Origin of the sequence: Citrobacter sp. Marseille-Q6884 (assembly GCF_945906775.1) — a bacterium.
Lineage (GTDB): Bacteria > Pseudomonadota > Gammaproteobacteria > Enterobacterales > Enterobacteriaceae > Citrobacter.
Map to the genome: position 1 here is coordinate 2017817 of NZ_CAMDRE010000001.1, position 57671 is coordinate 2075487.

At 49.3% G+C, this 57671-nt stretch carries 44 protein-coding genes, 3 tRNA genes, 3 rRNA genes and 1 pseudogene (2 of these 51 running past the window's edge); 32 read left to right on the plus strand and 19 right to left on the minus strand.

Annotated elements, in window-relative coordinates; all coding sequences use genetic code 11:
• Together N7268_RS09525 and metN are read right to left on the minus strand one after the other, a co-directional pair.
• Positions 1-394 carry the 5' portion of a methionine ABC transporter permease MetI gene (locus N7268_RS09525; RefSeq protein WP_005132073.1) on the minus strand. 260 nt of this gene lie to the left of the window's left edge, so only the first 394 of its 654 coding nucleotides appear in the window; its start codon is at positions 392-394; its stop codon lies beyond the left edge, outside the window.
• A complete protein-coding gene (metN, locus tag N7268_RS09530) occupies positions 387-1418 on the minus strand; it encodes a methionine ABC transporter ATP-binding protein MetN (protein ID WP_260862674.1) in 1032 nt (343 codons plus the stop codon). The genes N7268_RS09525 and metN overlap by 8 nt, the downstream gene beginning before the upstream one ends.
• A 189-nt stretch (positions 1419-1607) precedes the next feature.
• On the opposite strand from metN, the gene gmhB reads away from it, so the two are divergent.
• The 7 genes from gmhB (at position 1608) to dkgB (ending at position 8675) form a co-directional block, all read left to right on the plus strand.
• Positions 1608-2174, plus strand: a complete 567-nt coding sequence (gene gmhB / locus N7268_RS09535; RefSeq protein WP_198906378.1) for a D-glycero-beta-D-manno-heptose 1,7-bisphosphate 7-phosphatase — start codon at positions 1608-1610, stop codon at positions 2172-2174.
• A 365-nt stretch (positions 2175-2539) separates the two neighbouring features.
• A 16S ribosomal RNA gene (locus N7268_RS09540) occupies positions 2540-4081 on the plus strand.
• Between the two features lie 85 nt (positions 4082-4166).
• Positions 4167-4242 (plus strand) — tRNA-Glu (locus N7268_RS09545).
• Positions 4243-4464: 222 nt separating this feature from the next.
• A 23S ribosomal RNA gene (locus tag N7268_RS09550) occupies positions 4465-7370 on the plus strand.
• 94 nt (positions 7371-7464) lie between these two features.
• Positions 7465-7580: ribosomal RNA gene (rrf, locus tag N7268_RS09555) — 5S ribosomal RNA — on the plus strand.
• Together the 16S, 23S and 5S rRNA genes with 2 tRNA genes alongside form the textbook arrangement of a ribosomal RNA operon.
• Positions 7581-7631: 51 nt before the next feature.
• Positions 7632-7708: transfer RNA gene (locus N7268_RS09560), tRNA-Asp, on the plus strand.
• 163 nt (positions 7709-7871) lie between these two features.
• Positions 7872-8675 carry a 2,5-didehydrogluconate reductase DkgB gene (gene dkgB, locus N7268_RS09565; protein ID WP_260862675.1) on the plus strand — a complete coding sequence of 268 codons (804 nt, stop codon included), beginning with the start codon at positions 7872-7874 and terminating at the stop codon, positions 8673-8675.
• 22 nt (positions 8676-8697) lie between these two features.
• Here dkgB and yafC read toward each other — a convergent pair whose 3' ends face one another.
• Positions 8698-9612 (minus strand): DNA-binding transcriptional regulator YafC, encoded by a 915-nt coding sequence (gene yafC / locus N7268_RS09570; protein WP_260862677.1) that lies wholly within the window; start codon positions 9610-9612, stop codon positions 8698-8700.
• Positions 9613-9716: 104 nt separating this feature from the next.
• On the opposite strand from yafC, the gene N7268_RS09575 reads away from it, so the two are divergent.
• The 3 genes from N7268_RS09575 to N7268_RS09585 all read left to right on the plus strand — a co-directional run bounded on the left by N7268_RS09575 (position 9717) and on the right by N7268_RS09585 (position 12673).
• The gene (locus N7268_RS09575) at positions 9717-10892 is read left to right on the plus strand and encodes an MFS transporter (RefSeq protein WP_260862678.1); all 1176 of its coding nucleotides are present in this window, start codon (positions 9717-9719) and stop codon (positions 10890-10892) included.
• Between the two features lie 131 nt (positions 10893-11023).
• On the plus strand, positions 11024-11824 hold the full coding sequence (locus N7268_RS09580; RefSeq protein WP_196207568.1) for an endonuclease/exonuclease/phosphatase family protein: 801 nt from the start codon (positions 11024-11026) through the stop codon (positions 11822-11824).
• A 78-nt stretch (positions 11825-11902) separates the two neighbouring features.
• Entirely contained in the window at positions 11903-12673 is a 771-nt protein-coding gene (locus N7268_RS09585; RefSeq protein WP_260862680.1) for a class I SAM-dependent methyltransferase, read from the plus strand.
• Positions 12674-12722: 49 nt separating this feature from the next.
• On the opposite strand, the gene mltD is transcribed toward N7268_RS09585, so the two are convergent.
• Together mltD and gloB are read right to left on the minus strand one after the other, a co-directional pair.
• Positions 12723-14081 (minus strand): murein transglycosylase D, encoded by a 1359-nt coding sequence (gene mltD, locus N7268_RS09590; protein WP_260862682.1) that lies wholly within the window; start codon positions 14079-14081, stop codon positions 12723-12725.
• 71 nt (positions 14082-14152) lie between these two features.
• Positions 14153-14908 carry a hydroxyacylglutathione hydrolase gene (gene gloB / locus N7268_RS09595; protein ID WP_198905341.1) on the minus strand — a complete coding sequence of 252 codons (756 nt, stop codon included), beginning with the start codon at positions 14906-14908 and terminating at the stop codon, positions 14153-14155.
• Positions 14909-14941: 33 nt separating this feature from the next.
• Between gloB and N7268_RS09600 the strand changes: the two genes are divergently transcribed.
• Entirely contained in the window at positions 14942-15664 is a 723-nt protein-coding gene (locus N7268_RS09600) for a class I SAM-dependent methyltransferase (protein ID WP_260862684.1), read from the plus strand.
• Here the strand turns inward: N7268_RS09600 and rnhA are convergent.
• Positions 15661-16237, minus strand: a pseudogene (gene rnhA, locus N7268_RS09605) (ribonuclease HI). The gene N7268_RS09600 and the pseudogene rnhA overlap by 4 nt on opposite strands.
• Here rnhA and dnaQ point away from each other — a divergent pair.
• Positions 16191-16919 (plus strand): DNA polymerase III subunit epsilon, encoded by a 729-nt coding sequence (gene dnaQ / locus N7268_RS09610; RefSeq protein ID WP_260862685.1) that lies wholly within the window; start codon positions 16191-16193, stop codon positions 16917-16919. The pseudogene rnhA and the gene dnaQ overlap by 47 nt on opposite strands.
• Positions 16920-17053: 134 nt before the next feature.
• A tRNA-Asp gene (locus N7268_RS09615) sits at positions 17054-17130 on the plus strand.
• A gap of 101 nt (positions 17131-17231) precedes the next feature.
• On the opposite strand, the gene N7268_RS09620 is transcribed toward N7268_RS09615, so the two are convergent.
• Positions 17232-17642, minus strand: coding sequence for a Spy/CpxP family protein refolding chaperone (locus N7268_RS09620; protein ID WP_198905333.1), 411 nt, complete (start codon positions 17640-17642; stop codon positions 17232-17234).
• A 173-nt stretch (positions 17643-17815) separates the two neighbouring features.
• On the minus strand, positions 17816-18589 hold the full coding sequence (locus N7268_RS09625; protein WP_260862687.1) for an amidohydrolase: 774 nt from the start codon (positions 18587-18589) through the stop codon (positions 17816-17818).
• 180 nt (positions 18590-18769) lie between these two features.
• Here N7268_RS09625 and ivy point away from each other — a divergent pair, with 180 nt between their 5' ends.
• The 6 genes from ivy to N7268_RS09650 all read left to right on the plus strand — a co-directional run bounded on the left by ivy (position 18770) and on the right by N7268_RS09650 (position 34614).
• The gene (gene ivy / locus N7268_RS09630) at positions 18770-19216 is read left to right on the plus strand and encodes an Ivy family C-type lysozyme inhibitor (RefSeq protein ID WP_260862689.1); all 447 of its coding nucleotides are present in this window, start codon (positions 18770-18772) and stop codon (positions 19214-19216) included.
• A gap of 27 nt (positions 19217-19243) precedes the next feature.
• Complete coding sequence (locus tag N7268_RS25185) at positions 19244-19504, plus strand: calcium-binding protein (protein WP_409929196.1); 261 nt, start codon at positions 19244-19246, stop codon at positions 19502-19504.
• A 966-nt stretch (positions 19505-20470) separates the two neighbouring features.
• Positions 20471-26269: a calcium-binding protein gene (locus N7268_RS09635; protein ID WP_260862691.1), complete on the plus strand. Its 5799-nt coding sequence runs from the start codon at positions 20471-20473 to the stop codon at positions 26267-26269.
• Between the two features lie 969 nt (positions 26270-27238).
• Complete coding sequence (locus N7268_RS09640) at positions 27239-31129, plus strand: calcium-binding protein (RefSeq protein WP_260862693.1); 3891 nt, start codon at positions 27239-27241, stop codon at positions 31127-31129.
• A 54-nt stretch (positions 31130-31183) separates the two neighbouring features.
• Entirely contained in the window at positions 31184-33286 is a 2103-nt protein-coding gene (locus N7268_RS09645; RefSeq protein WP_260862695.1) for a type I secretion system permease/ATPase, read from the plus strand.
• Positions 33283-34614 carry an HlyD family type I secretion periplasmic adaptor subunit gene (locus tag N7268_RS09650; protein ID WP_260862697.1) on the plus strand — a complete coding sequence of 444 codons (1332 nt, stop codon included), beginning with the start codon at positions 33283-33285 and terminating at the stop codon, positions 34612-34614. Before N7268_RS09645 ends, N7268_RS09650 begins: the two co-directional genes overlap by 4 nt.
• Before the next feature lie 51 nt (positions 34615-34665).
• On the opposite strand, the gene fadE is transcribed toward N7268_RS09650, so the two are convergent.
• Positions 34666-37110 (minus strand): acyl-CoA dehydrogenase FadE, encoded by a 2445-nt coding sequence (gene fadE / locus N7268_RS09655; RefSeq protein ID WP_260862698.1) that lies wholly within the window; start codon positions 37108-37110, stop codon positions 34666-34668.
• A 239-nt stretch (positions 37111-37349) separates the two neighbouring features.
• Here fadE and lpcA point away from each other — a divergent pair, with 239 nt between their 5' ends.
• Positions 37350-37928 carry a D-sedoheptulose 7-phosphate isomerase gene (lpcA, locus tag N7268_RS09660; RefSeq protein WP_198905311.1) on the plus strand — a complete coding sequence of 193 codons (579 nt, stop codon included), beginning with the start codon at positions 37350-37352 and terminating at the stop codon, positions 37926-37928.
• A gap of 45 nt (positions 37929-37973) precedes the next feature.
• On the plus strand, positions 37974-38741 hold the full coding sequence (locus N7268_RS09665; RefSeq protein ID WP_260862699.1) for a class II glutamine amidotransferase: 768 nt from the start codon (positions 37974-37976) through the stop codon (positions 38739-38741).
• Here N7268_RS09665 and dpaA read toward each other — a convergent pair.
• Positions 38712-39452, minus strand: coding sequence for a peptidoglycan meso-diaminopimelic acid protein amidase (dpaA, locus tag N7268_RS09670; RefSeq protein WP_260862700.1), 741 nt, complete (start codon positions 39450-39452; stop codon positions 38712-38714). The genes N7268_RS09665 and dpaA overlap by 30 nt on opposite strands.
• A 349-nt stretch (positions 39453-39801) precedes the next feature.
• On the opposite strand from dpaA, the gene N7268_RS09675 reads away from it, so the two are divergent.
• The gene (locus N7268_RS09675) at positions 39802-40563 is read left to right on the plus strand and encodes a C40 family peptidase (protein ID WP_260862702.1); all 762 of its coding nucleotides are present in this window, start codon (positions 39802-39804) and stop codon (positions 40561-40563) included.
• 37 nt (positions 40564-40600) lie between these two features.
• Here N7268_RS09675 and N7268_RS09680 read toward each other — a convergent pair whose 3' ends face one another.
• Genes N7268_RS09680 through N7268_RS09710 form a run of 7 tightly spaced genes read right to left on the minus strand, consistent with a single transcriptional unit; the run spans position 40601 to position 46858 of the window.
• Complete coding sequence (locus N7268_RS09680) at positions 40601-42694, minus strand: flagellar biosynthesis protein FlhA (protein WP_198905303.1); 2094 nt, start codon at positions 42692-42694, stop codon at positions 40601-40603.
• A complete protein-coding gene (gene flhB / locus N7268_RS09685) occupies positions 42678-43817 on the minus strand; it encodes a flagellar biosynthesis protein FlhB (RefSeq protein ID WP_260862703.1) in 1140 nt (379 codons plus the stop codon). The genes N7268_RS09680 and flhB overlap by 17 nt, the downstream gene beginning before the upstream one ends.
• A complete protein-coding gene (gene fliR, locus N7268_RS09690; RefSeq protein WP_260862705.1) occupies positions 43807-44589 on the minus strand; it encodes a flagellar biosynthetic protein FliR in 783 nt (260 codons plus the stop codon). Before fliR ends, flhB begins: the two co-directional genes overlap by 11 nt.
• A 1-nt stretch (position 44590) precedes the next feature.
• Complete coding sequence (locus tag N7268_RS09695; RefSeq protein WP_260862706.1) at positions 44591-44863, minus strand: flagellar biosynthetic protein FliQ; 273 nt, start codon at positions 44861-44863, stop codon at positions 44591-44593.
• 12 nt (positions 44864-44875) lie between these two features.
• Complete coding sequence (gene fliP, locus N7268_RS09700) at positions 44876-45634, minus strand: flagellar type III secretion system pore protein FliP (protein ID WP_260862708.1); 759 nt, start codon at positions 45632-45634, stop codon at positions 44876-44878.
• On the minus strand, positions 45631-46002 hold the full coding sequence (locus N7268_RS09705; RefSeq protein WP_260862710.1) for a FliM/FliN family flagellar motor switch protein: 372 nt from the start codon (positions 46000-46002) through the stop codon (positions 45631-45633). The genes fliP and N7268_RS09705 overlap by 4 nt, the downstream gene beginning before the upstream one ends.
• Positions 45995-46858, minus strand: a complete 864-nt coding sequence (locus tag N7268_RS09710) for a FliM/FliN family flagellar motor switch protein (RefSeq protein ID WP_260862711.1) — start codon at positions 46856-46858, stop codon at positions 45995-45997. Before N7268_RS09710 ends, N7268_RS09705 begins: the two co-directional genes overlap by 8 nt.
• A gap of 593 nt (positions 46859-47451) precedes the next feature.
• On the opposite strand from N7268_RS09710, the gene N7268_RS09715 reads away from it, so the two are divergent.
• From N7268_RS09715 to N7268_RS09760, 10 genes are read left to right on the plus strand one after another with little or no spacing between them, the layout of a single operon-like run.
• Complete coding sequence (locus tag N7268_RS09715) at positions 47452-48438, plus strand: sigma-54 interaction domain-containing protein (protein WP_260862712.1); 987 nt, start codon at positions 47452-47454, stop codon at positions 48436-48438.
• A 46-nt stretch (positions 48439-48484) separates the two neighbouring features.
• Positions 48485-48847 (plus strand): flagellar hook-basal body complex protein FliE, encoded by a 363-nt coding sequence (locus N7268_RS09720; RefSeq protein WP_260862714.1) that lies wholly within the window; start codon positions 48485-48487, stop codon positions 48845-48847.
• 4 nt (positions 48848-48851) lie between these two features.
• Positions 48852-50528: a flagellar basal-body MS-ring/collar protein FliF gene (gene fliF / locus N7268_RS09725; protein ID WP_172862713.1), complete on the plus strand. Its 1677-nt coding sequence runs from the start codon at positions 48852-48854 to the stop codon at positions 50526-50528.
• A complete protein-coding gene (locus N7268_RS09730) occupies positions 50506-51522 on the plus strand; it encodes a flagellar motor switch protein FliG (protein WP_172862714.1) in 1017 nt (338 codons plus the stop codon). Before fliF ends, N7268_RS09730 begins: the two co-directional genes overlap by 23 nt.
• 3 nt (positions 51523-51525) lie before the next feature.
• On the plus strand, positions 51526-52236 hold the full coding sequence (fliH, locus tag N7268_RS09735; protein WP_260862716.1) for a flagellar assembly protein FliH: 711 nt from the start codon (positions 51526-51528) through the stop codon (positions 52234-52236).
• Complete coding sequence (fliI, locus tag N7268_RS09740) at positions 52229-53572, plus strand: flagellar protein export ATPase FliI (RefSeq protein ID WP_172862716.1); 1344 nt, start codon at positions 52229-52231, stop codon at positions 53570-53572. The genes fliH and fliI overlap by 8 nt, the downstream gene beginning before the upstream one ends.
• Positions 53572-54009 carry a flagellar export protein FliJ gene (gene fliJ / locus N7268_RS09745; RefSeq protein ID WP_260862718.1) on the plus strand — a complete coding sequence of 146 codons (438 nt, stop codon included), beginning with the start codon at positions 53572-53574 and terminating at the stop codon, positions 54007-54009. Before fliI ends, fliJ begins: the two co-directional genes overlap by 1 nt.
• Positions 54010-54011: 2 nt before the next feature.
• Entirely contained in the window at positions 54012-54410 is a 399-nt protein-coding gene (locus N7268_RS09750; RefSeq protein ID WP_260862720.1) for an adenylyltransferase/cytidyltransferase family protein, read from the plus strand.
• Positions 54411-54419: 9 nt separating this feature from the next.
• Positions 54420-55082 (plus strand): acyltransferase, encoded by a 663-nt coding sequence (locus tag N7268_RS09755; RefSeq protein WP_260862722.1) that lies wholly within the window; start codon positions 54420-54422, stop codon positions 55080-55082.
• Positions 55083-55121: 39 nt separating this feature from the next.
• Positions 55122-56171 (plus strand): polysaccharide pyruvyl transferase family protein, encoded by a 1050-nt coding sequence (locus N7268_RS09760; protein WP_260862723.1) that lies wholly within the window; start codon positions 55122-55124, stop codon positions 56169-56171.
• 81 nt (positions 56172-56252) lie between these two features.
• Here the strand turns inward: N7268_RS09760 and N7268_RS09765 are convergent, their stop codons facing one another.
• Together N7268_RS09765 and N7268_RS09770 are read right to left on the minus strand one after the other, a co-directional pair.
• A complete protein-coding gene (locus N7268_RS09765) occupies positions 56253-57422 on the minus strand; it encodes a hypothetical protein (protein ID WP_260862724.1) in 1170 nt (389 codons plus the stop codon).
• Between the two features lie 14 nt (positions 57423-57436).
• A protein-coding gene (locus N7268_RS09770; protein ID WP_260862726.1) for a CDP-glycerol glycerophosphotransferase family protein crosses the window boundary here: on the minus strand, positions 57437-57671 show its end. 962 nt of this gene lie beyond the right edge of the window; 235 of the gene's 1197 nt are visible here — the last part of the coding sequence; the start codon falls outside the window, past its right edge — the gene reads right to left on this strand; the stop codon is at positions 57437-57439.

Here is a 57671-nt window from a genome sequence, read left to right on the forward strand (position 1 = left end):
GTAATGGCGTAGCGCCCATAGCACGCGAGGCTTCGATCAGCCCAGTAGGAATTTCCAGCAGCGCGTTTTCCACCATACGGGCGATAAACGGCGCAGCACCGACGGTCAGCGGAACGATAGCGGCCTGTAAGCCGATAGAGGTGCCGACAATCATGCGGGTGAATGGAATCATCCAGACCAATAGAATAATAAACGGAATGGAACGGAAAATGTTTACCAGCGCAGAGAGCGTACGGTAAAGCTTCGCGTTCTCGATGATTTGTCCTGGGCGCGTGACGTATAACAGCACGCCAACGGGCAGACCAATCACAAAGCCAAAAAAGCCAGACACAAAGGTCATTGCCAGCGTTTCCCATACGCCGCGAACCAGCAACCATATCATCGGCTCAGACATAACCCAGTACCTCTACTTTTACATGGTGTTCTTGCAACCAGCTAATGGCCGCTTGTGTATCTTCCTGTGTGCCGTGCATTTCAGTCAGCATAATGCCGAACTTCACGCCACCGGCGTAATCCATCTGCGCGCTGATAATGTTGTTATTCACATTAAAGCGACGAGCCGTTTCGGAGAGTAATGGCGCATCCACTGAATGACCCGTGAATTCCATGCGCAGCATTGGCACGCTGTCGGCTGTCGGTTCTGCTTTTAAACGCTCCAGATAATCTTCCGGGATATCCAGATGCAGCGTGGACTGAATAAACTTCTGCGCCAGCGGGGTTTTCGGGTGAGAAAAAACTTCGCTGACGGTGTCTTGCTCAATCAGCTCACCATTACTGATGACCGCGACGCAGTCACAAATACGTTTTACGACGTCCATTTCATGGGTAATCAGCAGAATGGTTAACCCAAGACGACGGTTAATGTCTTTCAATAATTCCAGAATTGAACGGGTTGTTGCTGGATCGAGTGCGCTGGTGGCCTCATCGCACAGCAATACCTTTGGGTTACTCGCCAGTGCACGGGCAATTGCGACACGCTGTTTCTGCCCACCGGAGAGGTTCGCTGGATAGCTGTCGTGCTTATCACCAAGCCCGACTAAATCCAGCAGCTCCGTCACGCGACGTTTAATCTCTTCTTTTGGCGTGTTATCCAGCTCCAGCGGAAGCGCAACGTTGCCAAAAACAGTACGGGAAGAGAGCAGGTTAAAGTGCTGGAAAATCATGCCTATTTGGCGACGAGCTTTGGTTAGCTCGGATTCAGAAAGCGTCGTCAATTCCTGGCCGCCAACCTGAACACTGCCTTCTGTTGGACGTTCGAGTAAGTTAACACAGCGGATTAGCGTACTTTTACCGGCACCTGAGGCGCCAATAACGCCATAAATCTGCCCGGCAGGAACATGCAGGCTGACATTATTTAGCGCCTGAATGGTGCGAGTCCCCTGCTGGAACACTTTGGTGATATTCGAAAGTTTAATCATTGGTTATTTATTATCGTAATTAAGTTAGCCGTGGCATTTTCGTCTGTCTGCTACGGTCGAAGCCGTCAACAAGATGGATGTTAAGGCATCCAGACGTCTAAATCAATCAAGCTTTGCACGATGAGCACTTTCTTGACTGCTGAAACATGCGATACTAGAGCAACATGCCTTATTCAGGAGCTATAAAAGGTGGCAAAGTCTGTACCCGCAATTTTTCTCGACCGTGACGGCACCATTAATGTGGACCACGGTTACGTACATGAGATCGACGAGTTTGAGTTCATCGACGGCGTCATTGATGCGATGCGTGAACTTAAAAAGATGGGTTACGCGCTGATTGTCGTGACGAATCAATCCGGTATTGCCCGCGGTAAATTTACCGAAGCGCAGTTCGAAACGTTGACTGAATGGATGGACTGGTCGCTGGCCGATCGGGATGTTGATCTGGATGGTATCTACTATTGTCCTCATCACCCGCAAGGAACAGTGGAAGAGTATCGCCAGACCTGCGACTGCCGTAAACCGCATCCTGGAATGTTTATCTCCGCACGAGACTTCCTGCACATTGATATGGCCGCTTCCTATATGGTGGGCGACAAAATAGAAGATATGCAGGCAGCGACAGCCGCTAATGTGGGAACGAAAGTGTTGGTTCGCACCGGCAAGCCTGTTACGCCGGAAGCAGAAAATGCGGCAGATATGGTGATAAATAGTCTGGCTGACCTGCCAATGGCAATAAAAAAGCAGCAAAAGTAAGCGTTGTGGATAAAAGATGAACGGTTGAAACAAAAATGCATTTTTCCGCTTGTCTTCCTGAATCGACTCCCTATAATGCGCCTCCATCGACACGGCGGATGTGAATCACTTCACACAAACAGCCGGTTCGGTTGAAGAGAAAAATCCTGAAATTCAGGGTTGACTCTGAAAGAGGAAAGCGTAATATACGCCACCTCGCGACAGAGCGCCAAAGCGCGTCGCAACTGCTCTTTAACAATTTATCAGACAATCTGTGTGGGCACTCAATGATACGGATTCTTAACGTCGCAAGACGAAAAATGAATACCAAGTCTCTGAGTGAACACGTAATTCATTACGAAGTTTAATTCACGAGCATCAAACTTAAATTGAAGAGTTTGATCATGGCTCAGATTGAACGCTGGCGGCAGGCCTAACACATGCAAGTCGAACGGTAGCACAGAGGAGCTTGCTCCTTGGGTGACGAGTGGCGGACGGGTGAGTAATTTCTGGGAAACTGCCCGATGGAGGGGGATAACTACTGGAAACGGTAGCTAATACCGCATAACGTCGCAAGACCAAAGAGGGGGACCTTCGGGCCTCTTGCCATCGGATGTGCCCAGATGGGATTAGCTAGTAGGTGGGGTAACGGCTCACCTAGGCGACGATCCCTAGCTGGTCTGAGAGGATGACCAGCCACACTGGAACTGAGACACGGTCCAGACTCCTACGGGAGGCAGCAGTGGGGAATATTGCACAATGGGCGCAAGCCTGATGCAGCCATGCCGCGTGTATGAAGAAGGCCTTCGGGTTGTAAAGTACTTTCAGCGAGGAGGAAGGCATTAAGGTTAATAACCTTAGTGATTGACGTTACTCGCAGAAGAAGCACCGGCTAACTCCGTGCCAGCAGCCGCGGTAATACGGAGGGTGCAAGCGTTAATCGGAATTACTGGGCGTAAAGCGCACGCAGGCGGTCTGTCAAGTCGGATGTGAAATCCCCGGGCTCAACCTGGGAACTGCATTCGAAACTGGCAGGCTAGAGTCTTGTAGAGGGGGGTAGAATTCCAGGTGTAGCGGTGAAATGCGTAGAGATCTGGAGGAATACCGGTGGCGAAGGCGGCCCCCTGGACAGAGACTGACGCTCAGGTGCGAAAGCGTGGGGAGCAAACAGGATTAGATACCCTGGTAGTCCACGCTGTAAACGATGTCTATTTGGAGGTTGTGCCCTTGAGGCGTGGCTTCCGGAGCTAACGCGTTAAATAGACCGCCTGGGGAGTACGGCCGCAAGGTTAAAACTCAAATGAATTGACGGGGGCCCGCACAAGCGGTGGAGCATGTGGTTTAATTCGATGCAACGCGAAGAACCTTACCTACTCTTGACATCCAGAGAACTTAGCAGAGATGCTTTGGTGCCTTCGGGAACTCTGAGACAGGTGCTGCATGGCTGTCGTCAGCTCGTGTTGTGAAATGTTGGGTTAAGTCCCGCAACGAGCGCAACCCTTATCCTTTGTTGCCAGCGATTCGGTCGGGAACTCAAAGGAGACTGCCAGTGATAAACTGGAGGAAGGTGGGGATGACGTCAAGTCATCATGGCCCTTACGAGTAGGGCTACACACGTGCTACAATGGCATATACAAAGAGAAGCGACCTCGCGAGAGCAAGCGGACCTCATAAAGTATGTCGTAGTCCGGATTGGAGTCTGCAACTCGACTCCATGAAGTCGGAATCGCTAGTAATCGTGGATCAGAATGCCACGGTGAATACGTTCCCGGGCCTTGTACACACCGCCCGTCACACCATGGGAGTGGGTTGCAAAAGAAGTAGGTAGCTTAACCTTCGGGAGGGCGCTTACCACTTTGTGATTCATGACTGGGGTGAAGTCGTAACAAGGTAACCGTAGGGGAACCTGCGGTTGGATCACCTCCTTACCTTAAAGAACCGTTCCTTGTAGTGTCCACACAGATTGTCTGATGAAAAGTAAATAGCAAGGCGTCTTGCGATTGAGACTTCAGTGTCCCCTTCGTCTAGAGGCCCAGGACACCGCCCTTTCACGGCGGTAACAGGGGTTCGAATCCCCTAGGGGACGCCACTTGCTGGTTTGTGTGAGTGAAAGTCGCCGGCCGTTATATCTCAAAACAGACTTGCGAGTCTTGTTTGAGATATTTGCTCTTTAAAAATCTGGATCAAGCTGAAAATTGAAACGACACACTGTTTCATTTCTCCGTAAACAAGAAATGAAAAGCGGTGTGTTCGAGTCTCTCAAATTTTCGCAGCACGATGATGAATCGAATGAAACATCTTCGGGTTGTGAGGTTAAGCGACTAAGCGTACACGGTGGATGCCCTGGCAGTCAGAGGCGATGAAGGACGTGCTAATCTGCGATAAGCGTCGGTAAGGTGATATGAACCGTTATAACCGGCGATTTCCGAATGGGGAAACCCAGTGTGATTCGTCACACTATCATTACGTGAATACATAGCGTAATGAAGCGAACCGGGGGAACTGAAACATCTAAGTACCCCGAGGAAAAGAAATCAACCGAGATTCCCCCAGTAGCGGCGAGCGAACGGGGAGCAGCCCAGAGTCTGAATCAGCATGTGTGTTAGTGGAAGCGTCTGGAAAGTCGCACGATACAGGGTGAAAGTCCCGTACACAAAAGTGCATGTGTTGTGAACTCGAAGAGTAGGGCGGGACACGTGGTATCCTGTCTGAATATGGGGGGACCATCCTCCAAGGCTAAATACTCCTGACTGACCGATAGTGAACCAGTACCGTGAGGGAAAGGCGAAAAGAACCCCGGCGAGGGGAGTGAAAAAGAACCTGAAACCGTGTACGTACAAGCAGTGGGAGCCTCTTTATGGGGTGACTGCGTACCTTTTGTATAATGGGTCAGCGACTTATATTCTGTAGCAAGGTTAACCGAATAGGGGAGCCGAAGGGAAACCGAGTCTTAACTGGGCGTTAAGTTGCAGGGTATAGACCCGAAACCCGGTGATCTAGCCATGGGCAGGTTGAAGGTTGGGTAACACTAACTGGAGGACCGAACCGACTAATGTTGAAAAATTAGCGGATGACTTGTGGCTGGGGGTGAAAGGCCAATCAAACCGGGAGATAGCTGGTTCTCCCCGAAAGCTATTTAGGTAGCGCCTCGTGAACTCATCTTCGGGGGTAGAGCACTGTTTCGGCTAGGGGGTCATCCCGACTTACCAACCCGATGCAAACTGCGAATACCGAAGAATGTTATCACGGGAGACACACGGCGGGTGCTAACGTCCGTCGTGAAGAGGGAAACAACCCAGACCGCCAGCTAAGGTCCCAAAGTCATGGTTAAGTGGGAAACGATGTGGGAAGGCACAGACAGCCAGGATGTTGGCTTAGAAGCAGCCATCATTTAAAGAAAGCGTAATAGCTCACTGGTCGAGTCGGCCTGCGCGGAAGATGTAACGGGGCTAAACCATGCACCGAAGCTGCGGCAGCGACACTATGTGTTGTTGGGTAGGGGAGCGTTCTGTAAGCCGTTGAAGGTGGCCTGTGAGGGTTGCTGGAGGTATCAGAAGTGCGAATGCTGACATAAGTAACGATAATGCGGGTGAAAAACCCGCACGCCGGAAGACCAAGGGTTCCTGTCCAACGTTAATCGGGGCAGGGTGAGTCGACCCCTAAGGCGAGGCCGAAAGGCGTAGTCGATGGGAAACAGGTTAATATTCCTGTACTTGGTGTTACTGCGAAGGGGGGACGGAGAAGGCTATGTCGGCCGGGCGACGGTTGTCCCGGTTTAAGCGTGTAGGTGTGTGTTCCAGGTAAATCCGGTTCACTCTAACACTGAGGCGTGATGACGAGGCACTACGGTGCTGAAGTGACAAATGCCCTGCTTCCAGGAAAAGCCTCTAAGCATCAGGTAACACGAAATCGTACCCCAAACCGACACAGGTGGTCAGGTAGAGAATACCAAGGCGCTTGAGAGAACTCGGGTGAAGGAACTAGGCAAAATGGTGCCGTAACTTCGGGAGAAGGCACGCTGATAGGTAGGTGAAGCGACTTGCTCGTGGAGCTGAAATCAGTCGAAGATACCAGCTGGCTGCAACTGTTTATTAAAAACACAGCACTGTGCAAACACGAAAGTGGACGTATACGGTGTGACGCCTGCCCGGTGCCGGAAGGTTAATTGATGGGGTTATCCGTAAGGAGAAGCTCTTGATCGAAGCCCCGGTAAACGGCGGCCGTAACTATAACGGTCCTAAGGTAGCGAAATTCCTTGTCGGGTAAGTTCCGACCTGCACGAATGGCGTAATGATGGCCAGGCTGTCTCCACCCGAGACTCAGTGAAATTGAACTCGCTGTGAAGATGCAGTGTACCCGCGGCAAGACGGAAAGACCCCGTGAACCTTTACTATAGCTTGACACTGAACACTGGTCCTTGATGTGTAGGATAGGTGGGAGGCTTTGAAGTGTGGACGCCAGTCTGCATGGAGCCGACCTTGAAATACCACCCTTTAATGGCTGGTGTTCTAACGTGGACCCGTAATCCGGGTTGCGGACAGTGTCTGGTGGGTAGTTTGACTGGGGCGGTCTCCTCCTAAAGAGTAACGGAGGAGCACGAAGGTTAGCTAATCCTGGTCGGACATCAGGAGGTTAGTGCAAAGGCATAAGCTAGCTTGACTGCGAGAGTGACGGCTCGAGCAGGTGCGAAAGCAGGTCTTAGTGATCCGGTGGTTCTGAATGGAAGGGCCATCGCTCAACGGATAAAAGGTACTCCGGGGATAACAGGCTGATACCGCCCAAGAGTTCATATCGACGGCGGTGTTTGGCACCTCGATGTCGGCTCATCACATCCTGGGGCTGAAGTAGGTCCCAAGGGTATGGCTGTTCGCCATTTAAAGTGGTACGCGAGCTGGGTTTAGAACGTCGTGAGACAGTTCGGTCCCTATCTGCCGTGGGCGCTGGAGAATTGAGGGGGGCTGCTCCTAGTACGAGAGGACCGGAGTGGACGCATCACTGGTGTTCGGGTTGTCATGCCAATGGCACTGCCCGGTAGCTAAATGCGGAAGAGATAAGTGCTGAAAGCATCTAAGCACGAAACTTGCCCCGAGATGAGTTCTCCCTGAGACTTTAAGTCTCCTGAAGGAACGTTGAAGACGACGACGTTGATAGGTCGGGTGTGTAAGTGTAGCGATACATTGAGCTAACCGATACTAATGAACCGTGAGGCTTAACCTTACAACGCCGAAGATGTTTTGGCGAAAGAGAAGACGATTTTCAGCCTGATACAGATAAAATTAACCGGCGGTAAGCGGGTTAATAACAGAATTTGCCTGGCGGCTGTAGCGCGGTGGTCCCACCTGACCCCATGCCGAACTCAGAAGTGAAACGCCGTAGCGCCGATGGTAGTGTGGGGTCTCCCCATGCGAGAGTAGGGAACTGCCAGGCATCAAATTAAGCAGTAACCGGTATATGCCGGTGGTTGTAGAAAAATCCGGTGGAGCGGTAGTTCAGTTGGTTAGAATACCTGCCTGTCACGCAGGGGGTCGCGGGTTCGAGTCCCGTCCGTTCCGCCACTTATTAAGAGCCCTGAGCTAACGCTCAGGGCTTTTTCTTTGTCTGCGATTTAATTATTGCCAAATTCGCAAAAATCCTCTGCGTTTTACACACTTTTTCTCTAATAATCTGAAGGTCATAATCCTCCTCATTAACGAACCCTGTGATTAAAAAGAGGAATTTATGGCTATCCCTGCATTTGGATTAGGCACTTTTCGCCTGAAAGACGACGTTGTTATCGCTTCCGTTAAAACGGCTCTTGAGCTGGGTTATCGTGCCATCGACACTGCACAAATCTATGATAATGAAGCCGCAGTGGGTCAGGCGATTGCAGAAAGCGGTGTGCCACGCAGCGAAGTATATATCACCACCAAGATCTGGACTGAGAATCTGGGTCAGGACAAGCTGATCCCGAGCCTGAAAGAGAGCTTGAAAAAACTGCGTACGGATTATGTTGATCTGACGCTGATCCACTGGCCATCGCCAAATGATGCCGTTTCTGTTGAAGAGTTTATGCAAGCATTACTCGAAGCCAAAGAGCAGGGGCTGACCCGTGAAATTGGTATCTCTAACTTCACTATCCCCTTGATGGAAAGAGCTATTGCTGCCGTGGGTGCGGAGAACATTGCAACCAACCAGATTGAGCTGTCTCCGTATCTGCAGAGCCATAAGGTTGTTGACTGGGCAAAAACGCACGGTATCCATATCACCTCTTACATGACGCTGGCTTACGGTAAGGCTCTGAAGGATGAAGTCATTGCCCGCATTGCGGCTAAACATAATGCGACTCCGGCTCAGGTTATTCTGGCATGGGCAATGGGGGAGGGCTATTCCGTCATTCCTTCTTCGACCAAACGAGAGAATCTGGCAAGTAACCTGCTGGCGCTGGAACTGCATCTGGACAGTGAAGATAAAAAAGCGATCGCGGCACTGGACTGCAACGATCGCCTGGTCAGCCCGGAAGGTCTGGCTCCCGAGTGGGACTGATCACGGAACATCCCGTGTTGCATTAACCCTCTTTCACAGCTCCTGCGGGAGCTGTTTTAATATGCTCACTTAAAAAGTCGATAAATGCACGAATGCGTGTGCTGACGGCCCGGTCACTGTAATAGACGGCGCTAAAGGGCATCTCAACCGGCAGGCGTTTATCGGCTAGCAGCTCTACCAGTTCACCCTGCTCGATTTCCTTATCAATCATATAATCTGAAAGACAGGCAATACCATTTCCGCTCAGACAAAGCTGCTTCAGCGTTTCACCGCTGTTGGAGGACAACCCACATTCAACCTCATGGAGCTGCCCGTCGCGACAGGCAATGGGCCAGGTATTGAGTGAGACTGGTTCAGAAAACCCCAGACACACGTGCTGTTTAAGCTCTTCAACATTTTGCGGTCTACCATATCGGGCGATATATTCTGGTGAGGCAATCATTTTCCGGTAGCTGGTAAAGAGCGGGCGTGCACGCAGGCTTGAGTCAGTCAGTGTCCCCGCGCGTATAGCCACATCTACTTTGCGTTCAATAAGATTGATAAATGTCTCTGAAGATACCAGCGATAATGTCATCTCCGGGTAACGTTCACGAAACGGTTTGATAAGCGGCATTAGAAAATGCAACATCACCGGTGTTGCCGCATCAATGCGCAGTAAACCGCGTGGAGTATGACGAGATTCCATAATCTCAGTTTCTGCCGCGGCCATTTCCTGCAGTATCAACTGGACGCGTCTGAAATAGCGTTCACCCTCTTCAGTCAAACTCAGCTGTCGGGTTGTTCGATTGAGCAAGCTGACACCCAGCTTCATTTCCAGTTTTTTCACTGCCCGACTGATAGCGGAATTGGCTTGTCCCAGCTGTTCCGCAGCACGGCTAAAACTGCCGCTTTCCACGACAGCAACGAAAATCGCGAGTTCTTCGGATGTTGCTTTCATTTTTGCACCTGAAGCAAAATTATATTGAGATTTTGGATATTTTTGTCATTAAAACATCCCGGCATACTGCGTGTCATCTGATTACTGATGATATGGAGTTATTTATGCCTCTCGCTTTATTTGCGCTGACAATAAGTGCCTTTGCTATTGGCACGACTGAATTTGTCATTGTCGGTCTGGTACCAACTATTGCGGAACAGCTGGCGATCTCTTTGCCTTCTGCGGGGATGCTGGTTTCTATCTATGCACTTGGTGTGGCGATTGGCGCGCCGGTGCTGACTGCCCTGACCGGACGCTTACCGCGTAAGCAGCTGTTGGTTGCGTTAATGGTGTTGTTCACTGCCGGTAATTTGCTGGCCTGGCAGGCACCTGGCTATACGACATTGATCGTTGCCCGTCTGCTGACCGGCCTGGCACACGGCGTGTTTTTCTCGATTGGTTCTACCATCGCGACAAGTCTGGTACCCAAGGAGAAAGCTGCCTCTGCAATTGCCATTATGTTTGGTGGATTAACGGTAGCGCTGGTAACGGGTGTTCCACTGGGAACATTCATTGGGCAGCACTTTGGCTGGCGTGAAACTTTCCTTGCGGTATCACTGTTAGGCGTCATTGCGCTGATTAGCAGCCAGTTACTGATCCCGGCAAATATTCCGGGCCGTGCTGCCGCCAGCCTTCGTGACCAGGTTAAAGTCTTAACGCATCCTCGTCTTCTGCTCATCTATGCCGTTACGGCTCTGGGTTACGGTGGTGTCTTTACCGCGTTTACCTTCCTGGCGCCGATGATGCAGGATCTGGCTGGTTTCTCGCCCGCTGCAGTTAGCTGGATCTTACTGGGATATGGCGTATCTGTGGCAATTGGGAATATCTGGGGAGGAAGGCTGGCGGATAAGCATGGTGCCGTTCCTGCGCTGAAGTTTATTTTTGCCGCCCTGTTTGTTCTGTTGATGGTCTTCCAGGTCACGTCTTCCACGCAATATGCTGCACTGGCAACGATACTGGTAATGGGGATCTTTGCCTTCGGCAACGTACCGGGTTTACAGGTTTACGTGGTGCAGAAAGCGGAGCAATTCACGCCAAATGCGGTGGATGTGGCATCAGGACTAAACATTGCGGCGTTTAATATTGGCATTGCACTGGGTTCCGTGATTGGTGGGCAGACGGTAGAGCACTACGGGTTAGCACAAACCCCATGGATTGGCGCACTGATCGTGCTGGGGGCTTTCTTGCTGATGGGCGTTAGCGGACGTCTTGATAAACCCGCACATGTTGCGCTGGGGTAAATCGCTGATGTAAGTACCCACTTACAAAACAAACTGCAATTGTCCGTTGAAAGTGAGTGCTAAAATCCCTATAACAGAAGAACCAGTCCGGTTGCGGGCTGGTTGACGTTACAGAGGTTTGAAAGTCTAAAGTGCGAAAAAACACCTATGCCATGCGCTATGTTGCCGGACAACCCGTTGAGCGAATTTTACCGCCAGGATCGTTTGCGCATATTGGCCAGGCATTACCGGCAGGCGTTCCGTTAAGCAGCGAAGATCGCATTCGCGTCCTGGTGTGGAATATTTTTAAACAGCAGCGGGCAGAATGGCTGTCGGTGCTGAAAAATTTTGGCAAAGATGCGCATCTGGTTTTATTACAGGAAGCGCAAACCACGCCTGAACTGGTGCAGTTTGCGACCGCTAACTATCTTGCTGCCGATCAGGTTCCCGCCTTTGTATTACCTCAACATCCTTCTGGCGTCATGACGCTTTCAGCCGCACATCCTGTTTACTGCTGCCCTCTGCGCGAGCGTGAGCCGATTTTACGGCTGGCAAAATCGGCACTGGTGACGGTGTACCCACTGCCTGATTCGCGCTTATTGATGGTGGTAAATATCCATGCTGTTAACTTCAGTCTCGGCGTGGATGTTTACAGTAAGCAGTTACTTCCCATTGGCGATCAGATTGCCCATCACAGTGGCCCGGTGATTATGGCTGGCGACTTCAATGCCTGGAGCCGTCGGCGTATGAATGCACTGTACCGATTTGCCCGCGAAATGTCCTTGCGGCAGGTTCGTTTTACCGACGATCAACGCCGACGTGCATTTGGTCGTCCCCTCGATTTCGTGTTTTATCGTGGTTTGAATGTGAGTGAAGCCTCTGTTCTGGTTACACGCGCATCTGACCACAATCCGCTACTCGTTGAATTTAGTCCCGGCAAACCTGAACAATAAAGGTGTGTCAGGTCTGCCGTGGGGCAGGCCTGTGGTGGTGCTGCCCTTTATCTTTCACAACAACCGAAGGACAACACAATGACAACGCACTCCCATCATGACAACGTCGAGAAACAGTTTGGCTCCCAGGCCAAGGCCTATTTAACCAGCGCTGTACACGCATCAGGACGCGATTTACAGCGACTGGCTGAGCGTCTGTCTGATTTTCCTCAGGCAAACGTACTGGATATGGGATGTGGTGCGGGGCATGCCAGCTTTATTGCTGCACAGAATGTGAAACGGGTGGTGGCCTATGATTTATCTTCTCAGATGCTTGAAGTGGTCACGCAGGCGGCAAAAGAGAAAGGGTTAGGAAATATTTCCACCCGGCAGGGGTATGCAGAAAGCCTGCCGTTTGAGGACGGCACCTTTGATGTCGTGATTAGCCGTTATTCTGCACATCACTGGCATGATGTCGGGAAGGCGCTGCGGGAAGTGAATCGCGTACTGAAACCCGGCGGAATAGTTATTGTAATGGACGTCATGTCTCCTGGACATCCTGTGCGCGATATCTGGCTGCAAACCGTGGAAGCGCTGCGCGATACCTCACATGTACGCGATTATTCCAGCGGTGAGTGGCTCTCCATGATAAATGACGCGAGCTTGATTACTGACACGCTGTTAACTGATCGTTTGCCGCTGGAGTTCAGTTCCTGGGTTTCCAGAATGCGTACACCCGCCGTACTGACAGAGGCTATCCGTACATACCAGGAGAGTGCGTCTTCTGAAGTGAAGGCGTATTTTGAGTTACGGGAGGACGGTTCATTCACCAGCGATACGATCATGCTTGAGGCACATAAAGCGGGATAAACAAAAAAGGCACTGGGGGGAAACCAGTGCCTTAATTTTTACGATGCTATCAGGAGTCCGGCATGCCGTTGTTTTTCACAAACAACGTCAGCTGGTCGCCGGGTTGCAGATTAGCCGTATCGCTGTTCCAGCGCATCACATCTTTAATGTTAACCCCGTGACGTTTGGCGATGCTTGAAAGCGAGTCGCCTTTACGCACACGATAGGTGATGCTATCGCTGTTTTTAGCCAGCCGTTGCGCGCTGGTACCCGCGCCTACCGTCAGGCTTTGGCCTACTTTCAGGGTGGACCCACGCAGATTATTCCACTGCTTAAGATCCTTCGCACTCACGCCAAGACGTGAAGCGATGCCGGAAAGCGTATCGCCAGAGCGGACGGTGTAACTACGGCTGCTCAGCGGACTGTTATCCGCAACCAGCGTTGACTGTACGGCTGCAATTTCGCCTGACGCCAGAGATTCACGCAGCTTCTCTGCATGCTTCTTTGGCACCATCACGTACTGCGGACCGCTGGCACCCAACGTCGAGCCTTTCACGCCAGCATTGAAGGTTTTCAACTTGCTAACGGAAATACCCGCCATATCGGCAACCTGAGCCATCTCAACCGGGTTGTTCAGGCGCACTCGTGCCAATGCGCGGCTTTCGTCTGTGGTAGGCAGACGCACGCCATAGCGCTTGCTGTTCTTGAGAATATCACTCAATGCCAGCATTTTAGGTACGTACTGCTTCGTTTCCTGAGGCAAAGGGAGCGACCAGAAATCGGTGGATTTACCACGCGATTTGTTCGCTTTGATTGCCTTCATCACACGACCTTCACCGCTATTATAAGCAGCCACGGTCAGCAGCCAGTCGCCATCAAACATCTTGTTCAGACGCTGCATCATGTCCAGTGCGGCAGTGGTGGAAGCCACAATGTCGCGACGTGCATCATAATTGCGAGTCTGTTTTAAACCATAATTGCGCCCCGTGCTCGGAATGATCTGCCAAATACCTGCGGCATTGGCGCCAGACGTCGCGTGAGGATCAAAAGCGCTCTCCACTATGGGTAGTAGTACCAGTTCCATAGGCATGTTACGTTTCTTAACCTGCCCGGCTATCCAGTACATATACGGCTCTGCCCGTAAAGTTACATCGTGGAGATAGCTCTTATTACGTAAATACTTCTGTTTCTGTTCGCGAATCCGGTTGTTTTCCGGAATTCCCATCTTTAGCTCGTCACCAATGAAAGCCCACAAATCTTGATCGGCTGCAATAGACGTCCCATCGTCCATCCATCGCGCCTGGCTTGTGAACTTTCCTGCTTCCCCTTGACCAGCTGCAGAAAGGCTCTGTGCGTGTTGTTGGACGTTACCAGTATTCTGGCACCCAACAAGCAGGACAGAGGCGAGTAATATCGCTTTTGCCTTCATGTGTGTGTCAATAGTTGCTTAAAAGACGACCGATCATAACGGCGAAGTTTTCAAAAGGCAACCCGGAATTGTCAGAACGTATCTTTCTTTGACCTTAACCAGGCAAAACGCTCTTCAGGTTGTTGCAATATTGTTTCTTTGTTTATTTCATTAATTAAATCAATATCTTCCGTTCTTAAAAAAAGATTATTTCGTCGTTCATTTTTCAGAATTACGGGTAGTGTCATTTGTTTTTTTACGCGTAACTCATTAACTTTACGATAATATTCGTTTATGAACGAATCGTGCGGGAGAATGCTTAATGCAAACTTCATATTTGCTAAAGTATATTCATGTGCGCAACATATTAATGTGTCATCAGGGAGTGCGCTTATTTTTTTAAGTGATTGATACATCTGTGCGGCCGTGCCTTCAAACAGTCTGCCGCAGCCGCCAGAAAAGAGAGTATCTCCGCAAAACAGATAAGGATGACTAAAGTAACAGATATGTCCTAAAGTGTGACCGGGAGTGGCAAATACACGAAATTCATGCCCTAAAACGAGAGCAATATCGCCATCTTCGACTATGTGTGTCGTTCCCTTATCTTGTGTTTCTGCCGGTCCGTAAACCACAATTTGTGGAAAACGCTGCACAAGCTCTTTCACACCACCAACGTGATCCTGGTGGTGATGGGTGAGGAGAATGGCCTCGGGCACCCAGTTATGCTCTGCAATGGCGTTTAGCACCGGAGCTGCTTCGCCAGGGTCGACAATCAGACAACGGCCTTCATTATTTGTCAGGACCCAGATGTAATTGTCCTGAAATGCGGGAATACTGTTAAGATTCATAAATTACCTCTCAATGCGTAACGGAAGGTCGTGATGAAACCGGCAAGGATCCCTCAAACTGTCGTAGCGCCCGTTAGCTGGGATGATTTGCCCTGGGGCGAGCACTATCGTGAGGCGCTGGAGCATCAGCTTAATCCGTGGTTCGCAAAAATGTACGGTTTTCATCTGCTTAAGATTGGCAATTTAAGCGCAGAAATCAATTCCGAAGCGTGCGCCGTTTCTCATCAGGTAAATGTTTCCACGCAAGGTTCGCCGATGCAGGTGCTGGCTGATCCTTTACAACTGCCTTTTGCCGATAAATCTGTCGATGTCTGTTTGTTGGCGCATACGTTGCCGTGGTGTGCCGATCCTCATCGATTACTGCGGGAAGCCGATCGCGTGCTCATCGATGATGGCTGGTTGATATTGAGCGGATTCAATCCAATAAGTTTGATGGGGTTGCGTAAGTTGGTGCCGGTATTACGCAAAACATCGCCCTATAACAGCAGGATGTTTACACTGATGCGCCAAATGGACTGGCTCTCTTTGTTGAATTTTGAAGTACTGCACTATAGCCGTTTTCATGTTTTGCCCTGGAAAAAGCAGGGTGGGAAAATGTTAAGTGCGCATGTTCCCGCTTTGGGATGCATGCAACTCGTTGTTGCGCGCAAGCGAACGATTCCGCTTACGCTTAACCCCATGAAACAAAATAAAAACAAAGCGCGTATCCGCCAGGCCGTGGGGGCAACCCGGCAATATCGCAAACCGGACGCTTAAGCTTCAACCTGATATCCAACATCATCCTGAGTCGGGTTCATCGCAGCCGCGCGCGCGAGTTCATCACAGCGTTCGTTTTCCGGGTGTCCTGCGTGACCTTTTACCCATTCCCATTTGATCTGGTGCTGGCCCAGAGCAGTATCCAGACGTTTCCAGAGATCGACATTTTTTACCGGTTTTTTATCAGCTGTTTTCCAGCCGCGTTTTTTCCAGTTGTGGATCCACTGGGTAATGCCCTGGCGTACGTACTGACTATCGGTACTGAGTACCACTTCGCACTGTTCTTTCAATGCTTCCAGCGCAACAATTGCCGCCATCAATTCCATACGATTATTGGTGGTGAGGTTGTATCCTTCACTGAACGTTTTTTCCCGCCCGCGATAACGTAGAATTGCCCCATAACCACCAGGCCCTGGATTTCCCAGGCAAGAACCATCGGTGAAAATTTCTACCTGTTTAAGCATCTCTGGTAGACTTCCTGTTTTAGAGATCGATATAAACGATAAGTCTGACATAAATGACCGCTATGAGCACTGGAATTACACGACAGATCGTCCTCGATACCGAAACCACCGGTATGAACCAGATTGGCGCCCACTACGAAGGCCACAAGATTATTGAGATCGGTGCGGTCGAAGTGGTGAACCGCCGCCTGACGGGCAATAACTTCCACGTTTACCTGAAACCGGATCGGCTGGTGGACCCGGAAGCGTTTGGTGTACATGGAATTGCGGACGAATTCCTGCTTGATAAACCTGTTTTTGCCGATGTCGCCGATGAGTTTCTGGACTATATCCGCGGTGCGGAGCTGGTCATTCATAACGCATCGTTTGATATCGGCTTTATGGATTATGAGTTTGCTAAGCTCAATCGTGATATCCCGAAAACGAACGCGATATGCAAAGTCACGGATAGCCTGGCGCTGGCGAGGAAAATGTTCCCCGGCAAGCGTAACAGTCTTGATGCACTGTGCTCGCGTTATGAGATAGACAACAGCAAACGTACATTGCACGGCGCATTGCTCGATGCCCAGATTCTGGCCGATGTTTATCTGATGATGACGGGCGGGCAGACAACGATGGCATTTTCAATGGAAGGTGACAGCCAGCAGCAAGGGGACACAGGCATTCAGCGCATTGTGCGGCAGTCCAGTAAGTTACGCGTTGTTTTTGCCACTGATGAAGAGTTAGCGGCCCATGAATCGCGCCTCGACCTGGTACAGAAGAAAGGCGGAAGTTGCCTCTGGCGTGCATAGTTTACGCATTTACAGTAGAGAAATGGCCATTCGGGCGATTTTTGCAGCAAACGATTAAAAAGAGTGAGAAAAAGCGTTGACGAGGCGTGAGGCAAACCGTAATATTCGCTTCGTTCCCAAGCGGAACACAACGCGGAGTGGTAGTTCAGTTGGTTAGAATACCTGCCTGTCACGCAGGGGGTCGCGGGTTCGAGTCCCGTCCATTCCGCCACTATTCAGAAAGCCTGAATCAGAAATGATTCAGGCTTTCGTCGTTTTAGCCCTGCATAAAAATATTAGCCCGCAATAACGCATTATTGAGGGCTTCTGTCCTTATTCGCTCAGTGTCTGGGCGATATCTTTCTGAACCAGTTGACGCTGCTCTGGCGTGAGGACTTTGTTCAGGTCAAAGTAGTATTTCACCCGATAATAACGCGCCTGTTGTTCGATATTGCCGAATGCGGCAAGCTGGTGTTTCACCGCCGCGTCATCCCATTTCCCTGACTTGATAACATCAATCAGCGCGCCGTCTTTGACGTCCTTCACTGAAATCTGACTAATATTATCTTCAAGCTGCTGGTGCAGTTTTTTGATCTGAGAGACCTGGTCGTTGCTCAGTTTAAGGCGTTGTACGACCGGATCCTGGGCAGGTGCAGGAACGTTGGATACATTGGATGCAAGCGTGCTAAAAGAGGCGCCAGCCAGGGTCGCGGCCAGCAAAGTCATACGTACGAAGTTCTTCATGTAGAGATCCTGATAAGGGAATTATTGACAGTATCTACCCACCGCCAGCGGCGAGTGATTATCTATTGCAGAATACGTTGCTGAAGGCATGTCGCCACGCGAATTTGTTTTGCGGTTGGTTACGGAGTGAAACAATCCCGCCACGAAAAAATATTCCGTAACGGGAGAGAAGTTTATCTCTGAAGCGAAAAGATGTCGGCGTCCTGCCAGGCGGGAAATTTCTCCCGATACTCGCGCAATAACGCTAGCGACAGTTCAGCATCGATCCGTGTTGCCTGATGGGGCTCTGCAGTCGCAATGATTTCTCCCTGCGGATTCACTACCCGGCTGTCGCCACGGTAATGATGTCCATTACCATCCGTGCCAACACGGTTACATCCTGCTACATAAGCCTGGTTTTCAATCGCTCGTGCGGTAAGCAGTGCCTGCCAGTGAAGCGAGCGCGGAGCGGGCCAGTTTGCGACATACAGAACCAGGTCGTAATCGTTGCGATTGCGCGACCATACCGGGAAACGCAGGTCGTAGCAGACCAGCGGTAGAATACGCCAGCCACGCCATTCAACGATCACCCGCTCTTCACCTGCCTGATAATATTGATGTTCGTCCGCCATGCGAAACAGATGGCGTTTGTCATAGAAATGCACAGAACCTTCAGGTTCAACCAGTAAAAAACGATTTACCGGGCCCCGTTCCGACTGTATTGCAGCACTGCCTGCTATCAGGGCATTTGTCTGCTGCGCTTTGGCAATCATCCAGCTGACAACCCCGTCCTGTGGCATTGATTGGGTTGCCGCTTCCATGGCAAATCCGCTGGTAAACATCTCGGGTAACACAATGATGTCGCGTCCGGTAATGGTTTCCAGTTGTCTGTCAAAATGACGCAGGTTTGCCGGGCCGTCCATCCACACCAGCGGTTGCTGCAAAAGGGTAATCTTTAAACCAGGCACGGCGATTGACTCCTGTTTGACGGGCTATTTTTTAACTTTAACACCTTATCAGGACGTTGCTGTTCTGCGGAATATTTTGATAAAAAAAGAGCTTATCAGACATCACTGATTTGCATTTTCCGCATTGCCGCCCACACTTCTCGTGGCAAGCGATAAGAAAGGATAAGTTTGGGAGGAATGATGTTAAAGGTAATTACCGCGATTGCAGCCCTGATGGTGACATCAAGCGCACTGGCACAAAGTGATTTAACCGTCAGTGACCTGGCAAAAAATGAGGCAACCAGGACGGCATTTAATCAAATGGTGAAGGGGCATAAACTACCGGCGTGGGTCAGTAAGGGTGGAACGTCCTCTCCGGCCAAAACCGTTATTCTGGGTGATGAGTCCTGGCAGGTTTTGAGTGCCTGTAAGCCACATGATTGCGGTGCAGAACGTGTTGCTGTGCTGTGGTCAGAGAAGTCTCAGCAGATGTCAGGTGTGCTCTCGGTGGTCAATGAAAATACCACCCAGGAGAAACTGACCTGGATGAATGTGAGTGATGCCTTATCTATTGATGGTAAAACGGTCCTGTTTGCAGCATTAAGTGGCAGCCTGGAGAATCACCCGGATGCATTTAACTATAAATAGTCGAGGGTGAAGAACCCGATTATTTATATGTTGCATAGGGCGCTTACCTCGCTTTTCAGTAATAATCTGGTGATTAATTTTAAAGGCAGTGATGATCATGTAACAATCACCAGTTATGCTTCTTCCACTAATCATCAGATTGAGCAGATTCTTTTGCAGACGGTACAGACTGGCTGCCGAAGGATATTCTGGATCATACCATGGGCAACATCCCACCACCCATCACTGCCCCGGCAGATGCGCCATCGACCAGCCATTGATACAGATGTAACCGGAGCCGCTGGTTAACACCAGCGGCAATATTTATCGGGGATATAAAACATTAATAACAATTTCTTGTGAAAATATAATTATATTCCAGGTAAGAACTAATTAATCATGCCCTGATAAGTTTATAAGGTGAGTGTTATTATATGTTTCTCCTATCATTTTTGTTTAAGTATACAGTTAACATATAAAATGTTAGGCGTTTAATTAATTACGGTTAGATGTTATATTTTTGAATTCTTTGCCAGGAGTAATAACTTATCGTGTTTTATTATTTGTTTTATTTATGAATTATAAAGGATTCATCTTAATTTATTATTTCTGGTGATGTTATGTGCTGTCTCAATGGAAAATAGATAGCAATAAAATACAATGTTACAATACCCGGGGTCAAAAATGAACGGAAATTATTTGAATGATTCTTCACAGAATAATGATTCTAAATCTAAGTTCTACGAAAAAATTGAAAACATTTCAAAAGCTATAGTTGATTCTGTTAACGCAGCGAGTTTCTCAATGGGAGTGGATACGCCCCTTCCTGTAGAAAAAATCAAGTTTTTGGCTGAGAAATTAGGCTCATCCGCCTCGATCGTAAAGTTCCTTGATATACACGAGAAAGGTGAAGCGACCTTAGGGGACTGGGTTGATTTCGTGGGGACCATTGCTGGTGAAATAGCCCCTCTCGTAGAATCTCGAGTCCTGGGACAGGTAGGGCTCGCTCTTGCAGTATATAATTTTGTCGAGGGAACCGGTATTGGCGGCATGTTAGGAAGAGGGCTTGCCAAAGGTATTATGGATAATATTTATAAAAATGGCCTGCGGGATCCTGAGACAGGAGCAATATACCTGGCGTTAATCGAAGACGGAGACGCGTCAGAAAATTCGCCAGACAATTCGCCAGACAGTATTCCACCAAATGAATACAGGGGCGAAGGTGGAAACGGAAACGGAAACGGAAACGGAAACGGAGATAAGGATAGGGGTAAGATGGGAGGCCCCGATCCCCTTGGTCCACCTGCCGATGCCAGAAGTCCAATCATCCTTGATCTTGATGGTGATGGTATTGAGACAACATCATCGCAGAACTACACCTTTTTTGATCATGATGGCAATGGCTTTGCTGAAAATACAGGATGGGTGGGGAAAGATGACGGATTGCTGGTACTGGATAGAAACGATGACGGTAATATCGATACCGGCAGCGAACTCTTTGGCAACAATACGCGGCTAATAAACGGTAAGCTGGCACAAAATGGTTATGAGGCGCTAAAAGATCTGGACGAAAACCAGGACGGTCTGATAAATAATCTGGATTCAGCCTGGCAGCAGTTAAAAGTCTGGCAGGATAAAAATGGCAATGGCCAGGTTGATGAAAGTGAATTGCTTTCACTCGATGAAGTCAGCGTGGCGGAAATAACGACAGGATACCAGTCATCCGATTATGTCGACGCGCAGGGAAATGCGCATAAGCAGACAAGTACCATTACTATGGATGATGGTTCTGTACATAATTCGGCGGATGTCTGGTTTAACATAAATAACGGCATTACAACGTATGATATGAATGTCGTAATTTCAAAAAAAATTCTTGAACTCCCTTATATCCGTGGCTTCGGTAATATGCCGGATTTATATACTGCCATGACCCATAACCCTGAACTTCAGGCACTCGTTGAACGTTACGTCGCAGACCCGAGAAGTGCAGAGTCGAACGCATTACTCGATGAAATCATCTTTATCTGGGCTGGTGTTTTCGACGTGCCAGTAAATAGCAGAGGTGGAAATATTGATGCCAGACATCTGGCCGCAATTGAAGTCGCTGCAGGAGTGACATATAAAAACAGAGTTAACGGATCAGTTGACCCTTATATAGATGCAGCGATGATGCTTGAAAAGCAATATGATGAGTTTGCTGCATATATTGAAGCCAGTTTGCTGGCTCAAACGCTTTATGCTGAAGAGTTTTCCCTGATTAAAATCGCCCCGAATGCAGAAAAGAATGGTTTAACACTTAATTTTGATGCCTTTGAGTCTCGTCTTGCAGAACTGAAAAAAACGGACTATGAGCGTTTTATTCGGATCTCTGAAGTTTTCAATAATAAATTCGTTTATGCCCCTCAATTTAATGAGGTACGTGAGCGTATTGGTATTTCAGAAAACATCACCGTTGGTACTGATAATATTGATTCCCTGTATGGTAATGATAATGCTGATTATCTATGGGGCGGTGTAGGTGACGATAGTCTGAGTAGTGGAAATGGTAATGATATCCTGGTGGGGGGAAAGGGGAATGACTATCTGGTGGGAAACTACGGGAGTGATACCTACCTGTTTAATGCCGGTGATGGCCAGGACTGGATAACCGAAAAGTTTACTAACAGTGATGATATTGACCGGCTTATTTTTAGTGAGGGCCTACTGGCAGAGAATGCCGTTCTGCAGCGCAGCGGCAGCAATCTGTTAATCAGCTTCCGTGACAGTACGGACAGCGTGACTCTCGATGATTATTTCTTCTGCGAAGGTCACCGCTACCGGGTGGAAGAGATTGCATTTGCCGACGGCACCGTCTGGAATGTTGAAACCGTAAAAGCGATGCTGATTGTTGGTACGAATGAGGCACAGACGCTGGTGGCCTACTCACCGGGTACAGAGATTCATGGCGCGGGCGGTGATGACTACCTGAAAGGGGATAAAGGTGCCGATCGTCTGTACGGCGATGAAGGCAATGACAGCCTCATCGCCGATAGCGGTAACGATCTGCTGGCTGGCGGCACAGGTAATGATTATCTGGAAGGAGGCTATGGAAGTGATACCTACCTGTTTAATGCCGGCGATGGCCAGGACTGGATAACCGAAAAGATCACTAACAGTGATGATATTGACCGGCTTATTTTTGGTGAAGGCTTACTTGCAGAAAATGCCATTCTGCAACGCAGCGGCAGCAATCTGTTAATCAGCTTCCGTGACAGTACGGACAGCGTGACTCTCGATAGTTATTTCTTCTGCGAAGGAAACCGCTACCGGGTGGAGGAAATTGTATTTGCGGACGGCACCGTCTGGAATGTTGAAACCGTAAAAGCGATGCTGATTGTTGGTACGAATGAGGCACAGACGCTGGTGGCCTACTCACCGGGTACAGAGATTCATGGTGCGAGTGGTGATGATTACCTGAAAGGGGATAAAGGTGCCGATCGTCTTTACGGTGACGAAGGTAATGACAGCCTCATCGCCGATAGCGGTAACGATCTGCTGGCTGGCGGCGCAGGTAATGATTATCTGGAGGGATACTACGGCAGCGATACCTACCTGTTCAATATCGGTGATGGTCAGGACTGGATCAAGGAGCACTTCACTTCTGACAATGATGTCGATCGTCTTATTTTTGGTGAAGGCTTACTGGCAGAGAATGCTATTCTGCAACGCAGCGGCGACAATCTGTTAATCAGTTTTCGTGACAGTGCTGACAGCGTAACCCTCGATAGTTATTTCTTCTGCGAAGGTAACCGCTACCGGGTGGAAGAGATTGTATTTGCCGATGGCACCGTCTGGGATATTGAAACTGTGAAAGCGATGCTGATTGTCGGTACGGATGAGGCACAGACGCTGGTGGCCTACTCGCCTGGTACCGAGATTCATGGTGCGGGCGGTGATGACTACCTGAAAGGGGATAAAGGTGCCGATCATCTGTACGGTGATGAAGGCAATGACAGCCTCGTCGCCGATAGCGGTAACGATCTGCTGGCTGGCGGCGCAGGTAATGATTATCTGGAGGGATACTACGGCAGCGATACCTACCTGTTCAATATCGGTGATGGTCAGGACTGGATCAAGGAGCAATTCACTGGCGACAATGATGTCGATCGGCTTATTTTGGGTGAAGGCTTACTGGCAGAGAATGCCATTCTACAACGCAGCGGCAGCAATCTGTTAATCAGTTTCCGTGACAGTGCGGACAGCGTGACCCTCGATAGTTATTTCTTCTGCGAAGGTAACCGCTACCGGGTGGAAGAGATTGTATTTGCCGATGGCACCGTCTGGGATATTGAAACTGTGAAAGCGATGCTGATTGTCGGTACGGATGAGGCACAGACGCTGGTGGCCTACTCGCCTGGTACCGAGATTCATGGCGCGGGTGGTGATGACTACCTGAAGGGGGATAAAGGTGCCGATCGTCTGTACGGCGATGAAGGCAATGACAGCCTCATCGCCGATAGCGGCAACGATCTGCTGGCTGGCGGCGCAGGTAATGATTATCTGGAGGGATACTACGGCAGCGATACCTACCTGTTCAATATCGGTGATGGTCAGGACTGGATCAAGGAGCATTTCACTTCCGACAATGACGTTGACCGGCTGGTGCTTGGTGAGGGCATTTCACAGGAAAATATCCTCCTGCGTCGTAATGGTAACAATCTGGTGGTTACTTTCCGCGACAGTACGGACACTGTGACACTGGATAGTTTTTTCTATATTGAAAACAACCGTTACCGGGTGGACGAGATCGTTTTTGCCGACGGTACCGTCTGGGATACCCAGAAAATGAAAGAGATGGCGCTTGTTGGAACAGAGGCCGCCGAGACACTGCAGGCCTACTCAGGAGGTAATGAAATTCACGGCGCGGGCGGGAATGACACGCTGAGAGGTTACACCGGAGCAGATAAGCTGTATGGCGATGAAGGCAACGATACGCTGACGGGCGACAGCAGTAATGATGAACTGCACGGTGGCGCGGGAGACGATCTTCTGGATGCAGGAACTGGCGACGACCTGCTGGCTGGTGGAGCCGGGAACGATAACCTGAAAGGTGGCTCTGGCAGCGATACTTACCTCTTCAATGCTGGCGATAGTCAGGACTCCATCACCGAAGGCAGCAGCGACAACGGCAACATTGATACCCTGCGTTTTGGCGAAGGCCTGCTGGCAGAAAATGCCATCCTGCAACGCAGCGGTAATAACCTGGTGATTAGCTTTAAAGGCTGCGATGACCAGGTGACCATTGTCAATTATATCTCTTCCGTAAATAACCAGATCGAGCAGATTATTTTTGCCGACGGTACTGCCTGGGATGTTGCCGCAGTTGAAAGCATGTTGCTGGCCGGGACTGAAGACGATCAAAAACTGGTGGCCTTCGTCACAGGCAGCGAAATCCACGCTTCTGGTGGCGACGATACACTGACGGGCAGTGATGCTGCAGACAAACTCTACGGCGACGATGGCAACGATACTCTCAACAGCGGGTATGGTAATGATGAACTGCACGGGGGAACGGGTAACGATAACCTGAACGGCGGTACCGGCAGCGATACTTACCTGTTCAACGCCGGCGATGGCCAGGACTGGATAACAGAGAACTCCACTTACACCCCTGACGTTGACCGGCTGGTGCTTGGAGAGGGAATATCGCAGGAAAATATCCTTCTGCGTCGTAATGGTAACAATCTGGTGGTCACCTTCCGTGACAGTACGGACACTGTGACACTGGCCGATTTTTACTATAAAGAAAACAACCGTTACCGGGTGGACGAGATCGTTTTTGCCGACGGCACTGTCTGGGATACCGAGAAGATGAAAGAGATGGCGCTTGTTGGAACAGAGGCCGCCGAGACTCTGCAGGCGAACACCGGCGGCAATGAAATTCACGGCGCGGGCGGGGATGACACGCTGAGAGGTTTTACCGACGCAGATAAGCTGTATGGCGATGAAGGGAACGATACGCTGACGGGCGACGGCAGTAATGACGAACTGCACGGGGGAACGGGTAACGATAACCTGAACGGTGGTACCGGCAGCGATACCTACCTGTTCAACGCCGGGGATGGCCAGGACTGGATAACAGAGAACTTCACTTATACCACTGACGTCGACCGGCTGGTGCTTGGAGAGGGAATATCGCAGGAAAATATCCTTCTGCGTCGTAATGGCAACAATCTGGTGGTCACCTTCCGTGACAGTACGGACACTGTGACACTGGCCGATTTTTACTATAAAGAAAACAACCGTTACCGGGTGGACGAGATCGTTTTTGCCGACGGCACTGTCTGGGATACCGAGAAGATGAAAGAAATGGCGCTTGTTGGAACAGAGGCCGCCGAGACTCTGCAGGCGAACACCGGCGGCAATGAAATTCACGGCGCGGGCGGGGATGACACGCTGAGAGGTTTTACCGACGCAGATAAGCTGTATGGCGATGAAGGGAACGATACGCTGACGGGTGACGGCAGTAATGACGAACTGCACGGTGGCGCGGGAGACGATCTTCTGGATGCAGGAACTGGCGACGACCTGCTGGCTGGTGGAGCCGGGAACGATAGCCTGAAAGGTGGCTCTGGCAGCGATACTTACTTCTTCAATTCAGGCGATGGTCAGGACTCCATCACCGAAGGCAGTAGCGACAACGGCAACATTGATACCCTGCGTTTTGGCGAAGCTCTGCAGGCAGAAAATGCCATCGTGCAGCGCAAAGGCAATAATCTGGTCATCACTTTCGCGGAAAGTACAGACAGCGTCACGATAAGCGATTTCTTCTATTCAGCAAGATATCAGGTTGAGCACATCACCTTTGCCGACGGTACCGACTGGCAGCCGCAGGATATTCTGAACCATACCGTGGATAACATCCCGCTCCCCATCTCCGCCCCGGCCGATACTCCCGTGCCGTTACAATGTGTGCGTGAGCAGATGGCGGCTTTTATGGCGAGCGACGATGGTGATGAAGAGAGCTCGATGGGGAATATGCCTGTGCTTTCAACTTCCCGGACGTCACCCCATTCATTGATGCATATGTAACCGGAGCCGCTGGTTAACGCCAGCGGCAATATTTATCGGGGATATAAAACATTAATAACAATTTCTAGTGGAAGCATAATTATATTCCAGTTAAGAACTAATTAATCATACCCATAAGTTTATAAGGTAAGTGTTGTTATATATTTCCCCTATCATTTTTGTTTAAATATACAGTTAATATATAAAATGTTAAACGTTTAACTAATTGCGGTTAGGTGTTATATTTCTTAATTCTTTGCCAGGAGTAATCATTTGTCGTGTTTTATTATTTGTTTTATTTATGAATTATAAAGGACACATCTTAATTTATTGTTTCTGGTGATGTTATGTGCTGTCTCAATGGAATATAGATAGCAATAAAGTACAACGTTACAATACCCGGGGCCAAAAATGAATGGAAATTATTTGAATGATTCTTCACATAATAACGATTCTAAATCGTCGTTCTACGAAAAAATTGAAAACATTTCAAAAGCTATAGTTGATTCTGTTAACGCAGCGAGTTTCTCAATGGGCGTGGATGCGCCCCTTCCTATAGAAAAAATCAAGTTTTTGGCTGAGAAATTAGGCTCATCCGCCTCGATCGTAAAGTTCCTGGATATATATGAGAAAGGCGAAGCGACATTAGGGGACTGGGTTGATTTCGTGGGGACCATTGCTGGTGAAATAGCCCCTCTCGTAGAATCACGCGCCCTGGGACAGGTAGGATTCGCTCTCGCAGTATATAATTTTGTTGAGGGAACCGGTATTGGCGGCCTGTTAGGAAGAGGGCTTGCCAAAGGTATTATGGATAATATTTATAAAAATGGTCTGCGGGACCCTAAAACAGGAACAATGTACCTACCCCCAACTGGAGACGCGTCAGAAAATTCGCCAGACAATATTCCACCAAGTGAATACAGGGGCGAAGGTGGAAACGGAAACGGAAACGGAAACGGAAACGGAAACGGAGATAAGGATAGGGGTAAGATGGGAGGCCCCGATCCCCTTGGTCCACCTGCCGATGCCAGAAGTCCAATCATCCTTGATCTTGATGGCGATGGCATTGAGACAACATCATCGCAGAACTACACCTTTTTTGACCATGATGGCAATGGCTTTGCCGAAAATACAGGATGGGTGGGGAAAGATGACGGATTACTGGTACTGGATAGAAATGATGACGGGAGTATTGACACCGGTGGTGAGCTCTTTGGCAACAATACACGGCTAATAAACGGTAAGCTGGCGCAAAATGGTTATGAGGCCCTAAAAGAACTGGATGAAAACAGGGACGGTCTGATAAACAATCTTGATTCAGCCTGGCAGCAGTTAAAAGTCTGGCAGGATAAAAATGGCAATGGCCTGGTTGATGAGAGCGAATTGCTTTCACTCGATGAAGTCAGCGTGGCGGAAATAACGACAGGATACCAGTCATCCGATTATGTCGACGCGCAGGGAAATGCGCATAAGCAGACAAGTACCATTACTATGGATGATGGTTCTGTACATAATTCGGCGGATGTCTGGTTTAACATAAATAACGGCATTACAACGTATGATATGAATGTCGTGATTTCAAAAGAAATTCTTGAACTCCCTTATATCCGTGGCTTCGGCAATATGCCGGATTTATATACTGCCATGACCCATAACCCTGAACTTCAGGCACTCGCTGAACGTTACGTCGCAGACCCGGGAAGCGCAGAGTCGAACGCATTACTCGATGAAATCGTCTTTATCTGGGCTGGTGTTTCCGACGTGCCAGTAAATAGCAGAGGTGAAGATATTGATGCCAGACATCTGGCCGCAATTGAAGTGGCTGCAGGAGTGAAATATAAAAACAGAGTTAACGGATCCGTTAACCCTTATCGAGAGGCTGCATCGCTACTTGAAGTAGAATATGATAACTTTGTGGCTTATATTGAAGCCAGTTTGCTGGCTCAAACGCTTTATGCTGAAGAATTTTCCCTGATTAAACTCGCCCCGAATGCAGAGAAGAATGGTTTAACACTTAATTTTGATGCCTTTGAGTCTCGTCTTGCAGAACTGAAGAAAACTGACTACGAACATTTTATGCGAATCTCTGAAGTTTTCAATAATAAATTCGTTTATGTCCCTCAATTTAATGACGTACGTGAGCGTATTGGTATTTCAGAAAACATCACCGTTGGTACCGATAATATTGATTCCCTGTATGGTAATGATAATGCTGATTATCTATGGGGCGGTGCCGGTGACGATAGTCTGAGTAGTGGAAGTGGTAATGATGTCCTGGTAGGTGGAACGGGCAACGATTATATGAGGGGAGATTACGGCAGCGACACTTACCTTTTTAGCGCAGGTGACGGGCAAGATCGCATTGTTGAAAAGTACAGTTTCGATAATGACTTTGATCGGCTTATTTTTGGTGAAGGCTTACTGGCAGAGAATGCCATTCTGCAACGCAGCGGCGACAATCTGTTAATCAGTTTCCGTGACAGTGCGGACAGCGTGACCCTCGATAGTTATTTCTTCTGCGAAGGAAGACGCTACCGGGTGGAAGAAATAGTATTTGCCGACGGGACTGTCTGGAATATTGAAACTGTAAAAGCGATGCTGATTGCCGGTACGGATGAGGCACAGACGCTGGTGGCCTACTCGCCTGGTACCGAGATTCATGGTGCGGGCGGTGATGACTACCTGAAAGGGGATACAGGGGCAGATCGCCTTTACGGTGATGAAGGCAACGATAAACTGAAGGGTAATGGTGGCAATGATCTGCTGGTTGGCGGCACAGGTAATGATTATCTGGAGGGATACTCCGGGAGTGATACCTACCTGTTTAATGTCGGTGATGGTCAGGACCGGATAGTCGAAAAGTTCACCGACAGTGATGACGTTGACCGGCTGCTGCTTGGTGAGGGCATTTCGCAGGAAAATATCCTCCTGCGTCGTAGCGGTAAAGATCTGGTGGTGACCTTCCGTGACAGTCCGGACACTGTAACACTGGATGATTTTTTCTATATAGAAAACAAACGTTACCGGGTGGACGAGATCGTTTTTGCCGACGGTACCGTCTGGGATACCCAGAAGATGAAAGAGATGGCGCTTGTTGGAACAGAGTCAGCCGAGACGCTGCAGTCCTACTCAGGAGGCAATGAAATTCATGGTGCTGGTGGTAATGACACCCTGAAAGGTAACGCCGGAGTAGATAAGCTGTATGGCGATGAAGGCAACGATACGCTGACGGGCGACAGCAGTAATGATGAACTGCACGGTGGCGCGGGAAACGATCTTCTGGACGCAGGAACTGGCGACGACCTGCTGGCTGGTGGAGCCGGGAACGATAACCAGAAAGGTGCCTCTGGCAGCGATACCTACCTTTTTAACGTCGGCGATGGTCAGGATATCATCACCGAAGGCAGCAGTAACAACGGTGACGTTGATACCCTGCGTTTTGGCGAAGGCCTGCTGGCAGAAAATGCCATCCTGCAGCGTAGCGGTAATAATCTGGTGATTAGCTTTAAAGGCAGCGATGACCTGGTGACCATTATCAATTATGCCTCTTCCGTTAATAACCAAGTCGAGCAGATTATTTTTGCCGACGGTACTGCCTGGGATGTTGCCGCGGTTGAAAGCATATTGCTGGCCGGGAGCGAAGACGATCAAAAACTGGTGGCCTTCGGCGCAGGCAGTGAAATCCACGCTGCTGGTGGCAATGACACCCTGACGGGCAGTGATGCTGCAGACAAACTCTACGGTGATGATGGCGACGACAGGCTGACAGGTGGCTCAAGTGATGATGAGTTACATGGCGGTGCGGGTAATGATGTTCTGAATGCAGGCTCCTGGAATGATGTACTGGAAGGCGGCGCGGGTAACGACAGGTTGTACGGCGATACGGGAAGTGACACCTATCTCTTCAACGCCGGCGATGGACAGGACACCATCACCGAAGGCAGTAGCAACAGCGGCAACATTGATACCCTGCGGTTTGGCGAAGGTCTGCTGGCTGAAAACGTCATTTTGACGCGTAGCGGCGGTAGCCTGGTGATCACGTTTAATGACAGCCCGGATCAGGTGACTATCACAAATTACATAACGTCCCCTAAACACCAGGTTGAGGAGATCATCTTTGCTGACGGTACTGTCTGGGATGTTGCCACGGTTGAGCGCATGTTGCAGACCGGGTCTGATAAAGATGAGGCGTTCCTGGCCTTCAGTACTGGTAGTGAAATTCACGGCGCTGGTGGCAGTGACACCCTGACGGGCAGTGATGCTGCAGACAAACTCTACGGTGATGATGGCGACGATAGGCTGACAGGTGGCTCAAGTGATGATGAGTTACATGGCGGTGCGGGTAATGATGTTCTGAATGCAGGCTCCTGGAATGATGTACTGGAAGGCGGCGCGGGTAACGACAGGTTGTACGGGGATACGGGAAGTGACACCTATCTCTTCAACGCCGGTGATGGTCAGGACACCATCACTGAAGGCAGCAGCAACAGCGGCAACATTGATACCCTGCGTTTTGGCGAAGGTCTGCAGGCAGAAAACGCCATCGTGCAGCGCAAAGGCAACAATCTGGTCATCACTTTCGCGGAAAGTACAGACAGCGTCACGATAAGCGATTTCTTCTATTCAGCAAGATATCAGGTTGAGCACATCACCTTTGCCGACGGTACTGACTGGCAGCCGCAGGATATTCTGAACCATACCGTGGATAACATCCCGCTCCCTATCTCCGACCCGGCCGATACTCCCGTGCCGTTACAACGTGTGCGTGAGCAGATGGCGGCTTTTATGGCGAGCGACGATGGTGATGAAGAGAGCACGATGGGGAATATGCCTGTGCTTTCAACTTCCCGGACGTCACCCCATTCATTGATGCATATGTAACCGGAGCCGCTGGTTAACGCCAGCGGCAATTTTCTCAGGGATGTGAGTTTTTTAATGTCAGCAATTGATCAACATGTCTGGCGCGGATTTTCTTTTATCGCGCGTTACTACGGTATTGCCGTGAATATTCCTTCGCTTCAGGAAGAGTTTGCGGTCGATGGGCTCCACGATCTTCCGACTCAGTTTGTTCGCGCCGTGCGTAAAACCGGATTAAAGTGCCAGAAATTTAAGCGGTTACGCGTAAAGGATAGTATGGTTTTCCCTGCGCTGGTGGCACTGCCAGATCGGGGGTATGTCATACTATTAGCTTCCCGTGAGGGGAACTGGCTTATTCAGGCGGACGAGCGTGCGGCGCCAGAAATATATACGCCTGAGGCAGGGGTAACATATCCTGGTTTTTTATTCGCACGGCGTTTTTCGTTAGAAAGAATTAGCACCGAGTTTAATTTACGTTGGTTTGCCGATGCCTTCTGGCGCTATAAAAAATTAATCGGTGAAGTCTTGATGGCTTCATTTTTTATTCAAATACTGGCACTGGTTACGCCACTGTTTTTTCAGGTCGTGGTGGATAAAGTGCTTACGCACCAGAGTCTCACCACGCTTGATGTACTGGCGCTGGGAATGCTTTTTGTTTCGTTATTTGATGTGATCCTCGATGGACTACGCAGCTACCAGCTTGCCCACACTTCGCAACGCATTGATGCGACATTAAGTTCCTTGCTTTATCGCCACCTTCTGGCGCTGCCCATGAACTGGTTCCTGCAACGGCAGGCAGGGGTGATTGTGGCGCGCGTACATGAACTGAAAACCGTACGCGAGTTCCTGACCGGAAGCGCGATGACGCTGTGCCTAGACCTGCTCTTCACCCTGGTCTTTTTCTCGGTAATGGCATTTTATAGCCTCCCCCTGACACTCATTGTGGTGGCCTCGCTGATCCCCTATGTCATTCTTTCTGCAGCTATTACCCCCGTGTTGCGTAAACGACTGGACGAGCAGTTCAAGCAGGGGGCGAGGAATCAGGCCTTTCTGGTTGAAAGCCTGACAGGCATTGAGTCAGTAAAAGCCTTAGCCGTAGAAAACCTGATGACCCGGCGTTGGGACGAACAGATTGCGACTTTCGTAACAAGCTGTTTTAAAACACAAAACTTAGGCAATATCGCCAGCCAGATCTCCCGTTTTGTCAGCAAAATTACCAGCGTGGCCATCCTCTGGTACGGCGCACAGCAAGTGATTAATGCGGAGTTAACCGTCGGCGCGCTTATCGCTTTTAATATGTTTTCCGGCCAGGTCACAGCCCCTGTTTTACGTCTGGTTCAGCTATGGCAGGATTTTCAACAGGTGACCATCTCCGTTAAACGATTAGGGGATATTCTCAACGTTCCGACTGAGCATCAGGAAAACAGCACCTCTCTGGCAGAAATTAAAGGGGCGATCAAACTTTCCAACGTCGTATTTACCTGGCAGACAGGAAATGCGCCGGTGATTGATGGCGTCACGCTGGCGGTGAGACCCGGTGAGATTATTGGGATCGCCGGAAGATCGGGATCGGGAAAAAGCACCCTGACACGTCTTATTCAGCGGCTATGCAGTCCTACAAGCGGGCAAATATTTATTGATGGCATTGATATCGCGCAGACCGATCCACACTGGCTACGACAGCAAATTGGCGTGGTTCTTCAGGAAACGCAACTGTTTAGCGGCTCTATTCGTGACAATATTGCCTTAGCGGTGCCGGAAGCATCGCTCGAATCTGTTATTAAAGCCGCCACGCTTGCGGGGGCGCATGAATTTATCAGTGAGTTTCCGCTTGGCTACGATACGCCGGTCGGTGAACAAGGCAGCAGGCTTTCCGGTGGGCAAAAACAGCGTATTGGTATTGCGCGTGCTCTGATGTCTAACCCCGGAATATTAATCTTTGATGAAGCGACCAGTGCGCTGGATTATGAATCTGAACATATTATCCAGAACAATATGGCAGAAATTTGCCGTAACCGGACCGTCTTTATTATTGCGCACCGTTTATCAGCCTTACGTCCTTCACATCGCATTATTGTTATGGAAAAGGGCAAGATTGCAGAGCAGGGATCGCATCAGCAATTGCTCGAACAACAAGGTTTATATGCCCGCTTGCATGCGCTTCAGGAGGAAGCGGTATGAATCAGCAAAAATATCGTGAGTTTTTACCCGCAATCCTCGAAATACAGGAAACGCCCCCTTCGCCAGCCGGGCGTATTTTATTATGGGTCGTTATGGCGATGTTAGTGACCGCGGTGATCTGGTCTGCCTGCGGCCATATTGATGTTGTTGCCGTCACACGCGGGAAAATCGTCGTTAGCGAATTGTCCCGCCCCGTCAGTAGTGCGGTTCTGGCTGAGGTGGAAAGTGTATTGGTTCGTGACGGAATGCATGTGGAAAAAGGTCAGGCGTTAATTATCCTCAACAGTCACTCCCTGAGAGCGCGCCTGGAAGAAAATATTCTGCGGCAGAAAATTAACCGTTTTCACATTGCGCGTGTAACCTTGCTTTGCCAGCATTTTCAGGAGGATAAAGCTGAAAGCCGTCTGCCGGATAGCTATTTCCAGGAGGACCTCGCGCTCTCCCGGCTACTTTCGGATCAATTAAGCGCGGAGATCGAAAACGATCGCCAACAAAAAGCCGTACTGCAAGACAGAATGGCGGTGATTAGCGCGCAAAAAAATGAATACGAAACCCAAAAAACGCAGTATGAACATCTGCTGCCAATCTATCAGGAACAGCATCAGGCGCTGGTGACGCTACATCATAAGCAACTCACTAGCCGGGATAGCATGTTAGAAAAGCAAAAGCAGCTAACCGAAGCTCGCTATACCCTGGAAAGCGCGAAAGCCAGATTAATTGAAATGGATGTCAGTTACCGGCAGGCAGAGACGGAATACGCGGCCAGCGTGGCCGAAAAAATTCAGGGCGCACAGCAGGAGATGTCGGATAAAGAACATGAGAACCGGGTGCTGGAGAAACAACAGCAGGAACTGACGGCGCAAATGGCGCAATATACTTTGCGAGCGCCGGTGAGTGGCATTGTCGACGGGTTGATATTTCGCGATGGCGGCGGGGCGGTCGATGCGCCACAGGAAATTTTACGCATCGTACCTGAAAACGAAACGCTCAAAGCAGAAGTGATGGTAAGTAATAGCGATATCGGTTTTTTGCAACCGGGCCAAAAAGTCACGGTCAAAATCGACACTTTTGACTTTACCCGTTTTGGCTGGGTGCCGGGGCAGTTAAATCATATTTCTGCCGATGCGACCGAAGATAAAGATCTGGGGTTAGTTTATAAAGCCACCATTGAACTGGATAAGAAATCACTGCGTATTAATGGCGTGGAAATGGCGCTTGAACCGGGAATGCAGGTCACTGCTGAAGTGAAGACCGGGAAGCGAACGCTATTGAGCTATTTACTCAGCCCTGTACTCGAAGCGCTCGACGATGTAGGGAAACAACGGTAATGAATGAAGCCGGAGGCGTAACCGCGATCCGGCTTCATTTTCACGTATAACTTATGCGGCTTCGACTTTACGCACTTTCTCTGGCAACTTTACCGGCTGAGTCGCCAGTGCTTCAGGTTCAAAGTCATCCACGTTGATACTCCGCAGACGGCTCTCTTCCGCTTTCACCAGAATCGCTGCTTCATCTTTATCAATCAGCCCTTTAGCCAGTGCATTGCGAGCCAGTTCATCCAGGCGGGTAAACGGCAGGTTTTTGCCCAACTCTTTACAGATACGCTGGTGGATAGGATCAGCTGCAATCACGTCCAGTAACGCCTCTTCCAGCAAACCGACCGGGTTATGCTCGCTCGGCGTCAGGTATTGACCACGACCAAGACGAGAGCGGGTGGCGCTCGGTAGCTGCAAAATCTTCGCGACTTTATGATCCAGTTTGTCAGAAGGCGCATCATAGTGGCGACCGGTAGGGAAGATAACCACATTCAGCAAGCCGGCAACAAAACGGTTCGGGAAGTTTTTCAGCAGGTCGTCCATTGCCTGTTCAGCCTTGTACAACGCATCCTGCACGCCCCAGTGAACCAGCGGCAGATCGGCTTCATTACGGCCTTCATCGTCATAACGTTTCAGTACCGCAGAGGCCAGGTACAACTGGCTTAACACATCACCCAGACGAGCAGAGATACGCTCACGACGCTTCAGGCTACCGCCCAGCACAGCCATGGACACATCAGAGAGTAATGCCAGGTTGGCGCTCAGACGGTTCAAATGCTGGTAGTAACGTTTTGTCGCATCGCCGGTTGGCGTACTGCTGGTTAACCCGCGAGTCAGACCAAGCCAGAAGCTGCGTACTTTATTGCTGCCGACGTGACCAATGTGTTTAAACAGCAGTTTGTCGAACGCGTTCACGTCGTTCTTCTGCGCTGCCGCCATCTCTTCCAGAACATACGGATGGCAGCGAATGGCGCCCTGACCGAAGATCATCATGCTACGGGTCAGAATGTTTGCGCCTTCAACGGTGATGGCGATCGGTGCGCCCTGGTAAGCGCGCGCCAGGAAGTTGCTTTCGCCAAGCATGATGCCTTTACCGCCCGTGATATCCATCGCATCGATGATTGACTGTTGCCCACGGTGAGTACAGTGATACTTCACGATAGCTGACAGCACCGCAGGTTTTTCACCAAGCATAATGCCGTAAGTAATCAGCGACGCCGCGGCGTCCATCACGTAGGCGTTACCGGCAATACGCGCCAGCGGCTCTTCAATACCTTCCATCTTGCCGATAGAGATTTTGAACTGGCGACGAATATGCGCATAGGCGCCTGTTGCCATGGCAACGGATTTCACGCCGCCCGTCGAGTTAGACGGCAGAGTAATCCCACGGCCTACCGACAGACATTCCACCAGCATACGCCAGCCCTGACCGGCCATTTTCGGGCCACCGATAATGTAGTCAATCGGCACAAAGACATCTTTACCCAGCGTCGGACCGTTCTGGAACGGGACGTTCAGCGGGAAGTGACGACGACCAATTTCCACGCCCGGCGTAGAGGTGGGGATCAGCGCACAGGTAATACCGAGGTCTTCTTCGCCACCCAGCAGTTTTTCCGGGTCGGAGAGTTTAAACGCCAGGCCGAGGACGGTCGCGATTGGCGCCAGTGTGATATAGCGTTTGTTCCAGGTCAGGCGCATACCCAGCACCTGCTGACCCTGCCAGTCGCCCATACAGACGACGCCGGTATCAGGAATCGCACCGGCATCCGATCCCGCTTCCGGGCTGGTCAGTGCGAAACACGGAATTTCCTGACCACGCGCCAGGCGCGGTAAATAATGGTTTTTCTGTTCTTCTGTACCGTAATGTTGCAGCAGTTCACCTGGGCCTAATGAGTTAGGTACACCCACGGTAATGGCCAGGATCCCGGAAACACCGGAGAGTTTCTGCAACACACGTGCCTGCGCATAAGCGGAGAATTCCAGTCCACCGTACTCTTTCTTGATGATCATCGCGAAGAAACGGTGTTCTTTCAGATACGCCCACAGTTCCGGCGGCAGGTCTGCTAATTCGTGGGTGATCTGGAAGTCGTTTGCCATACGGCAGGCTTCTTCGACCGGACCATCAATAAACGCCTGCTCTTCGGCTGTCAGACGAGGTTGTGGGTAGTTGTGCAGTTTTTTCCAGTCAGGTTTACCCTGGAACAGGTCGCCTTCCCACCAGGTCGTGCCGGCATCAATCGCTTCTTTCTCGGTGCGCGACATCGGCGGCATGACTTTACGAAAACCGCGAAATACTGGCGCGGAGATCATCGCCTTACGCATCGGCGTAAAGTTGAACGGGACGAGAATAATGGCCAGAGGAACCAGCAGCCAGACCGACCACAGGCCAGCTACGCCGAGCGCAGCCGTCCAGGCGAGCAAAATTAAGCTGCTGAGGAATAAGCTCACGCGGTGATAAAACAGTGCGCCGAGCAGAACAACCGTAGCGATAACACTCAAAATCATCATAACGAAAAGCTCCCTTGCTTGTAGGAGGTCTGACCACTTGTGATGATATGGTTGTAGTGTATGTGAATTCTTTTATCAATAATTTTACAAAATAATTACAACAAGGCTCACATTGTTGCGGGTTTAACCGGCACAAAAAAGCAAAAGCCATTGGCATTCCTGAGGGCAGTACTTCTCGCTCGTAGCGCTATCCGGTACACTGCATCTTGTCATTTACATTCATGCTGAAGGATATCCTCATGTACCAGGATCTGATTCGTAACGAACTGAGCGAAGCGGCGGAAACGCTGGCTAATTTTCTTAAAGATGACGCCAATATTCACGCCATTCAGCGCGCGGCGGTCCTGCTGGCAGACAGTTTTAAAGCGGGTGGCAAGGTTCTGTCCTGCGGTAATGGCGGCTCCCACTGTGACGCCATGCACTTTGCTGAAGAGCTGACCGGACGCTATCGCGAAAACCGCCCGGGCTATCCGGCTATCGCTATCTCTGATGTCAGCCATATCTCCTGCGTCAGCAACGATTTCGGTTACGACTATGTCTTCTCTCGCTACGTAGAAGCGGTCGGTCGTGAAGGTGATGTCCTGTTAGGCATTTCTACCTCTGGTAACTCCGGTAACGTCATCAAAGCGATTGCCGCTGCGCGTGAGAAGGGAATGAAAGTCATCACCCTGACCGGCAAAGATGGCGGCAAAATGGCTGGTACCGCGGATATCGAAATTCGCGTTCCGCACTTTGGTTATGCTGACCGTATTCAGGAAATTCACATCAAAGTCATCCATATCCTGATTCAGCTCATCGAAAAAGAGATGGTTAAGTAAATCTTCGCCGGGGGCATATTGCCCCCGCAGTTGTGGGGGTGATGTATGTGCGAACTGCTCGGGATGAGCGCCAATGTGCCAACCGATATCTGCTTTAGCTTCACCGGGCTGGTTCAGCGCGGCGGAGGTACCGGGCCGCACAAAGACGGCTGGGGTATTACGTTTTATGAAGGTAAGGGCTGCCGTACATTTAAAGATCCGCAACCCAGCTTTAATTCGCCCATCGCCAAACTGGTTCAAGATTATCCCATCAAATCCTGTTCTGTGATTGCCCACATTCGTCAGGCGAATCGAGGGGAAGTCGCGCTTGAAAATACGCATCCCTTCACGCGTGAATTGTGGGGACGCAACTGGACTTATGCGCATAACGGGCAGCTTAACGGCTATAAATCGCTACAAACCGGTAATTTCCGGCCGGTCGGCGAAACCGACAGCGAAAAGGCATTCTGCTGGCTCCTGCACAAGCTGGCTGAACGCTATCCGCGCACGCCTGGCAACATGACGGCGGTATTTAAATATATTGCTGTGCTGGCGGGAGAATTACGCGAAAAGGGCGTCTTCAACATGCTGTTGTCTGACGGGCGCTATGTGATGGCTTTTTGCTCGACCAACCTGTATTGGATCACGCGTCGTGCGCCATTCGGTGTGGCGACGCTGCTGGATCAGGATGTGGAAATCGATTTTAGCTCACAGACCACACCGAATGATGTGGTCACCGTGATCGCGACTCAGCCGCTAACAGGGAATGAAACCTGGCAAAAGATTATGCCAGGCGAATGGGCATTATTTTGTCTCGGAGAGCGTGTAGTTTGACGCCAGCTGCGGCTGCACCACTTCATGACTCAACGGTTTGCTGACGACATAACGGCCATCGACGACGGAAACGGTCGGTGGCTTATGCGTTTGTTCAAAGTAGTCGTATCCCGGTTTTAACTGCGTCCAGAAATCTTTGTAATACGAAAACTTATGACGCTGCATATTTGCGTCGGTCATGCGGAACGGGTAAATGCTGACCTGCACGCTGGACTGTCCGAATACCAGAGCACCGGTCACGAACTGGAAAATCTCATCAATGCCGTTATCGGTCATTGCGTAACAGCCGACGGAAACGCAGGCTCCGTGGATCATCAGGTATTTACCTTCGTAACCATGGGCACGATCGTAGGCATTGGGGAAGCCAATGTTAATCGCTTTATAGAAGCGGCTATCGGGTTTGAGTTGACCGCGCTGTACGCTGTAGAAACCTTCCGGGCTTTTAAAATCACCCTGACGCTGTTTAGGGCCTAATCCGCCGGAATAATTGCAGATCTTGTAGCTGTCGAGTAATTGATACTGTTCACCCATCTTCACGTACAGATCCAACGTTCGTTCTTCTTTGAAGATCTGAATATAGACAGGGGACCCCATCAATTGCTGCTTATATTCTTTGCTTATTGGCGTGGTCGGGCTACTGCTGCTTAACAAACCAGCGAATGAGACGCACGGCATCAAAAGCATCGCAAGAAAAAATGCGATTTTACGCATACTGCTTATTCCTTGATAAAACGGTTACACACGCCAGGACGGCAAAAAGAGTCCCCAAATCAGAAAAATCTGGTTTTGGAGCGCTCACATTAGCACCAAGAGAGTTTTTCGCAAGTCTCTCGTGCGGCGTTTACACTTTAGTTTCTCTTTATACGGAAAATTGCGGTTAAAGACAGTCAGACACTGGCGTAATTTATTGGCGACTGTCATCCGCGGAGCCTGGTGAATGTTGTCTTTCTAATATACTGAATTTAAAAAATTAATTATTTAATAATCGAATATTAAAACTGATTGATCGGCAATAGCCGTAGACTGCGGTTAACGTGTTTGATCAGGTATTCTTTTTTTCATGTCTTTTGCATCTGCACCCCGACGCCTTCTGCCGGGCCTGCTGTCTTTGTGTATTGTGCTCTCCATGCCGTCTATCGCCAAAGTTCAGCCTGCGTTATCCGACGCGCATTTAAGTTACGCGGCGCAGTTGCGTATGCGTAACCGCACCCGGCTGCTGAAGCAGTATCATACGCAGTTAAAAAAACAGGCAAGTTACGTGGTGGAAGGCAATGCGCAGAGTAAAAGGGCGCTACGCCAGCAGAACCGCGTTCTGATTAAACAGCACCCGGAGTGGTTTCCTGGTCCGCTAAAAGCCAGTGACCATCGCTGGCAGGAACTTGCCGAGAACGATCATTTTCTCAGTAGCGACCATTTGCATAACATCACCGAGGTGGCGATCCACCGTCTTGAGCAGCAACTGGGTAAACCTTATCAATGGGGAGGAACCAGCCCGGATGAGGGATTTGACTGCAGTGGGTTAATTTTTTATGCCTACAATAAAATTCTGGCGGCGAAACTGCCCCGTACAGCGAATGAAATGTATCACTATCGCCGGGCGACAATTGTTTCTCATCGCGATCTCCGTCGTGGCGATTTACTGTTTTTCCATATTCACACCCAGGATATTGCCGATCATATGGGCGTCTATTTGGGGCAGGGGCAATTCATTGAATCTCCACGCACAGGAGAAACTATCCGGGTCAGCAATTTATCGGATGCTTTCTGGCAGGACCATTATCTTGGCGCCCGCCGTATTCTGACGGAAAACACGATTCTGTAATTAAAAGGGCGGTGCTAATGACACCGCCCCGCTAAGGTTAACTCAGCGCCCCCATAATTTTTAATTCCAGCTCATCCGGGACTTCATTATAAGAAAGCACCTGTAATCCTGGCGCAAACAGGCGTGCATAGCGGGCGAGCAGTGGACGTAATTGCGGTGCGACCAACAGAACCGGCTCTTTACCCGCCGCTTTCATCTGTTCTTTAATTTGCGGCATATTCGTCTGGAACTGATTGAGCATATTCGGATCGACGGGCACGCTATCGAGCACCACTTTTCCACTTTGCTGCGCCTGGTTCACTACGTTAGCCAATAAATTCTCCAGTTCATTATTGAGCGTGTAGACGGCCAGTTCACCTTTGCGCACAAACGGGTGGGTTATGCTACGGCGTAGCGCAAGCCGGACATCCGCCGTCAATAGAATCGGGTCCTTGGTCACCGCGCTGCTGGCCACCAGAACGGTGGCAATCGTGACGATATCGCGTAATGAAACGCCTTCGATAAGCAGCGTGCGATAGACCTTCAATAATTGGCTGTAATTCAGGGCTGCGCTGAGATCCTCCGCCAAACGAGGCGCCATGGAGGAGAGGCGATTATGCAACTGGGTAATATCATCGTAATTAAACAGATCGGGAATATAGCTGCGAATAATTTTATTCACATGTGTCGCAATCACGCTGGCGCTATCAATAACCTGATACCCCATATTTAAGGCTTTCGCCTTTTGTGCCGGGGCAATCCAGGTGACAGGCATGCCATAGGCCGGATCGTGGCCTAAAACGCCGTCTATTTCGCCGTACGTTTCGCTGGAGGGCAGCGCCATCAGCTTATCCGAGGGGATATCGGCTTCACTGGCTTTAATGCCGTTAATAAAAATAGCGTACTGCGTCGGCTTAAGCCGGAAGTTTTCGCGGATGCGAATCTCAGGAAGCAAAACGCCGTTGCTGTCTGAGATGACCTGCCGTACGCCGCGAATACGCTGGGTAAGCGGATTTCCTTTGGATTTATCCACCAGTGCGACCAGCTTATAACCCAGGCTCAGGCTAATAGGTTCGATTAACGGGATGGTTTCCCAACTGACCTGCTGCTCGGTTGTTTCGGCGATGGTCTTGGTCAGCGTTTCGAGGTTTTTTTCTTCGGTATCGGCGACCTTCGGACGTTTGCTCATGCGCCAGGCGGTAAATCCCAACAGGGCGCTGAATATCAGGAACGGAAAGTGGGGCATGCCGGGCACTACCGCCAGCACGAACATGATGCTGGTGGCGGTATAAAGTACAGAAGGACTTGCCAGCAGCTGGCTACGGAAGTCGGTGGCAATATCGCCGCTGTCACTCACGCGAGTGACGATGATCGCCGCGGCGGTAGACAGCAGCAGGGAAGGGATTTGCGCGACCAGGCCGTCACCGATAGTCATCAGGACATATTGCTGGAATGCGGCCTCAGCGCTTAAGTCATATTTAAATATCCCAATACACACACCGCCGATCAGGTTGATAGCCAGAATCATCATCCCGGCGATGGCGTCCCCGCGAACAAACTTCGACGCGCCGTCCATTGCGCCGTAGAAATCGGCTTCGCCTGCCACGTCCTTACGCCGCGCTTGTGCCTGTGCCTGGTTAATCAACCCCGCATTCAGATCGGCATCGATCGCCATCTGTTTACCCGGCATGGCGTCCAGCGTAAAGCGAGCGGAAACTTCAGAGATACGTTCCGCACCTTTGGTGACCACGATAAAGTTGATGATCATCAGGATAATGAACACCACAAAACCGACCACAAAGTTACCGCCAATCACGACCTGACCGAAGGACTCAATGACCTTACCGGCGGCGCCTGCCCCCATATGCCCATGCAGCAATACCACACGTGTAGACGCGACGTTCAGCGTCAATCGCATCAGGGTGGTGATCAGCAAGACGGTGGGGAAAAGACTGAACTCAAGGGGGCGCTTGGTGGAAACGGCCACCAACAGCACCATCACCGCCAGTACAATGTTAAAGGTGAACAGAATATCCAAAAGAGCCGGAGGTAATGGCAGGATCACCATTGCCAGGATAGACAATATAACCAGCGGCACGCCGATATTACCGTTGCGCAGTAGCGCCATGAATTGTTTAGTTGTTTTCGGCATCCAGTTTAAGAACCTCTTTTGGAATAGAAATATGTCTGTTCAGTGAAGGGCGGGATTGTGAACCATCACGCCAGTGTTTCATTTGCAGGACGTAGGTCAGGACGTGGGCAATCGCCCGGTAAAGTTGAAACGGAATTTGTTGATTCACCTGGGTGGTGTAATAGACAGAACGCGCCAGCTTGGGAAACTCAACCACTTCGACCTTGTTCTCCGCCGCTACCTGGCGGATGTACAACGCGATTTCATCCGTTCCTTTCGCGACAACGAAAGGTGCGGCGGCGCGTGACTGGTCATACTGGAGCGCCACGGCGTAATGCGTCGGGTTGGTGATCACGACATCCGCTTTGGGGACAACTTTGCGGATTTGCCCCATCGCCATCTGGCGCTGCAAACGGCGGATTCTGGCCTTAACTTCAGGCTTACCTTCCTGATTTTTATATTCTTCCTTTACTTCCTGCTTGGTCATCTTCAGCCCTTTGGTGAACATTTTTTTCGCCAAAGGCACATCAATAAGCGCGAAGAAAACAAACAGGATGACGAAGTTACGCATCACGCTGCTGTAAAGCGATAAACCATCGGTTATCGCTTGTTTAAAGAACAATTGTTGTAGTCCGAGGAAGGCCGCAAAGTTGTTGTGCAGACTCACCCACAGCATGACTAACAAGACGAGCGCTTTAATCGTCATCTTTCCGGTATCGACAAGGTGGTCCGTCGAAAACAGGCGACCGATACCTTTTATCGGACTGAGCTTGCTGAAGTCAGGCAAAATTTTCTTCGGCAGAAATAACCATCCTCCGGGCACCAGCGAAGCAAACAGGGCCGCGACCGGCATCGGTAACAGCGTGAGGATAAATTTCCCTAAAATCAGCAGATGGTGTTCGAGAAACTGGCCGATGATGCCGGGGTCATTAATGTTCTGCGCGTACTGATGCACGCTGGTAAAGCTTTCACGCACAAAATCTTCATACCAGGGGAAACTGCTGGAAATCACCATAAACGCGGCAAACAGACTGGCGGCGAGCCCCATATCTTTTGAGCGCGGAATTTGCCCCTCTTGTCTGGCTTTGCGAAGTTTTTGCGACGAGGGTTTTTCTGTTTTTTCTTCGCTGCTGCTATCCGCCATAGTGCCCCTTCAGCGCGTCGAGTTGTTGCAAGACGAAATTCGCCAGGTGCAGATAGTGATCGGGCAGGTTGTAAAGTAGGGTGGCGAAACAGACCAATCCGGCCAGCATGTTGATAGGAAAACCTAAGGAGTACAGGTTTAACGGGGGAGCAATACGGTTAAGCAGGCCGAAGCAGCCCTGTACGATGAGCATGATGAACGTTGTTGGCAGCGCAAGCAGCATGGCGGCAGCAAATACCCAACTCAGTGCCAGAGAAATGGTGCGAAGCGATTGCGGATGAAGCGCATTGCCAATCGGCCAGTAGCTAAAACCTTTAAATAAAATGCTCACCAGCAGCAGATGCCCATCCATCGCGAAGAACAAGATGACCGCATAGATGTTAATCATTTCCGCCAGCACCGTTGTTGAGGCGCCGCTGCTGGGATCGTTCATCACCGCCATGCTCATTCCCATATTAAAGGAGAGGATCTGGCCAGCCAGTTGCAGCGCTAAAAATAAGAACTGCAACATCAGACCGAACAGCATCCCCCACAGGATCTGTTCTGCGGTCAGAACGAGGCTGTTCATCGACAACAGGCTGGTGGGGATGGGATGCGGAATAAGCGGCGTAATGATGAAAGCCAGCAGCAGTGACAAAATAATGCGTACACGCACCGTCAGTGCGGCGTTATCCAGCACCGGCACGTAGCGGATAAACGCCATAATGCGCACGAAGGGAAACCACATCCCCAAAACCAGATTGCTTAGCTGCGTGATGTCTGTTTCGCGCATTTCAATGCACCAGAATGGCGGCCTGAGTGAACAGATGAACGCAGAGGTCGTCCAACTGGACGATCATCCATTTCCCGCAAATACCCAGTACCGCCAGGGTGACAATCAGTCTGGGCAAAAAGCTGAGCGTTTGTTCGTTAATCTGCGTCACCGCCTGGAAAATGCTGACCAGCAGACCGACCAGCAGGCTGGGAACGACTAATACGCAGACTAAAATGATCACGACCTTTATGCCGCTGGCGACAATATCTGCAGCCATATCAATGGTTAACATGTTTGACCCTCGTTAGCCCAATCCCAGACCGCGAATACTGGAAGTGAGTGTGCCAACGGTAAGCGCCCAACCATCAATCAGTACAAAAAGCATGAGCTTAAAGGGCAAAGAAACGATCAGCGGCGATAGCATCATCATCCCCATCGCCATCAGCACGCTGGCCACGATCAGGTCGATCACCAGGAACGGAATGTAGATCATGAAGCCGATCTGAAAGGCCGTTTTCAGCTCGCTCAGAACATAGGCGGGCACGACAATAGAGAGATCCTGATCGGCGGCATTTCCTTTTGCATCGGCGATTTCCATAATCTGCGCGATCGCTTTTTTGTTGGTTTGCGCCAGCATAAAGCGTTTCAGCGGTGAAGCCGCCGTGCTTAGCGCGTCCGGGAGCGTGATCTGATCGTTTTCAAAAGGCACGACCGCGTGATCGTAGATATTTATCCAGACAGGACGCATAACCAGCATGGTTAAGCACAATGCGATCCCAATCAGTATGCGGTTTGGCGGCGTTTGCTGCAGACCCAGCGCCTGACGTAGCAGAGAAAGGACAATAATAAAACGGGTAAAACAGGTCATCATCAGCACCAGAGTAGGCAGAATACCGACCAGCGTCATCAGAAGCAGGACCTGAATCTTTACGCTGTATTCCTGACTACTACCGTGCGAAATCACATTCAACAACGGGATATCTCCCCCTTGCGCACAGGCAAAGGGAGAAAGGAGGAGTAGGGAGATACCCAGTATGAGCGTGGATTTTGCCGCGAGTTTCATGGTGCCAGATCGTTGATTTCATGCGTATTGAATTCGAGGACGCGCAAGCCGTACTTTTCATTGACCACAACCACTTCGGCTTTACCCAGCAGGATATTATTCACCTTAATATCCAGCGGCTCGCCCGCGAGTTTGTCCATCTCAATGACGGTGTCATCATCAATATTCAGCAGATCGGACAACATGATCTCAACGGAGGAGACTTCCAGGGTTAACGTCACCGGAATGCGTTTGAGCAACGCCATGGACTCGGAAAAACGATCTTCTAAACGCGCGACCAGCGTTTCGGCAACTGACGGCGTAGCCGGGGGAGTGGCTTCAGGAGCCAGCTCGAAACCTTGCTCTAAAATATCTTCTTGCTTACTCATAGGATTTCTCAGTCTTACTCGTTAATTCGGACAAAAACAGTTTGTCTTTATCTTCTACGATCAGGGCGTTAAATAATTCGGATTTCCCGATATAAACAGGGAAGCTATCAGGCATCGCAATGGGTAAAATGTCACCCGGCTTAATTGTTGTCAGATCGGCAACGTTGAGCGGGATCTCTGCAATCTTTACGTTCATTGTCAGCGGCAGCGTATTAATAATTTCTTTGATCAGCGTCTTTTTACGCGTTTCAGCATCGGTCTTATCAATCTGCTTTTTTTTGTCGCCGTGTTCGCTACGACGAATTAAGTTCAGAATGTAATCTGTATGTGAATCATCCAGCAGGATTCTAAAACTGCAATTCTCGTCATCGCCCAATATAAAAGTAAGTTGATAGGCCCAATGCGTTTGTACCGTACTGCTGTCAGGCTTAAGCGTGAGTGGAATACCAGAGATGTTTTTATTAAAAATGATATTACTGATATCCAACGCCAGTCTGCTTTTCAGTCTGGTTTCTGTCTTTGTGGGTAAATCATCTTGCGGTTCTTCTTCCGCCAGAGATGAAGGCAATCCATAGAAATTACCCAGCAGCATTAACAATAATGAACGATCGATATCAAAGGCCAGGTGACCGACCTGAGAAACTAATAATTCAGCGCTTTTATTTATAACATCCATTTCACAATGTATTTTTTTGAGTGTTATATTTGTGCGATGTTTTTTCAGAAAATAGTTTCCGAGATGTGATTCAATTGTATCAAAATTACCCGTAAACATAGTCGGCAGACGATGATATGGACGTCCAAGCCGGTTTCCTTCAAGTTTAAAGATACCGGGGGTTTGACTATACTTCAGCATGGTACGCTTTCTCTGCTGTAATTTTTGGGGCGGATGAATTGATATCAAATCCCGCAGTTATCAAAGAATAAAAAAATCCATTTAATTTATTGCTCATCCTTGACGCTATTCCTATATAGTTGGAATCCATTACCTATGAAATGCGCCCCTACGATCCTCTCTGATGTAGGGCTGGATATTAGATGATTTGTCACCTGATTCTGCAAGTTATTAATGTCAGTGTTCTATAATTAAAAAATAATTAATTGCATATCCGTGGTGGTTGTCGCTTTTTTGTTTATGCTTTTCACCTCATTCATGCCGCTCGTTTTTTGAACGTATATTCGTGTATCTCATTGTTTTGTAATGAATAATATTTTTATTATCTTTTAATTCAGAATTGTTTTCTCTACCAGTGGTAGTCTTTTTCTAGGAAAAACCTTATTTGAGTTTAGTCTTGGGTAAGACCCCGCTTTGAAAGCGAGGTAAAACATGAGCAAGGATGAGATTAAAACATGGCACGAGCGATATATATTATTCGGTGATTGTGCTTTGGAATGAATTGTATATTTCTCGTAATGGATGTTAACTTTACTTCTAAGTGAAAGATAATCATGTTTGAACTTATTGCTGAAGCAGCTTCCAGTATCAATGCCTTTTCTCTGGCCCAGCGTATTGCTGCTTTTAATGTTCCTGTCCTTATTCATGGTGAAACGGGAACGGGTAAAGAATGTGTAGCAAAATTTATACATTCTATTGCATTCTCACAGGACCAATACGCGCCTTATATCGGTGTTAACTGCGCGGCTATCCCTGAAAATATGCTTGAGGCGACATTATTTGGTTATGACAAAGGTGCGTTTACGGGAGCGATTGCGAGCGTACCGGGAAAAATGGAATTAGCCAATAATGGGACATTACTGCTCGATGAGATCGGTGATATGCCTTTAGCACTGCAGGCGAAGATATTGCGTGTCTTGCAGGAACAGCAGGTTGAGCGCTTAGGCAGCAATCGTTTAATAAAACTCAACTTCCGTCTGATTGCCTGCACCAATAAAAATCTTGAGGAAGAAGTCGCTGCAGGTCGGTTTAGAGAAGATCTTTACTACCGACTCTCGGTTATTCCAGTGACCATGCCGCCACTGCGTGAGCGTATGGAAGATATTATCCCGTTAGCGGAGTCTTTTATCAAAAAGTACTCCACGGTTCTGGTCAAAAATATCAAGCTTTCTGAATCATCACGACGTGCATTGCTCAGCTATGCATGGCCGGGGAATGTGCGCCAGCTCGAAAATGCCATTCAACGCGGCATGATCCTCAATCGTGATGGGGTGATTTATCCCGATACGTTAGGACTTCCGTCAATTGAGTCGGATTCATGGAGCGAGCCGGAATGGCAACCGAAACCCCGTGTGCAATTAACGGAAAGCGATAATCTGGGACAACATGGCCGCAGTGCGCAGTATCAATATATTGCCGACCTGATGCGTAAATATCAGGGCAATAAAACAAAAATTGCTGATTTATTAGGAATTACCCCACGTGCGCTTCGTTATCGTCTGGCGTCGATGCGAAAACAGGGAATAGAAATCTTCTCCTGAATCAATCTGTTTTACAGGAAGCGCTTTTTTACTTGAAGAGTAGGTCATGAGCATAAATACGATCACCCCAGCCAGTACGATGCAGACGCAGATGATGCAGGACATGCTGCAGATGAAAGCCGTCGCACAGGCACCTGTACTGTCGCCGATGCAGATTAACGCCGTCGGCGCGCAATCTGCGACCTCACAGGTTTCATTTAACCAGGTCCTGCAAGGCGCGCTCAATCATGTTGATCAATTTCAGCAGGTTGCGGACCAAAAACAAACGGCCATTGAGATGGGGAAAAGTGATGACCTGGCGGGGGCAATGATCGCCAGCCAGCAGGCATCGCTATCGTTTTCCGCGTTGGTACAGGTAAGAAATAAAGTCGCTTCCGGATTCAATGACCTGATGAGCATGTCAGTGTAACGCTATGAATGAATTAATAAAAAAATTAACACAGCAGTTGCCGTCGTTCTCCTTCCGGCTGGAAGGGAATAAACGCTGGGCGTTACTGGCGGCAGCGGCGGTTGCGGCCACTGCGATCATTGTGAGCGTACTGTGGAACGGGAATCACGGCTATGTCTCGCTATATGGTCGTCAGGAGAATCTCCCGGTTTCACAGATAGTCACGGTGCTGGACGGCGAAAAGCTGGACTACCGCATCGATCCGCAAAGCGGGCAGATTCTGGTGCCGGAAGAAGCGCTTTCTAAAACGCGAATGACGCTCGCGGCCAAAGGTGTACAGGCGACGTTGCCTGGCGGCTATGAGCTGATGGACAAAGATGAAGTACTGGGCGCCAGCCAGTTTGTGCAGAACATTCGCTATAAGCGCAGCCTGGAAGGGGAACTGGCTCAAAGCATCATGACGCTGGATGCCGTAGAAAGCGCCCGCGTGCATCTGGCGCTGAACGAAGAGAGTTCGTTTGTCGTCAGTGATGAGCCGCAAAACAGCGCCTCGGTCGTGGTGCGTCTGCATTATGGCAGCAAGATGGATATGGACCAGGTGAATGCGGTTGTGCATCTGGTGTCCGGCAGCGTGCCGAATCTGCAAGCGTCGAAAGTGAGCGTCGTCGATCAGGCCGGCAATTTACTGTCCGACGGTATTGGTGCCGGAGAAGCGGTTTCTGCAGCGACGCGTAAACGCGATCAGATCCTGAAGGATATTCAGGACAAAACACGCGCCAGCATGGCCAATGTTCTCGATTCACTGGTAGGAACAGGCAACTACCGGGTCAGCGTTATGCCCGATCTCGATCTGAGTAATATCGACGAAACCCAGGAACATTATGGCGATACGCCAAAGGTTAACCGTGAAGAAACGATCCTCGACAGCGATACCAATCAAATCGCCATGGGGATACCCGGCTCGCTGAGTAACCGTCCTCCACTGGCGCCAAACCAGACGGCGAACGGTACCAATCCGACGGAGGAACCGCGCCAACCCGCTGCGCTCTCGAAACACAGTGAAAATAAGCGGGACTATACCTGGGACCGCAGTGTTGAGCATATTCAGCATCCTGGCTTTGATATCAAGCGATTGAATGTGGCGGTCGTACTCAATCAGAGCGCGCCGGCACTGAAAAACTGGAAACCGGAACAAACCGAACAGCTGACGGCGCTGCTGAATAACGCTGCCGGGATTGATGCCAAACGTGGCGATAATCTTTCGCTTTCGTTGCTTAACTTTGTGCCACAGGCGATCCCCGCTGAGCCGCAGATCCCGCTATGGAAGGATGACAACATTCTGGCCTGGGTTCGTCTGATCGGTAGCGGCCTGCTGGCTCTGCTGCTGCTCGTCTTCGTGGTCCGTCCGATCATGAAACGTCTGACCGCTGACCGCCGGAGAACCGTGACGCCTGAACTGGCGCTGAATACCGCCTCTCAGGCCGCGATTCCAGCAATCGAGCCGCATTTTGCACCGACAGATGACGACCGTAAAAGTATTGAACTGCCTTCTTTCCCGGGAGACGACAGCCTGCCTTCGCAGAGTTCCGGTCTGGAAGTGAAACTTGAGTTCCTGCAAAAACTGGCGATGAGCGACACCGATCGTGTCGCTGAAGTTCTCAGACAATGGATAACCAGCAATGAGCGAATTGACAACAAGTAACGGCAGTAACAACAGCTACCTGGAACAGGCAGCCATTCTCTTGTTGTGTCTGGGAGAGGAAGCGGCCGCCACGGTGATGCAAAAACTCAGCCGCGAAGAAGTGGTACGTCTGAGTGAAAATATGGCGCGCCTGTCTGGGGTAAAAACCAGCATGGCGAAAAAAGTCATCAACAACTTTTTCGATGAATTCCGTGAGCAAAGCGGCATCAACGGCGCATCGCGCTCCATGCTGCAAGGGATCCTGAACAAAGCGTTGGGCACTGAAATTGCCAGCAGCGTTATCAATGGGATCTACGGTGATGAGATCCGATCCCGTATGGCGCGTTTGCAGTGGGTCGAACCTCGCCAACTGGCGATCTTGATCTCGGAAGAACACCTGCAGCTGCAGGCCGTTTTTCTGGCTTTTCTGACGCCGGAAATCTCCGCCACGGTGCTCTCTTATATGAGTGAGTCAGTGCAAAACGAGATCCTCTATCGGGTTGCGAAGCTTAATGACGTAAACCGTGATGTGGTGGATGAACTGGATCGCCTGATCGAACGTGGGCTGTCGGTCCTGTCCGAACATGGATCGAAAGTCAAAGGTATCAAGCAGGCGGCGGATATCGTTAACCGTTTCCAGGGCAACCAGCAGATGATCCTCGATCAACTTCGCGAACGTGATGAAGATGTTCTGGAGCAGTTGCAGGATGAAATGTACGACTTCTTTATTCTGAGCCGTCAAAGCGATGAAGTGCGTCGCCGTCTGCTCGACGAAGTGCCGATGGAAGACTGGGCGGTGGCGCTCAAAGGCACTGAGGCGCTGTTGCGTCGCTCTATTTATGCCGTGATGCCAAAGCGCCAGGTACAGCAACTGGAGTCCATTACCTCGCGTCTTGGTCCGGTACCGGTGAGTCGTATTGAACAAATCCGCCGTGAAATCATGGGGATTGCCCGTGAGCTTGAGGAAGCGGGTGAAATTCAGCTTCAGCTGTTTGCTGAACAGACGGCGGAGTAAACCATGGCGATTGAAACCATCCGTGGTCGTTACCGACTGCACCGCTTTCCTCCTCGCCAGCGTCACCTGCCAACAGAGCAGTTAACGCCGGGCATTACCCCAGCGGATTATCAGCGCCAGCTAATGGACGGTTTCCAGGAAGGGCTGCAAAAAGGCTTTGAACAGGGAATGGCTGAGGGGCAAGAGCAGGGCTTTCAGGAAGGGCATCAAAAAGGCCATGAAGAGGGCGTGCGTCAGGGGTACACCGAAGGCAGCCTGGCCGGGCAACAGGAAGGGCGTAAACAATTTATGCAGGCGGCGCTGCCTCTCGATAGTCTCTCGGGCAAAGTGAACGATTACCTGGCGCACATTCAGCGCAAACAGCGGGAAGACCTGCTGCAACTGGTGGAAAAAGTGACCCGTCAGGTGATTCGTTGCGAACTGGCACTGCAGCCAACCCAGCTATTGTCGCTGGTGGAAGAGGCGATCTCTGCTTTTCCTGCCATGCCTGAGTCGCTGCAGGTGCTGCTCAGCAACGAAGAGTTTGTGCGCATTAAAGATGCGGCGCCGGAAAAGGTCAATGAATGGGGGCTGACGCCATCACCTGATTTGCATGTGGGTGAGTGTCGGGTCATTACGGATAAGTCAGAGCTGGATATCGGCTGTGAGCATCGACTCGACCAATGCATGAGCGCATTAAAAGAGACACTGCTTCCGGAGCCTCAGGGTGAGTGACCTTTCATTCTTCGATAACGCCCTGCGTTCCATTGAATCTATTCCGCTCGCCCGGGTTGCCGGGCGGCTGGTGCGTGTAAACGGCATTCTGCTGGAGAGCGTGGGCTGCCCGTTGATGACCGGCCAACTGTGTCGTGTCGAAAGTGCCAACCACACGCTGATTGATGCGCAGGCCGTGGGTTTTAATCGCGATATCACCTACCTGATGCCTTTTAAACATCCCGTGGGATTAATGGCCGGCGCACGCGTATTTCCTGAAGAAAAAGCCCAGGAGATCCTGATTAGTGAAAGCTGGCTGGGTCGGGTGGTCAATGGCCTGGGCGAACCCCTGGATGCCAAAGGCCGACTGACCGGTAATGACGTGCTGCCCCCCCAGGCGCCGTCCATCAATCCGCTGACGCGCCAGTCCGTAAATCAGCCGCTGGATGTCGGTGTGAAAGCGATCAATGGCCTATTGACCATTGGTAAAGGCCAGCGTGTGGGGTTAATGGCCGGGAGCGGTGTAGGGAAGAGCGTACTGCTGGGGATGATCACCCGCCAGACCAAAGCCGACATCGTCGTGGTGGGGTTAATTGGTGAACGCGGACGCGAAGTGAAAGAGTTTATCGATCACTCGCTGGGGGCGGAAGGGCTGGCAAAATCCATTATTGTGGCCGCTCCGGCAGATGAATCGCCATTGATGCGCCTAAAAGCCACCGAGCTTTGCCACTCTATCGCCGCCTGGTTTCGTGACCGCGGGCACCACGTTTTATTGCTGGTGGATTCGCTAACACGCTATGCCATGGCGCAGCGTGAAATTGCACTTTCACTGGGCGAGCCGCCGGCAACCAAAGGTTATCCGCCGTCCGCATTTGGCATGATCCCGAAGCTGGTGGAAAGCGCGGGTAATAGCGAGAGCGAAGGATCGATGACCGCCATTTATACCGTCCTGGCGGAAGGGGACGATCAGCAGGACCCGATCGTCGACTGTGCGCGTGCGGTGCTGGACGGGCATATCGTGCTGACCCGTAAGCTGGCGGAGGCCGGGCATTATCCGGCGATTGATATCGGTCAGTCGATCAGTCGTTGCATGACGCAGGTGACAAGCTATGAGCATCAGCAGTCAGCGCGGTTACTCAAGCAAAACTATGCCACCTATATGGATATCAAGCCGTTGATCCCTCTGGGGGGATATGTGGCTGGCGCGGATCCGGGCGTTGATAAAGCCGTCAAAGCATTTCCCGCCATCGAGCGCTTTTTGCGTCAGGAAGTCAGTGAACCCGCCTCACTTGAATTGGTGCAAAGCCGACTACAGACCCTTTTCCCGGTCGCTAAGAAAGCAGAAGGTAAGTCATGATGCGACAGATTATTGACACGCTCGCGCAGTTGCAGCGCCTGCGAGATAAATCGGTAAAAGACATGACGGTGCAACTTGCTCAACAGAAGCAGGTTTGTGCCGGCTATGAAAATAACATCAAAGCGCTGGGCTATCTCATTCAAAAAACGGGAACCGGTGTCGATGCCCCTTCCGCTGAGTCGCTCAAAAATGTGACGGGATACAAAGGCACGCTGCGTTCGGTTATCGCCTGGCAAGAGCAGGAGAAGACACTGGCCAAAATTAAAGAAACCCGTATCCAGAAGAACCTGGTTACCGCCGCCTGCGAAGAGAAAATCGTCGCTATGACGCTGGATGATAAGCGCCACGCGTTGAATCATGAGGCTTTCGTTAAAGAACAAAAAGCGGTCGATGAAATTGCCGCACAGTGCTGGTTAAGGCAGAAGGTGTTGGGTTGACGATGAAAACGGTGATTACCTTTGGCACCTTTGACGTTTTTCATATTGGCCATCTACGTATTCTTGAACGTGCCGGAAAACTCGGGGAACGCCTGATCGTTGGCGTATCTTCAGATCAGCTGAATATGCAGAAAAAAGTCCGAATGCCGATTTACAGTCAAAATGATCGCATGGGGATTGTTGCCGGGCTGAAATGTGTAGACAGCGTGTTCCTCGAAGAGTCGCTGGAGCAAAAAGCGGATTATATTCGCCAGTTCAAGGCCGATATCCTGGTCATGGGTGACGATTGGGCAGGACGCTTTGATAGTTTGTCTTACCTGTGCGAAGTGGTCTATTTCCCCAGAACACCTTCGATATCGACGACTTCGATAATAGAAGTCGTGAGAAATATTAACTATTAGAGTGTTTACATGTTGGTACATGGTCGGGATTCAAATGGCAATGCGATATATTATCGAGGTCAACTCAAGCATCGTGTAGAGATACGTTTTTTTGGCAGTAATAATATTCTGATTATTCATGATACTGTTAAAACACTGACTGGTCGTATCGATTTCTATGGCAATGGAGGACATTTCTCTTTGGGGGCGATGGCATCCTTTCGAGGCAGAGTGATTGTTGGTAATAAATGCAAGGTCAGTATTGGCAACAACACAACGGTGACAGGAAATTGTTTTATCAATACAGCAGAGGCAACTAATGTCGTTATCGGTGATGATTGTATGATTGCAACTGATACTGTGTTGAGAACACATGACTCGCACCCTATTTTTGATGTTTTGACGAACAATAGAATCAATATCGCCAAATCGATAAGTATTGGTAATCATGTATGGTTAGGTGATCAGGTTATCGTACTGGCGGGAGCCACCATTGCAGATGGCAGCATGATTGGTATCAGAGGGTTAGTGACAGGTATTATCCCAAACAATTGTATTGCAGTTGGCTCTCCGGCCCAAGTTATAAGAAAAAACATTGCATGGGAAAGGCCTAATCTAAATAAAACTAAATTAAATGTTACTCAAGATGCCAGTGATATTGAACTTAGTTTATATTGGGGTGAAACAAAATAATAATTTTGCTAATTATATTTTATTGATAGGTGATGATATATGGGAAAAACAGTATTTCTTCTAAATGATACCGAAGATTTTTATCACTGGGGATGTAACGGAACCTCATTGCAGATCAAAAAACAATTATCAAAAATGGGTGTGAAGCAAATATTATCTTTGCCAGTATATACTATCCCGTTATTATCAAATATACCTTTAAAAGTAAATGCTATTGGAACACGTGAAACCTTCATTCAACAATTTGCCCCTATTGCGAATGCCATGAATGCCAGTGACTTCATCGTTGTGAATGGCGAAGGAACGATCCACGATTTCAAACCAGGTGTGAGAGCCTTACTTTTTCTAATCATTGCAGCAAAGAAATTTTTTAATAAGAAAGTATATCTTATTAATCACTCTTGTTATCCAAATACATCGGAAGAAAATGCGCTAAATTTTTACCGAGAAGCTTATCGCTCCTGTGAATATATAGCAGCAAGAGAAAGTCTTTCTTCTCTAATTATACGGGCGGTGCTGGGGGTCCCCTGTGTTGAGTCTTTTGATAGTTTACCGCTGACCATCAGAGAGATACAAGATAAAATACCAGAAAGTTTAATCTCTGAGAAATATGTCTGTATTTCTGGTGCAGTTAATTATAATACATTAAGAACAGGTTATATTATTGAAAAAATAAAATCTAAATTTCCAAACCATAAAATAGTATATCTGGCTGGGTCAAAGAAAGAAGGAATACGTAAAACTGAACAGTCAGTGATTGCGCACTATCTGGAAAATATGCCAGATATACTGGTCTTTGACGCAAAAAGTTTAGAAGATTGGCTTTCAATAATAAAACACTGCTCCGTATTAGTTTCCGGGCGATATCACTTTACCATTGCAGCAGCCTGTTTTGGAACGCCGGTAATTTACTTTCCATCCAACACACCGAAAATTGAAGTGATAGCCTATGATAATGGCTTACCCAAGTCTGTGTCGACCCAAGAAGAATTCTATCAGATGATGGATTCATTAGACGATATTGTGTGGGATAATAAATTAGAGGATTTGTGTGTGAAAGCTGAAAATAACTATAAATGGAAAAAGTGAATCTGATTCGTTTGTCGTGCTGAATGTATCCCTGAAAGTGGAGTGTACATTTTCAGGGATAGTATTCTTCCATTATCATATTTAGTCTAACCAACCACTCACTATTTCTCCTTTCAAAATATTGGCCTTTATTAACCCATTAATGAGTGGTTCTTTTAGCGACTCTCGTGTAGTGTCCGCGCTACCTATAATATGCCTGAACGCCGTAGGTTGCATAGTGAACAGTAATGTACTGAAGGAACATATGATCTCAGTGGGTGATAAACCAATAACAGGAAGGATTTCGAAAGGAATATGATTGGGTAATGTGTAAACATTATCACCTAATACCTCGATTATTTTTCTTCTGTTATCAATGTGATTAATCGGATGGGCTTTAAAAAAGATTTTATCATTGTTTTTAATAACCCCACTGCATTTCATCCTGTTTATTTTAGCAACCTGTTTTTCTGTAATAAAGTCATCTTTTTCTCTGTTGAAAAAACCAGCCCCCATATAGAGAAGGCTATTTTCATGTTTTAGTTCTTTTTTTATTTCATTGATTGTTGATATATTTAAGTTTAACAGGCTAAGACACAGCGCAAGTGACTTATGGTCTGTTGATGTGATATCTGCATGTTTGAGTGTACAGGTATTTTTTTGTATATGTTTATAGAATGGCGTTGTGCCGCTACTTGTCAGGTTGTCATGCTGATTCATTAAATGATAAGTGACATTGTAAAATTTGTGCCACGAATAATGCATCAATACTGGCCATGATGTGCGTAAATAATCAGCAAATGGATTTGTTTCATGTTTTAAAATTACATCAAGGTATTTTTGACAGCTGTTCTGAATCTCTGAGAACTCTTTTTTATTTAATCTGTTTAACTCAAGTCTCTCACCAATACTTCTTATTCCATCGTCATATAAGTGAATTTTTATTTGGTCTTTATGCAGCACTTTTGATATACAGGCGATAACTCTGTACAACTCTACATTGGTAAATACAATATTAGAATGGACTTCTACCTCTAGTGGTCTAATAGCAGTTATCACATTCATCAGTTTTTCTACAAAATCATTGCTGACTGCATAGGGTTGTCGAAAATAAAATGCATTTGTCCCTTTTAACTGAAAGGGAGTGAGTTCGTTTCGATACCAACAGATGATTTTCATGACAGACATATCGTATGCACATGATGCAAAATCTAACATTTGTGGAATTGTTGGTACTGAACCAGATGAAAGATATATTTTTAATTTTTTCACAAATATTACCAGTCTTAACTTTCCTGGGCTAGATTTTCGATAAATGTAGCCAATGTTTGATTCGCATTTTGAGGTTCATGACCAAATAAATGTTCTACGGCTTTTTCGCGACACATTAGTTTTTCATCTTTATTTAATGCCTGATGCAAAACATCTACTATAGTCTGTGTATTAAATTTGTAGCGAAAGTCATTATCTATTGGTAACAGGTTGTAGTCTGGTTCAAAGTCAGCATGTTCTCCTGGTGCG

What these genes read in the sequence shown, in the direction of transcription:
- metN (WP_260862674.1), bottom strand. Translation starts at nt 1,418, where the DNA reads ATGATTAAACTTTCGAATATCACCAAAGTGTTCCAGCAGGGGACTCGC.
- dkgB (WP_260862675.1), top strand. Translation starts at nt 7,872, where the DNA reads ATGGCTATCCCTGCATTTGGATTAGGCACTTTTCGCCTGAAAGACGAC.
- yafC (WP_260862677.1), bottom strand. Translation starts at nt 9,612, where the DNA reads ATGAAAGCAACATCCGAAGAACTCGCGATTTTCGTTGCTGTCGTGGAA.
- N7268_RS09575 (WP_260862678.1), top strand. Translation starts at nt 9,717, where the DNA reads ATGCCTCTCGCTTTATTTGCGCTGACAATAAGTGCCTTTGCTATTGGC.
- N7268_RS09585 (WP_260862680.1), top strand. Translation starts at nt 11,903, where the DNA reads ATGACAACGCACTCCCATCATGACAACGTCGAGAAACAGTTTGGCTCC.
- mltD (WP_260862682.1), bottom strand. Translation starts at nt 14,081, where the DNA reads ATGAAGGCAAAAGCGATATTACTCGCCTCTGTCCTGCTTGTTGGGTGC.
- gloB (WP_198905341.1), bottom strand. Translation starts at nt 14,908, where the DNA reads ATGAATCTTAACAGTATTCCCGCATTTCAGGACAATTACATCTGGGTC.
- N7268_RS09600 (WP_260862684.1), top strand. Translation starts at nt 14,942, where the DNA reads ATGAAACCGGCAAGGATCCCTCAAACTGTCGTAGCGCCCGTTAGCTGG.
- dnaQ (WP_260862685.1), top strand. Translation starts at nt 16,191, where the DNA reads ATGAGCACTGGAATTACACGACAGATCGTCCTCGATACCGAAACCACC.
- N7268_RS09620 (WP_198905333.1), bottom strand. Translation starts at nt 17,642, where the DNA reads ATGAAGAACTTCGTACGTATGACTTTGCTGGCCGCGACCCTGGCTGGC.
- ivy (WP_260862689.1), top strand. Translation starts at nt 18,770, where the DNA reads ATGTTAAAGGTAATTACCGCGATTGCAGCCCTGATGGTGACATCAAGC.
- N7268_RS25185 (WP_409929196.1), top strand. Translation starts at nt 19,244, where the DNA reads ATGTTGCATAGGGCGCTTACCTCGCTTTTCAGTAATAATCTGGTGATT.
- N7268_RS09635 (WP_260862691.1), top strand. Translation starts at nt 20,471, where the DNA reads ATGGGAGGCCCCGATCCCCTTGGTCCACCTGCCGATGCCAGAAGTCCA.
- N7268_RS09640 (WP_260862693.1), top strand. Translation starts at nt 27,239, where the DNA reads ATGGGAGGCCCCGATCCCCTTGGTCCACCTGCCGATGCCAGAAGTCCA.
- N7268_RS09645 (WP_260862695.1), top strand. Translation starts at nt 31,184, where the DNA reads ATGTCAGCAATTGATCAACATGTCTGGCGCGGATTTTCTTTTATCGCG.
- N7268_RS09650 (WP_260862697.1), top strand. Translation starts at nt 33,283, where the DNA reads ATGAATCAGCAAAAATATCGTGAGTTTTTACCCGCAATCCTCGAAATA.
- fadE (WP_260862698.1), bottom strand. Translation starts at nt 37,110, where the DNA reads ATGATGATTTTGAGTGTTATCGCTACGGTTGTTCTGCTCGGCGCACTG.
- lpcA (WP_198905311.1), top strand. Translation starts at nt 37,350, where the DNA reads ATGTACCAGGATCTGATTCGTAACGAACTGAGCGAAGCGGCGGAAACG.
- N7268_RS09665 (WP_260862699.1), top strand. Translation starts at nt 37,974, where the DNA reads ATGTGCGAACTGCTCGGGATGAGCGCCAATGTGCCAACCGATATCTGC.
- dpaA (WP_260862700.1), bottom strand. Translation starts at nt 39,452, where the DNA reads ATGCGTAAAATCGCATTTTTTCTTGCGATGCTTTTGATGCCGTGCGTC.
- N7268_RS09675 (WP_260862702.1), top strand. Translation starts at nt 39,802, where the DNA reads ATGTCTTTTGCATCTGCACCCCGACGCCTTCTGCCGGGCCTGCTGTCT.
- N7268_RS09680 (WP_198905303.1), bottom strand. Translation starts at nt 42,694, where the DNA reads ATGCCGAAAACAACTAAACAATTCATGGCGCTACTGCGCAACGGTAAT.
- flhB (WP_260862703.1), bottom strand. Translation starts at nt 43,817, where the DNA reads ATGGCGGATAGCAGCAGCGAAGAAAAAACAGAAAAACCCTCGTCGCAA.
- fliR (WP_260862705.1), bottom strand. Translation starts at nt 44,589, where the DNA reads ATGCGCGAAACAGACATCACGCAGCTAAGCAATCTGGTTTTGGGGATG.
- N7268_RS09695 (WP_260862706.1), bottom strand. Translation starts at nt 44,863, where the DNA reads ATGTTAACCATTGATATGGCTGCAGATATTGTCGCCAGCGGCATAAAG.
- fliP (WP_260862708.1), bottom strand. Translation starts at nt 45,634, where the DNA reads ATGAAACTCGCGGCAAAATCCACGCTCATACTGGGTATCTCCCTACTC.
- N7268_RS09705 (WP_260862710.1), bottom strand. Translation starts at nt 46,002, where the DNA reads ATGAGTAAGCAAGAAGATATTTTAGAGCAAGGTTTCGAGCTGGCTCCT.
- N7268_RS09710 (WP_260862711.1), bottom strand. Translation starts at nt 46,858, where the DNA reads ATGCTGAAGTATAGTCAAACCCCCGGTATCTTTAAACTTGAAGGAAAC.
- N7268_RS09715 (WP_260862712.1), top strand. Translation starts at nt 47,452, where the DNA reads ATGTTTGAACTTATTGCTGAAGCAGCTTCCAGTATCAATGCCTTTTCT.
- N7268_RS09720 (WP_260862714.1), top strand. Translation starts at nt 48,485, where the DNA reads ATGAGCATAAATACGATCACCCCAGCCAGTACGATGCAGACGCAGATG.
- fliF (WP_172862713.1), top strand. Translation starts at nt 48,852, where the DNA reads ATGAATGAATTAATAAAAAAATTAACACAGCAGTTGCCGTCGTTCTCC.
- N7268_RS09730 (WP_172862714.1), top strand. Translation starts at nt 50,506, where the DNA reads ATGAGCGAATTGACAACAAGTAACGGCAGTAACAACAGCTACCTGGAA.
- fliH (WP_260862716.1), top strand. Translation starts at nt 51,526, where the DNA reads ATGGCGATTGAAACCATCCGTGGTCGTTACCGACTGCACCGCTTTCCT.
- fliJ (WP_260862718.1), top strand. Translation starts at nt 53,572, where the DNA reads ATGCGACAGATTATTGACACGCTCGCGCAGTTGCAGCGCCTGCGAGAT.
- N7268_RS09750 (WP_260862720.1), top strand. Translation starts at nt 54,012, where the DNA reads ATGAAAACGGTGATTACCTTTGGCACCTTTGACGTTTTTCATATTGGC.
- N7268_RS09755 (WP_260862722.1), top strand. Translation starts at nt 54,420, where the DNA reads ATGTTGGTACATGGTCGGGATTCAAATGGCAATGCGATATATTATCGA.
- N7268_RS09760 (WP_260862723.1), top strand. Translation starts at nt 55,122, where the DNA reads ATGGGAAAAACAGTATTTCTTCTAAATGATACCGAAGATTTTTATCAC.